Origin of the sequence: Candidatus Chloroploca asiatica (assembly GCF_002532075.1) — a bacterium.
Taxonomy (GTDB): domain Bacteria; phylum Chloroflexota; class Chloroflexia; order Chloroflexales; family Chloroflexaceae; genus Chloroploca; species Chloroploca asiatica.
The window spans coordinates 1-57,671 of sequence record NZ_LYXE01000024.1; the positions used below are offsets into that span (position 1 = coordinate 1).

47 protein-coding genes (1 of these 47 running past the window's edge) are annotated in these 57,671 nt (G+C 57.7%); 18 read left to right on the plus strand and 29 right to left on the minus strand.

The annotated features are described in order from the left end of the window. The first annotated feature begins 310 nt into the window (after positions 1-310). From A9Q02_RS01795 to A9Q02_RS01815, 5 genes are all read left to right on the plus strand, one after another. The gene (locus tag A9Q02_RS01795; protein WP_097650663.1) at positions 311-1,540 is read left to right on the plus strand and encodes an extracellular solute-binding protein; all 1,230 of its coding nucleotides are present in this window, start codon (positions 311-313) and stop codon (positions 1,538-1,540) included. A 174-nt stretch (positions 1,541-1,714) separates the two neighbouring features. Continuing rightward, positions 1,715-2,782: a carbohydrate ABC transporter permease gene (locus A9Q02_RS01800; protein WP_097650664.1), complete on the plus strand. Its 1,068-nt coding sequence runs from the start codon at positions 1,715-1,717 to the stop codon at positions 2,780-2,782. Next, positions 2,775-3,893, plus strand: coding sequence for a sugar ABC transporter permease (locus A9Q02_RS01805; protein WP_097650665.1), 1,119 nt, complete (start codon positions 2,775-2,777; stop codon positions 3,891-3,893). The genes A9Q02_RS01800 and A9Q02_RS01805 overlap by 8 nt, the downstream gene beginning before the upstream one ends. A gap of 127 nt (positions 3,894-4,020) precedes the next feature. Then, complete coding sequence (locus A9Q02_RS01810) at positions 4,021-5,925, plus strand: alpha-amylase family glycosyl hydrolase (protein ID WP_245860190.1); 1,905 nt, start codon at positions 4,021-4,023, stop codon at positions 5,923-5,925. A gap of 176 nt (positions 5,926-6,101) precedes the next feature. Further along, positions 6,102-7,448 carry a GH1 family beta-glucosidase gene (locus A9Q02_RS01815; RefSeq protein ID WP_097650666.1) on the plus strand — a complete coding sequence of 449 codons (1,347 nt, stop codon included), beginning with the start codon at positions 6,102-6,104 and terminating at the stop codon, positions 7,446-7,448. Positions 7,449-7,518: 70 nt separating this feature from the next. On the opposite strand, the gene A9Q02_RS01820 is transcribed toward A9Q02_RS01815, so the two are convergent. From A9Q02_RS01820 to A9Q02_RS01950, 27 genes are all read right to left on the minus strand, one after another. Next, complete coding sequence (locus A9Q02_RS01820; protein ID WP_097650667.1) at positions 7,519-9,429, minus strand: glutamate mutase L; 1,911 nt, start codon at positions 9,427-9,429, stop codon at positions 7,519-7,521. Between the two features lie 91 nt (positions 9,430-9,520). Beyond that, on the minus strand, positions 9,521-10,183 hold the full coding sequence (locus A9Q02_RS01825; protein WP_097650668.1) for a hypothetical protein: 663 nt from the start codon (positions 10,181-10,183) through the stop codon (positions 9,521-9,523). Next, positions 10,180-13,893 (minus strand): hypothetical protein, encoded by a 3,714-nt coding sequence (locus A9Q02_RS01830; protein WP_097650669.1) that lies wholly within the window; start codon positions 13,891-13,893, stop codon positions 10,180-10,182. Before A9Q02_RS01830 ends, A9Q02_RS01825 begins: the two co-directional genes overlap by 4 nt. A 115-nt stretch (positions 13,894-14,008) precedes the next feature. Then, positions 14,009-14,674: a hypothetical protein gene (locus A9Q02_RS01835; protein WP_097650670.1), complete on the minus strand. Its 666-nt coding sequence runs from the start codon at positions 14,672-14,674 to the stop codon at positions 14,009-14,011. Between the two features lie 10 nt (positions 14,675-14,684). Further along, complete coding sequence (locus A9Q02_RS01840) at positions 14,685-15,485, minus strand: DUF6754 domain-containing protein (RefSeq protein ID WP_097650671.1); 801 nt, start codon at positions 15,483-15,485, stop codon at positions 14,685-14,687. An 89-nt stretch (positions 15,486-15,574) separates the two neighbouring features. Then, entirely contained in the window at positions 15,575-15,811 is a 237-nt protein-coding gene (locus tag A9Q02_RS01845) for a hypothetical protein (protein ID WP_097650672.1), read from the minus strand. Further along, positions 15,798-16,256, minus strand: a complete 459-nt coding sequence (locus tag A9Q02_RS01850) for an SRPBCC family protein (protein ID WP_097650673.1) — start codon at positions 16,254-16,256, stop codon at positions 15,798-15,800. The genes A9Q02_RS01845 and A9Q02_RS01850 overlap by 14 nt, the downstream gene beginning before the upstream one ends. A 13-nt stretch (positions 16,257-16,269) precedes the next feature. Further along, positions 16,270-16,506 (minus strand): hypothetical protein, encoded by a 237-nt coding sequence (locus tag A9Q02_RS01855; protein WP_097650674.1) that lies wholly within the window; start codon positions 16,504-16,506, stop codon positions 16,270-16,272. 48 nt (positions 16,507-16,554) lie between these two features. After that, positions 16,555-18,159 (minus strand): oligosaccharide flippase family protein, encoded by a 1,605-nt coding sequence (locus tag A9Q02_RS01860; protein WP_097650675.1) that lies wholly within the window; start codon positions 18,157-18,159, stop codon positions 16,555-16,557. Between the two features lie 6 nt (positions 18,160-18,165). Further along, positions 18,166-18,987 (minus strand): ComEC/Rec2 family competence protein, encoded by an 822-nt coding sequence (locus A9Q02_RS01865; protein ID WP_141508660.1) that lies wholly within the window; start codon positions 18,985-18,987, stop codon positions 18,166-18,168. Between the two features lie 77 nt (positions 18,988-19,064). Continuing rightward, a complete protein-coding gene (locus A9Q02_RS01870) occupies positions 19,065-19,451 on the minus strand; it encodes a RidA family protein (protein ID WP_245860192.1) in 387 nt (128 codons plus the stop codon). Between the two features lie 64 nt (positions 19,452-19,515). After that, positions 19,516-21,450 carry a hypothetical protein gene (locus A9Q02_RS01875; protein WP_097650677.1) on the minus strand — a complete coding sequence of 645 codons (1,935 nt, stop codon included), beginning with the start codon at positions 21,448-21,450 and terminating at the stop codon, positions 19,516-19,518. A gap of 23 nt (positions 21,451-21,473) precedes the next feature. After that, positions 21,474-21,701, minus strand: coding sequence for an exodeoxyribonuclease VII small subunit (gene xseB / locus A9Q02_RS01880; protein WP_097650678.1), 228 nt, complete (start codon positions 21,699-21,701; stop codon positions 21,474-21,476). Further along, positions 21,698-22,915, minus strand: coding sequence for an exodeoxyribonuclease VII large subunit (xseA, locus tag A9Q02_RS01885; RefSeq protein ID WP_097650679.1), 1,218 nt, complete (start codon positions 22,913-22,915; stop codon positions 21,698-21,700). Before xseA ends, xseB begins: the two co-directional genes overlap by 4 nt. 17 nt (positions 22,916-22,932) lie before the next feature. Beyond that, on the minus strand, positions 22,933-23,457 hold the full coding sequence (gene accB, locus A9Q02_RS01890) for an acetyl-CoA carboxylase biotin carboxyl carrier protein (RefSeq protein WP_097650680.1): 525 nt from the start codon (positions 23,455-23,457) through the stop codon (positions 22,933-22,935). 66 nt (positions 23,458-23,523) lie between these two features. Continuing rightward, positions 23,524-24,558, minus strand: coding sequence for a GHMP family kinase ATP-binding protein (locus A9Q02_RS01895; RefSeq protein ID WP_097650681.1), 1,035 nt, complete (start codon positions 24,556-24,558; stop codon positions 23,524-23,526). Positions 24,559-24,568: 10 nt separating this feature from the next. After that, positions 24,569-26,398 (minus strand): glycoside hydrolase family 15 protein, encoded by a 1,830-nt coding sequence (locus tag A9Q02_RS01900; protein ID WP_097650682.1) that lies wholly within the window; start codon positions 26,396-26,398, stop codon positions 24,569-24,571. A gap of 33 nt (positions 26,399-26,431) precedes the next feature. Next, a complete protein-coding gene (locus tag A9Q02_RS01905; RefSeq protein WP_172450528.1) occupies positions 26,432-27,175 on the minus strand; it encodes a CPBP family intramembrane glutamic endopeptidase in 744 nt (247 codons plus the stop codon). 241 nt (positions 27,176-27,416) lie between these two features. Further along, positions 27,417-28,025 (minus strand): 3-isopropylmalate dehydratase small subunit, encoded by a 609-nt coding sequence (leuD, locus tag A9Q02_RS01910; RefSeq protein WP_097650684.1) that lies wholly within the window; start codon positions 28,023-28,025, stop codon positions 27,417-27,419. A 234-nt stretch (positions 28,026-28,259) separates the two neighbouring features. Further along, on the minus strand, positions 28,260-29,681 hold the full coding sequence (gene leuC, locus A9Q02_RS01915; protein WP_097650685.1) for a 3-isopropylmalate dehydratase large subunit: 1,422 nt from the start codon (positions 29,679-29,681) through the stop codon (positions 28,260-28,262). A gap of 52 nt (positions 29,682-29,733) precedes the next feature. Further along, positions 29,734-31,326: a citramalate synthase gene (cimA, locus tag A9Q02_RS01920; protein WP_097650686.1), complete on the minus strand. Its 1,593-nt coding sequence runs from the start codon at positions 31,324-31,326 to the stop codon at positions 29,734-29,736. Between the two features lie 37 nt (positions 31,327-31,363). After that, complete coding sequence (gene pheA, locus A9Q02_RS01925) at positions 31,364-32,197, minus strand: prephenate dehydratase (protein ID WP_097650687.1); 834 nt, start codon at positions 32,195-32,197, stop codon at positions 31,364-31,366. Between the two features lie 64 nt (positions 32,198-32,261). Next, entirely contained in the window at positions 32,262-33,944 is a 1,683-nt protein-coding gene (locus tag A9Q02_RS01930; protein WP_097650688.1) for a 2-isopropylmalate synthase, read from the minus strand. A 221-nt stretch (positions 33,945-34,165) separates the two neighbouring features. Next, positions 34,166-35,188 (minus strand): ketol-acid reductoisomerase, encoded by a 1,023-nt coding sequence (ilvC, locus tag A9Q02_RS01935; RefSeq protein WP_097650689.1) that lies wholly within the window; start codon positions 35,186-35,188, stop codon positions 34,166-34,168. 237 nt (positions 35,189-35,425) lie between these two features. Continuing rightward, a complete protein-coding gene (gene ilvN, locus A9Q02_RS01940; protein ID WP_097650690.1) occupies positions 35,426-35,965 on the minus strand; it encodes an acetolactate synthase small subunit in 540 nt (179 codons plus the stop codon). Positions 35,966-36,102: 137 nt separating this feature from the next. Then, positions 36,103-37,848: a biosynthetic-type acetolactate synthase large subunit gene (gene ilvB / locus A9Q02_RS01945; RefSeq protein ID WP_097650691.1), complete on the minus strand. Its 1,746-nt coding sequence runs from the start codon at positions 37,846-37,848 to the stop codon at positions 36,103-36,105. 348 nt (positions 37,849-38,196) lie between these two features. Further along, entirely contained in the window at positions 38,197-39,198 is a 1,002-nt protein-coding gene (locus A9Q02_RS01950; RefSeq protein ID WP_097650692.1) for a galactose-1-phosphate uridylyltransferase, read from the minus strand. Positions 39,199-39,402: 204 nt separating this feature from the next. On the opposite strand from A9Q02_RS01950, the gene A9Q02_RS01955 reads away from it, so the two are divergent. Further along, positions 39,403-40,956: an ABC transporter ATP-binding protein gene (locus A9Q02_RS01955; protein ID WP_097650693.1), complete on the plus strand. Its 1,554-nt coding sequence runs from the start codon at positions 39,403-39,405 to the stop codon at positions 40,954-40,956. A gap of 20 nt (positions 40,957-40,976) precedes the next feature. Next, positions 40,977-42,119 (plus strand): ABC transporter permease, encoded by a 1,143-nt coding sequence (locus A9Q02_RS01960; RefSeq protein WP_097650694.1) that lies wholly within the window; start codon positions 40,977-40,979, stop codon positions 42,117-42,119. A gap of 60 nt (positions 42,120-42,179) precedes the next feature. Here the strand turns inward: A9Q02_RS01960 and A9Q02_RS01965 are convergent, their stop codons facing one another. Continuing rightward, positions 42,180-42,371, minus strand: a complete 192-nt coding sequence (locus tag A9Q02_RS01965) for a hypothetical protein (RefSeq protein WP_097650695.1) — start codon at positions 42,369-42,371, stop codon at positions 42,180-42,182. A 154-nt stretch (positions 42,372-42,525) separates the two neighbouring features. On the opposite strand from A9Q02_RS01965, the gene A9Q02_RS01970 reads away from it, so the two are divergent. Then, a complete protein-coding gene (locus A9Q02_RS01970) occupies positions 42,526-44,841 on the plus strand; it encodes a xanthine dehydrogenase family protein molybdopterin-binding subunit (protein WP_097650696.1) in 2,316 nt (771 codons plus the stop codon). A gap of 102 nt (positions 44,842-44,943) precedes the next feature. Here A9Q02_RS01970 and A9Q02_RS01975 read toward each other — a convergent pair whose 3' ends face one another. After that, positions 44,944-45,612 carry a CBS and ACT domain-containing protein gene (locus tag A9Q02_RS01975; protein WP_245860194.1) on the minus strand — a complete coding sequence of 223 codons (669 nt, stop codon included), beginning with the start codon at positions 45,610-45,612 and terminating at the stop codon, positions 44,944-44,946. A gap of 213 nt (positions 45,613-45,825) precedes the next feature. Here A9Q02_RS01975 and A9Q02_RS01980 point away from each other — a divergent pair, with 213 nt between their 5' ends. The 10 genes from A9Q02_RS01980 to A9Q02_RS02025 all read left to right on the plus strand — a co-directional run. Next, positions 45,826-47,010 carry an acetyl-CoA C-acetyltransferase gene (locus A9Q02_RS01980; protein ID WP_097650698.1) on the plus strand — a complete coding sequence of 395 codons (1,185 nt, stop codon included), beginning with the start codon at positions 45,826-45,828 and terminating at the stop codon, positions 47,008-47,010. 42 nt (positions 47,011-47,052) lie between these two features. Beyond that, positions 47,053-47,985: a cation diffusion facilitator family transporter gene (locus A9Q02_RS01985; RefSeq protein WP_097650699.1), complete on the plus strand. Its 933-nt coding sequence runs from the start codon at positions 47,053-47,055 to the stop codon at positions 47,983-47,985. Between the two features lie 9 nt (positions 47,986-47,994). Continuing rightward, on the plus strand, positions 47,995-48,807 hold the full coding sequence (locus tag A9Q02_RS01990; RefSeq protein WP_097650700.1) for a biotin--[acetyl-CoA-carboxylase] ligase: 813 nt from the start codon (positions 47,995-47,997) through the stop codon (positions 48,805-48,807). Between the two features lie 93 nt (positions 48,808-48,900). Further along, positions 48,901-49,992, plus strand: a complete 1,092-nt coding sequence (locus tag A9Q02_RS01995) for an LCP family protein (RefSeq protein ID WP_097650701.1) — start codon at positions 48,901-48,903, stop codon at positions 49,990-49,992. A gap of 17 nt (positions 49,993-50,009) precedes the next feature. After that, positions 50,010-51,554, plus strand: a complete 1,545-nt coding sequence (murJ, locus tag A9Q02_RS02000) for a murein biosynthesis integral membrane protein MurJ (protein WP_097650740.1) — start codon at positions 50,010-50,012, stop codon at positions 51,552-51,554. Between the two features lie 79 nt (positions 51,555-51,633). After that, positions 51,634-52,548, plus strand: coding sequence for a hypothetical protein (locus A9Q02_RS02005; protein WP_141508661.1), 915 nt, complete (start codon positions 51,634-51,636; stop codon positions 52,546-52,548). A gap of 21 nt (positions 52,549-52,569) precedes the next feature. Next, complete coding sequence (gyrB, locus tag A9Q02_RS02010) at positions 52,570-54,504, plus strand: DNA topoisomerase (ATP-hydrolyzing) subunit B (protein WP_097650703.1); 1,935 nt, start codon at positions 52,570-52,572, stop codon at positions 54,502-54,504. A gap of 14 nt (positions 54,505-54,518) precedes the next feature. Further along, on the plus strand, positions 54,519-55,481 hold the full coding sequence (locus A9Q02_RS02015) for a nucleotidyl transferase AbiEii/AbiGii toxin family protein (RefSeq protein ID WP_141508662.1): 963 nt from the start codon (positions 54,519-54,521) through the stop codon (positions 55,479-55,481). Positions 55,482-55,748: 267 nt separating this feature from the next. Beyond that, positions 55,749-56,753: a GGDEF domain-containing protein gene (locus tag A9Q02_RS02020; RefSeq protein ID WP_172450531.1), complete on the plus strand. Its 1,005-nt coding sequence runs from the start codon at positions 55,749-55,751 to the stop codon at positions 56,751-56,753. Between the two features lie 144 nt (positions 56,754-56,897). Then, positions 56,898-57,671, plus strand: partial view of a DUF6345 domain-containing protein gene (locus tag A9Q02_RS02025; RefSeq protein ID WP_097650706.1) — the start only. It continues 1,428 nt past the right edge of the window; 774 of the gene's 2,202 nt are visible here — the first part of the coding sequence; its start codon is at positions 56,898-56,900; its stop codon lies beyond the right edge, outside the window.

Genomic DNA, 57,671 nt, shown 5'->3' on the forward strand with positions numbered 1-57,671 from the left:
GCAAACGGCCAGCGAAGCTGGCCGTTTGCGCCAGCACATGCATGATTCTTGAGGTCCGCAGGTCGGCGCGCCCCCGCCCCCAAGCATCGTTGCCGGGTATGTTGGGTTTGGGGCGTAGCCCCAAACCCATTGATTCCGCATCATGGATGCGATATAATACCATCCATGATATGCAACAAAATCAGTCTTGACGACCAGCTTGCAACGTAGTATACTCACAATGCGAAAAGTTGCATATTAAATAGTTGCAAATGCAACTAAACTTTCGTTGGCCGACGCTGGCCAGTTACCTTGCTAAGGAGCAAAAAACATGAAGCGGTTCGTCTCGTTTGTTGCGCTAACAACTCTGTTGGCGCTTCTTCTGGTTGCCTGTGGCGGCCAGACTGCTACCCCTCCACCAGCCCCGACCGAACCATCGGCCCCGACAACGCCTGAAGATCCCTCTGGCGTTACCGGCACAGTCACCCTCTGGCATGCCTATGGTACGGGCAGTGCCGAAGAGGAAGCCGTCAATACCTTGGTTGCTAATGCACGGGCAGCGTATCCCGATGCAACAATTAACATGTTGCAGATCCCCTTCGATCAGATTTTCAACAAATTCCAGAATGAAGTGACATCTGGTGCTGGCCCCGATATGTTCATTGCCCCCAATGACTCACTCGGCGACCAGATCCGGGCCGGCTTGCTTGCCGATCTGACCGAGTATGTGCCGATGCTCGAGGCCGAGAATGTTTCGCCGACTGCGATTGAGGGTATGAGCCTCAATGGCCAGCTCTACGCGATTCCTGAGTCCTTCAAGGCCGTGGCGCTCTACTACAATACTTCTAAGGTTGCGACGCCTCCGACGACAACCGACGAGTTGCTCGCACTGGTGCGCAATGGCAATACGCTGGTGCTCAACCAGAGTGCGTACCACAACTTTGGCTGGATGCAGGCCTTTGGCGCTGAGTTGATGGATGCCGATGGCCGTTGTGTCGCCGATACCACCGGTGGCGATACCTGGCTGGCCTTCCTGCAGGAACTCAAGGCTGAGCCGAATGTGACCTTCTCGACCGACGGCGGCCAGGCCGACTCGCTCTTCAAAGAGGGCCGTGCCGATATGACCATCAATGGCCCGTGGGCTCTCGGTGACTATCGTACCGCTCTTGGTGATGACCTGGCGGTTGCGGCGATGCCTGGTTCCACGAATCCGGCTGGCCCGATGACTGGCGTTGATGGCTTTTATGTCAATATCAACAGCGCCAATATTTCCGGTGCTGTTGCCCTCGCGATGTTCCTGACCAGCGCCGAGTCGATGGATGTCTATGTCAATCAGGCCGGTCACGTGCCCGCCCGTACCGACATCGCCATCGAGAGCCCGCTTGTTCAGGGCTTCGCCGATGCTGCCCAGACCGGTGTGCCCCGCCCGCAGGTTCCTGAACTCTCCAACTTCTGGACGCCCTTTGGTGATGCGATCACCAAGGTGCTTGATGGCGGCGCTGCTCCTGATGCCTCGATTACCGAAGCATGTGCTACGATGAATGCGGCCAATAACAAGTAGGCTTGTTGCTCACGCTTGCGGTCAGGCTCTGCCTGGTCGCAAGCGTGATCTTATGTCCTGGGCAAAGATGTTGGTTTGAAATTGATCGATGCTGGTGAGAGGGCTGCTGCCCTCTCTTGTTTTCCCTCAACGACTGTCACCTTCCTGTTGTGTTATCGAAATGGAGGAAGCTGCATGGCTGCGACGAACCCGGAGGTAGCCAGAGCTGGTACCGGGGCACCACGTTCTCCGTTGAGTGAGACCTGGCGTCAGTTGCGGGGGCCGCTGATTTATCTGCTCCCCGCTGCTCTCGTAATGCTCACGGTGACGTTCTATCCCCTCGTCTTTCAAGTCTGGATGTCTTTTACCGATTATGGTGTGATCCGCGAAGAAGGGAAGCAGACCCTGAATCGTTTTGGTCCCGGTGGGTTGCCTCCGGCCAATTATCGCCCCCCTCAGGGTGTCGGGTTGCAGAATTATACCGATATTCTGACCAACGAACCCTCATTCGTGGCCAAGCTTGGCGGTAACTTTGATTTCTGGCGTATCCTTGGGTTTAACCTCTGGTGGACATTCTCGAATGTTGGCTTTCATGTGTCGCTCGGCATTTTGATTGCCGTGTTATTGAATGTCGAGGGCTTATGGGGGCGTAAAATCTACCGTGCTATTTTTATTCTCCCCATGGTCTTGCCCAATATCGTCATTGCGACGGTCTGGCGCAATATGTTTGATGATCAGTATGGTGCCATCAACCAGTTGATCAGCATGATTGCCGGCAGTCCAATCCAAATTCGATGGTTTAATCAGATCGATCCTCCTATTCCCGGTATTCCGCTGCCGCTCAGTTACTATGCGATGCTGATCGCCAATATCTGGCTCGGCTGGCCCTTCATGTCGATTGTCGCTACGGGTGCCCTCCAGTCGATCCCCAAAGAGATGTATGAGGCCGCTTCGATTGATGGCGCAACTGGTCGCCAGCAGTTCTGGAGCATTACGCTGCCGCTGTTGCGACCCGCGATGGTGCCTGCGGCGATGGTTGGCATTGTGATGACCTTCAATCTCTTCCATATCATCTATTTTATGAGTGGCGGTGGCCCGCTCGGGCGTACCGAGATTATGGTGACGCAGGCGTTCCGCCTCGTCAATGTCAATCAGCTCTACGGTGTTGCGGCGGCCTTCTCGGTGTTGATTGCCGCAGTCTTGATCCCGATCTTCTTAATTACGAACCGCATTACGCGGGCCACGGAGACCTACGATGGCTAGTGTTGCAACAACCCCTGCCCGCACCGGCAGTGCTGTGCGGCAAGGTAGTTCGAAGAGTGGGCGTCAATTGAAGTGGTGGCAGCAGGTGCTCTACCAGGCGCTCTGCCTCTTCATTGGGGCGACGGTGCTCTTTCCGGTGCTCTGGATTGTGAGTATGTCGCTCGATCCGCGCAATATCGCCCGTCCGACCGAGTTGAATTTGATCCCGCCTGGGGCTTCGCTTGATGCGTACCGTCAGGTACTTGATCGCCCAACTGGTAATCCCGTTAGCTTCGCTGAACTGGCGATGAATAGTTTTCGCCTCGCTGGTGGCGTGGCGCTCTTTGCGCTACTCATTGGTGTCAGCGCTGCCTATGCCTTCTCGCGCTTCAAGTTCCCTGGTCGCCAGTATGCCATGATTGCCGTGCTTGGCATTACGGTCTTGCCTACTGTCGCTACCATTGCGCCCCTCTTTGCGTTGCTCAATGGGATCAGGATTACCACAACCCTGCTTTCGCTTAGCCTGGGCATTGCCGGCCTGCTGGCCGCCGGGTTTGGTTTGTTGATCATTGTACCTGCCTGGCGTTCCGGCACAGCGGTTGGTAGTACCTATGTGCTTGGTGGTGTCGCGCTGCTCATGGGGCTTATTTTGCTCGTGACCGCAGTGAGCCCCCCGGCCAATGATGTCTTTATCCTGCGCAATTCGCTGCTTGGTGTGGGTATTGCGATGATCTCGGGGGCCTTGCCCTTTGCGATCTGGAATCTCAAAGGCTACCTCGATACTATCCCCAAGGAGTTAGAAGAAGCCGCGATTATTGATGGGGCGAGTTCAAATCAGATCTTCTTGCAGATCGTGTTGCCCTTGTCAACCCCCGCACTTGCTGTGACGGGCTTCCTCAGTTTCACTGCAGGCTGGACCGAGTTTTTCCTGTCGTGGCAGTTTTTGACCAATCCCCAGGATTTCACGCTCGCGATGGCGCTCTATAATATGACTGGTCAGTACGCTGGCTCAGTGCCCTGGTCGCGTTTCGCCGCTTTCTCGATCCTGGTCTCGTTGCCCGTGGCGATTGTCTATTTGCTGTTGCAGCGCTATATTGTTGGTGGTCTGACCCTTGGTGGGGTAAAGGGGTGATTTTTGTACACGCACTGCGGGCGGTACGCCCGCGGTGCGTGTGTAACGGTGGGGGTATCTGGGCGGGGGCGGTTGGGTGCCTGTGGTGGGGTCTTGGTTTGTCGTTTTGAAAAGCAATGGGGCTTGAGTGGACGATGTCTCGGCTGACGTAATCTTTGGGATGATGACCTCCGATGCGCGCTGGTTGAATTATGTGCGTGCCGAACGCTCAGGTGTGAGCCATCGCCATCGTCTTGATCCGCCTGACCCTGAACCTGAATGCCCGGTCGCGATCCGCGTCTCGGTTGGCCCGGCGGTGTTTGCCGACCGGGTTAGTTGTTACTATACGACCGGTGATGTGGAACCCCAGGGCTGCCGAGGGGTGCCTACTCCTGGTTCGTCGGTGGTGGAGGCCGTGCCACTTGGCAGTGTCTGGGATAGTCTCTTTTGGGGGTATGTCGAAGAATGGTCGGCCCTCCTGCCCCCCCAGGCTGCCGGAACGCTCGTCCGCTATCGGATTGAGGCCTGGTCACAGCGCCATGGCACCAGTTACTGGGCCAGTGAGATTGTTGGGACGGCCCCGCCCAGTGGCGATGATGCCGACGATGGTCAGCCCGGTTACCCCTATGTGCGCTCGCTTGGCTATGATTTTGCCCTGACCTTTCTGCGCCGTCCGCGTACCTTTGCGTATGCCGTCGATCATCATCACACGCCGCTCTGGTTGCGTGATGCCCTGATTTATCATATCTTTGTTGATCGCTTTCACCCTGGGGCTGGGCGTTCTTTTGCCCATGCCGATTCGCTGATGGGTTTCTATGGGGGTACCCTTGCCGGCATTATCGAGCAACTCGACTATGTTGCGGGGCTCGGGGTGAATGTGCTCTGGCTGTCACCCATTTTTCCTTCGCCTTCGCACCACGGCTATGATGCCACGCGCTATGATGACATCGAGCCTCGCCTCGGTGATCTGACGACGTTTCGGTCGCTCGTTGAGGCCGCCCATCAACGCGGCATGCGGGTCTTACTCGATTATACGGTCAATCATATCTCTAGGCAGCATCCGGTGTTTCAAGACGTTCTCCGTGATCCAGCCAGTCCGTACCGCGCCTGGTTTCGTTTTACACACTACCCTGATCGGTATGCCTCATTCTTTGGGGTCAATGAATTGCCTCAAGTTGATTGCGACCATCCTGCTGCCCGCCAGAGCATGCTCGAAGCAGCATGTTTCTGGCTTGAACAGGGGGTCGATGGCTTTCGCCTTGATTATGCACCCGGCCCTTCGCACGCTTTCTGGGCGGCGTTTCGGCTTGCAACCAGGGCGGTACGTGCTGATGTGGTGGGCATTGGTGAGGCAATCGAACCTGCTGATATGCTGCAGACCTATCAGGGCCGTTTTGATGGATGTCTCGATTTTCTGTTGCTGCAGGCCTTGCGGCGCTTTTTTATCTTTGGTGAGTTGTCGGTGAGTCAGTTTGCCGCTTTTTTGCACCGCCATTTCCGTGCCTTCCCTGCTGATTTTGTCTTGCCCAGTTTTCTCGATAACCACGATATGAACCGGTTTCTCTGGTCGGTACGTGGTGATGTGCGCCGCCTGAAACTGGCCGCGCTGTGTCAGTATACTCTGCCCCCTCCTCCGGTGCTCTACTATGGCACCGAGGTTGGCCTGAGTCAGCATCGCGATGTGCGTTACTATGATGGCACCGGCCATCCCGAAGAGTCACGTTTGCCGATGCTCTGGGGTGACACGCAGAACCAGGATCTGTTACACTTCTATCAACGCCTTGGGGCGTTGCGACGGGCAACTGTCGCAGTTTGGCGTGGCCGGCGGCATAGTGTGGTGGTCGATGATCGCTCTGGGCACTACGTCTATTGCTGCCAGGCGCTTGATGATGAGCAGTGGCTGGTGGGGTTGAATAATAGTGCTGAGCGCGCTGTGCTTGCCTTGCCACCAGGGTCGTGGGAGCTGCGCCTGGTCACCGAGACGGCCGATTGGCAGGGTGAGCTCCTGGTGTTACCTCCCTACGGAGGGGTCATCTTGCAGCGTCGGTGCTAAGCTCGCTTAACGCCGCGGTTGCAAGAGCGATGGGTGGGGGCAAGAAGCTCGCGTATGCTGGCGCAGACGGCCAGCGAAGTTGGCTGTTTGCGCTAGCATACGCATGGGTTTTTAGGGCGATAGCCCTAACGTTAATGCGCCCTGGGGCGTTCGCCCGAGGGCAATGAGGCAAAACCATGACACTTCATTTTCCACAAGGGTTTATCTGGGGTACCGCTACGTCTGCCTACCAGATCGAGGGGGCGGTCAAGGCCGATGGCCGTGGTGAGAGTATCTGGGATCGGTTCAGCCATACGCCGGGCAAAACCCGTGATGGACATACCGGCGATGTGGCTTGTGAGCACTATCATCGTTATGAAACTGACGTGGCCTTGATGGCCGAACTTGGCCTGAACGCCTATCGTTTTAGTCTGGCTTGGCCGCGCATTCTGCCCGAGGGCCGTGGTAGGATCAATCAGCCTGGCCTCGATTTCTATCGCCGTCTGGTCGATACGTTGTTGCGCCACGGGATTACGCCCTACGCGACGCTTTATCATTGGGATCTGCCGGTTACGCTTGATGATGCTGGAGGCTGGCCCGCCCGCGCAACCGCCGAGGCGTTTGCCGAGTATGCCGGGGTGGTCGCTGCCGCGCTTGGTGATCAGATCAAACACTGGATTACGATTAACGAGCCCTGGTGCGTGAGCATGCTCAGCCACCAGATTGGCGAACACGCCCCCGGGCGCAAGGATTGGCCGGCTGCACTCGTTGCTAGTCACCATACCTTGCTCGCCCACGGCCTCGCTGTTCAGGCGATCCGGGCCGCCTCCTCAGATGCGCAGGTTGGCATTGCGCCCAATTTCACTGCCTCGGTGCCAGCCTCAGCTAGCCCCGCTGACCGGGCTGCGGCACGGGCTTTTGATGGCTACTTCAATCGCTGGTTTATTGATCCCCTCTACGGTTTTGGCTATCCCTCAGATATGGTGGCCCTCTATACTGCTGCCGGTCTTTTGCCTGATGGCATGCCTTTTGTCCAGCCCGGCGATCTTGATCTGATCGCAACCCCTACCGATTTTCTTGCGGTCAATTATTACACCCGTGAAGTGGTTGCCGCCGGCCCCAACCCGCTCCAGCCTGATATCGTGCGTCTTGATGTGCCACGTACCGAGATGGGCTGGGAGATCTATCCCGAGGGTTTGTATCAGTTGCTGATGCGCTTGCATACCCACTATGCTGTGCCACACCTGCTGATTAGTGAAAATGGGGTGAGTTATCTCGATCCCGTTACGCCTGATGGTGCTATCCACGATGAGCGCCGGATCGAGTATCTACGCCTCCACCTTGAAGCGTGCCATCGCGCTATTCAAGCTGGTGCCCCCGTTGAGGGCTATTTCCAGTGGTCCCTCCTCGATAATTTTGAGTGGGGTCATGGCTATCATCAGCGTTTTGGGGTTGTCCATGTTGACTACGAGACGCAGGAGCGGATCCGCAAGGATAGCTTTGGTTGGTATCGCGATGTGATTGCGTGCAATGGACTTGAATAGATGATGCATTGAGCCCCCAACCTGTGTAGCAGGTTGGGGGCTCAATGCATTGTATAGATGCCAGGCGCGCTTATGCTTCTTCAGCGCTGACGGGTGGCGCTTCTATGGTCGTCGTCGTTTCCGCTGCCGTCGTGATTGCTTCTGGCTTGCTTGGGAGGCCGCTGGTTGCGGTTGGCGGGCCGGGCTCAACATTCAGTGCTATCAGCCACGCGCTGATTTGTTCGCGTCGTGCCACCGGATCTTCCGCGAGCCGCAATGGACGCCCGCGCGCGTCAATGACGACTCCTAGCGCACTGCCTGCAATTTCGCCCCCGTCGGAGGCAATGGTTTCACCAGGTTCAAGGCGCCCGATCCGTACACCCGCCGCAGGGCGGATCGTCAATTCGCCGTAGCGCCCCTGCGGCAAGGGGAGGCGGGCAAGCGTGCCGTGTTTGACCTCGATGCGTTCCGTTGCGCCCCCAACAATCTTCAGTTCCACCTCGGCAGCTACGGTGTCGCTTGGCCCTTCACCAAGGAGGGTGACTACGCGTGCCAGGGGGACATTGGACAGCAGATCATGATCAACCAACGTCAACGCTGCCTCAGGGTTCAATTCGGCGATCGCCCCTGCGGTCACCAGCAAGCCCAGTGTATCGAGATGAACATCGATAATCGGCTGATCCGAGGTGCCCATTGGTTCCAGCGCATCCAGAATGGTCAACAGAGCGAGCCCTGGCTGGGGGGTATGGGCAAGAATCCCACCCCCGGCAATGATCCAGTCTACGGCATCAAGACTGGTCTGCTCGCGTAGCCTGGCAAGTGCCGCACGCAGGGCCTCGCAGGCAACCGCATGGGCCAGGTAGACATCGTCGCGACTCGCGGGCAAGATATATGGCCGCAAGGTTCGGTTGAGCAGTTGTTCACTGACGTCGCTTGTCGCCATGGCAAAGGGGAGCCAGCGGGCAAGCGTTGCGACGCCCTGCGTTGCCATCAACTCAGGCAGGCCATAGACGGTTCCGATGGTTCCGAGCACCGTCGGAATAAAGCGCCCCGGTGAGGCATAAAAAGCCGCGGTTGCGGCAGCCCCGGTGTCGAGCGTCAGCACGCTGCGCCCGGTGCGTTCGGCGAGAAAGCGTGTTATCACGCCCTGCACCGCACAGACCGTACGCACAGGCACAGCGCTAAGACTCTGCAGACTCGTCAGCCCTGCGAGCGAAGGCAAGATCTTGTCTTCGTAGAGCCTGGCGAGTTCCTGCTGGGTCGGGGCAAGATCAGCCCGATCAAGGGTGGGGCAAAGATTTGCGACATGCACGACCTCGGCTCGTTCGTGCAAAATCGCGCTCACGGTCTCGCGGGCCGCGCTGTTGCCAGCATAAATGACCGGCCGTGTGGTCACTTTGGGTTGATATTGCCCATTCACATCAACGCCACTCTTCATTGCGATCAGGCGCACAATATGAGCCAGGCGCGTCACCGCTTCGACCGCCCCACCCTCTAGACCACCGGCAAGCACAATGACCTCAGGATCGATTTGAAGCAATTGATCGATCTGATCATCGATCCACGAACGTTGGGTTGGGGCCAGGCCAGCTTGCCCACTGCTCGCGTCCAGGGTAAGTATCTGAAGCACGTTGGTATAGGTTGCGTGGCTCGCATGCAACGCGTGGTGCGCCGAAACATCGCTAGCAATCGCGGTAATCACCATTCGCATTGCACCAGCTGCACTTGTCACCACAAGCAGATGGGACACGCCGTCGTAGGTACTCGTCTGTGGCATCAGCAACTGACTGTCTTGTACTAGTTGACGCCCGGTCATCTGGCCGATCTGCCTAGTTGCTTCGAGCAAGCCATAGAAGACATTGCCAAACGGTGGCTCGGCTGTTGTGTTGGTCTCGGCATGGCCGATCATGCGATAATCGCCTTCGACCTCATCAATCAGCGTCACACGCGTGATCAGGCTGCCGATCTCAGCAATAAGCATTGCGTCCGTTATCTCTGCCATACTCTCTCGCTTGTCGCCCCCGCGCAGATGTCTTCGCGCTCGGGATCACACAGGAAACCGCAACTCGTTTACTCCGCTTCCTCTGACCGTTCTAGCCAAGGGGAGCACGGAGCCAGGTGACAATAAATTCTAGCCGTTCATTCAGGGCCGTGAGGTAGGTGAGCAACCCGCCTGCCAGAAAGAAACCAAACGCCACGATCAAGAACCAGCGCCCCAGTTGTGCGCTTCCTCTGACCAATTGGCCCGATCGTGTCGTGGGGGCAAGGGTAAAGTAAAAGTAGCTCAGGGTCACCACAACCCCGAGGACAAGCAAGATAGCCCCGAGCACTTGCCCTGGATCGCTCCCGGTTGGTCGAATGCTGTCGAGAACCTGTGGTACCAGCGTCCCGACGATGGCCCCACCGACCGCGAGCGCGGTTCCCACGCCGAAGAGGATCGCGAGCGGAATATTCGCCAGCCACGAGAGTTTCTGCCGTCCAAAGAGGCGAGGCAGTAAGAGTAAGGCAAGGAACCAGGGTACGAGGCGAAGCATCAGGCCTGATGGATTATTCAGCTCACTGAGGATCACGAGCGCGTTGGGGCGCAGGATCTGATGGTAGACCACCACAAACGCATAGCCCAGCGAAAGCCCTACAAACAGATACTGCACCATCCGAAAGGCCGGGTTATCGCCAAGCAGGCGACTAAAGACGAGCAACGTCAGGCTAACCGCAATCAAACCGCTGATCAACGTCACCACGGCGTCACCACTCATGAGTCGTCTCCCTTCGGTCGCCCGGGGCGTGTTCCCAACGAGATGAGGACCCCACCGGCCAGCAAGACTAGGAACACAACGACCGCAAAAGAGAGTTGCCCAGTTGTTGCTGCGATCGTCGCGCTATCGCTATCAGCATCGGTCGACAGCAAGGCCAGCGCACCCTGTTGCCCTGCCAGATGATAGACCTTGGGTAGGCGGAGATAGGGTTGCGCCAACGGTTGTGCCTCGTTGGGCAGCAAGAAGGTTATCGGAACCGCGGGGGCAGCGCGGTGTACCTGCTCCATCCAGGCTTGTACATCTTGTGCTTCATCGGCCAGCACCAGGATCATCGCAAGATCATCCAGGGTGCTAATACGCGGAGTTCCATCAGGGTTATTCGCCACCAGACTCTGCGAAGCATCGTTGCCGTCAAAATCTGACTGCAGTTGCCCTCGGAAATCTTGTGCCAGTTGCCGTAAGGCCAGATCACCTCCAGGGCGATAGCCAAGCAATACATAATCACGGCCCCCAAGTGGGATGCCATTTTCGTTATTGTAACCAGCCTCGCGCAGTGGCTCGATCAGATCAAACGAGAGCAGCGTTCCCTGTAGGTCAGTGCTGACCAGAATCAGTTTCGTGCGGTTTGCCATCAACCGCTGCATCACGGCCCCTTCGAGTGGTCGTAGTTCGGCGCTTCGTTGGGCTGCCCATTCATAGGCTACCAGCACCACATCCTCGTCACCGAGGCCGTCAAGCAGCATCCCAAGTTCGGCCACCTCTGGACTGATTGGCACCTCACTCTGCAGCGGTGTTGTTATACCGGGGAAGATGAGGGCCACAAGTAAGGCAACCACCAGGATGCTATACAAGATCCGCTCAACGCCAATGCGTTGCCAGCGCGTCAGAGGCAATGGCTCCGCAGGTGCCACAGGCTCAGGGTAGGGCGACGCAACAATGCTCGCAAGGAGCGCCATATCGGTGAGTTGCTGCTCGCTACGCTTGCGCACCGTGGTTGGCCTGTGCGTCCCTTGCTCTATGATCGGTTCAACAATGTTGACCGAGTCACTATCACTATCAACAATCCCGAGTCGCTTTAGCCAGTCGAGTTGGGTTGCCGGTTCCGAGTCACTTGGTCGTACCAGCCGCTCTGACTCTGATGGGCGGAGCCAGCGAGGCAATTCGGCCCCCTCCAGGAAGGTGTCGTCATCGTTGCTTTCGCTCTCTGCTGTGCCGAGGTTTGCGAGTGGTTCTGCGATCTGCGGGCTTTCGGGGTCATTGCCAAGCCCACGTAACCATGGGGCCAGCTTCGCATCTTTATCTGAACTGAGACCAGCCTCGTCCTCTTCATCCTGAAGCCACGGTGGCACTTCACTCGATGACAGCGCACCTCCGCCAGCCGACGTCGTTGCGCCTGTCTCGTCGCGCAACCACGCTGGTGCATCATCAACGGGTGGTTTCCCAGGTGCTTCGTCTTTTGTCTGCAGCCACGCGGGGGCCGCACTATCAGCGGGTGCCTCGTCCACGTCTTCCAGCCAGGCGGGCATGCCGTCCGGTGGGGGCGCAGCGGGTTGGGCCTCGTGTTGCGCGGCGGGGGCAAAAGGCTCAGCGGGTTCGGCGTCCACGTCTTCCAACCAGGCGGGCATGCCACCGGGTGGGGGCGCAGCGGGTTGGGCCTCGTGTTGCGCGGCGGGGGCGAAAGGCTCAGCGGGTTCGGCGTCCACGTCTTCCAACCAGGCGGGCATGCCACCGGGTGGGGGCGCAGCGGGTTGGGCCTCGTGTTGCGCGGCGGGGGCGAAAGGCTCAGCGGGTTCGGCGTCCACGTCTTCCAACCAGGCGGGCATGCCGCCCGGCGGGGGCGGCGCGGGTTCGGCCTCTGCTTGCCAATCTGCCGGAGCTTTCTCATCAGAGTCATCATCGGCTGAAGCGGCTTCACGGAGCCAGGAAGGCATCTCAGCATCAGGCTCAGCCACTTCGCCACTCGCTTGCAGCGCTTCTTCCCTGAGGCTTGCTTCAACTGGAGCGATCGCCTCACGGAGCCAAGTCGGAATATCCGCATCCGTGGGCGACTTCACCTCGGCGGCTGGTGCATCTTCCCTGAGCCACGCTGGAATCTCCTCGGAAGCATCGTCTGATTCACTGAGCCAGTCAGGTGTTGCTGCTGCGGGAGTGGCTGGCTCATCTTGCAGCCATGCGAGCACATCATCAGCCTGCGCTGCGTCTGCGCGGGTGGCTTCAGCCAGATCTTCACGCAGCCACTCAGGAACCTGATCGTCAGCCGATGGTGTTTCAGCCTTACTCAGCCATGCAGGGGTCTCGACCGGGGGAATATCTTCATCACGCAGCCAGGCTTCAACATCTTCGGGAGGCTGGCTGGCCTCAGGTGGGCCTGAATCAGCCGATGCATCGGCGAGCCATGCCGCAGCTTCACCCAGTTGTTCACCCTCTGCGACCGAACCAGCTTCCCAATCGGTGTCTGATGGTTCATCTGCTGGTTTATGCGCCTCGCGGAGCCAGGTTGGCACATCAGAGACAGTCGCCTGGGCATCAGTATCTGGCTGATTCTCGCCGTCGGCCTCATCGGACTCAGCTCGGGCCTCGGCTTCACGGAGCCAGGTAGGCACATCAGCAGGATCGAGGGAAGATGCCGGGGGCGAACGCTCCAAATCTTGCAGCCACGCGGGCATAACCTCGGCATCAGCGTCAGGCTCGTCGTCGGGTGCCTGCTGATCGTCCCTGAGCCAGTCGGGGACAGCAAGATCGGTTGCACGATCATCCGCTGCCGGTGCTTTCGCCTCATCACCACGGAGCCAGGTCGGCACATCCACTTCTGTCGAAGACTCAACGGCTCCCTCGCCCGCCTCATCACCACGCAACCACGTTGGCACATCAAGGTCAGTTGCGCTCTCTTGTGCTGGCTCGGAAGTAAGCCAGTCGGGGAGGTCGCTGACTTCGGCCTGAGGTGGTGCAGGAGGCTCAGAGGGAACATCGTCCCGGAGCCAGTCAGGGACATCATCAGTCTCAGCCTGTTCAAAGAGTTCAGCCGAAGAATCGGGCAGGTATCCTGCATCAGCCTCTTGCAGCCACCCGGGCACCTCATCAACCGGTGTTGTTGGCGTAGAGGGACTCTCCTCGGCAATATCGCGAAGCCAGGCTGGAATTTCAGCACTTGCCGCAAGATTAGCTGCCTCATCACCTGCCTTGCGTTCTGGACGAGGCCCCGGCTCAGGTGACTCAGGTTCAGGTGGGAGTAACCAGTCAGGCAGTGGCTTGCGCGGCGCACCGCGGGCTACAGGTTGCTCGGATGGAGGTGGGGGGGAAAACACATCAAGCGATGGTTCTTCAGCTCCGAAGCGAGTCGGTTCAAGTGACGGGTCACTAACTTCGGCCTCGATAGCCCGGGCGACTTCCTCTTCGGTCAGATCACGCAACCAATCAGGAATGCCCTCATTGGCGAGCGCATCTTCATCGGTTGGCGGTTCAGCGGTCGTCTCATCAGGTTCAGCGAGATCCTGGCCCATGCTTACGAGCCAGTCAGTTGCGCCTGAGGGCAGCTTCACGCCAGCTTTCTGGGCTTGCTCATCAAAAGGAGGCTCATCAGCGCTCAGGGTTGGTTGCCCGGCCTGAGGATCAGCGAAGTCAGACAGCCAAGCATCAGCTTCTGGCAGTGAGGTACGGGTTGTCTCATCCTCGGCCACCTCTGCCTTGAGCTCACGCAACCATGTTGGCATCTGGTCTGCTGTCGACTCTGTGGCAGGGGGAAGCGGGGGTGGAGGTAGCTCCACCTCAGCGGCGGGGTTCGCGGGAAGCGACACATTACGAAGCCATGGGGGCAAATGTTCCATGTCAGCGATCGAGATACGGTGTATCGAAGCCGAGCAGCACGCGCACCCCGGCTACCAATGCACCAAGAGCGGCACCGATGACCAGGCCTCGGGCACCAGCCACGGCCACAACATCATTCAGCCATTGAAGGGTACCGCCAATCGTTGGCACTACTGCGAGCAAGGGCAGCTGGGCCAGCAGCACGAGGGCGGCCACCACAATCATCACGATAGCCTCGCCGCGTCGCTGTTGCACAGAACGCAGGGCGGCACTCAGGCTAAAAAAGGTAAGCAAAGCCAGGAGACTACTCGCAACTGGCTCATAGACCACACGAAAGACCGTCCGAATAGGCACTTCAGCCAGATTTGCGGGAAGCACCAGGCCCCCGCGTCCTGGTAGGGGAAAGAAGATGCCGGCGACCAGCATCACAACCATCCCTACGAGCAGCACCAGGCTATAGCGCCAATCGTTCTGTTGCTGGCGTACTCGCCCCACGTGGTGCCCGGCCACACTCACGATCCCGAACAGCAGGGCAACTGCGGTCAGCACGGCTGCCCATCCAACGAGCAGCGTTGCCAGGGCTGCAAGTGCACCCTCACCCCCGGCAAAATCTATGAGGACAATCGCCCCACAGACTCCGGCAAGCATGACAGCAAACAGGCGTTTCACATCGCGCAGCAATGACATAGTATCTGCTTCAGGGTGATGGTAGCGGAGGCAAATTCAGCACAGGTTGGAGCAAGCTATAGAGCAACCCACCGATCAATACCAGGATGGTCACGGTACGCAGACCATCCTGGGTCAGCAGACGTGCCTGGGCGGGACCTTCGGTATCCAGATAGGCTTCAGCCGCAAAAATCTCTTCTCCAATCAATGTAGAAGGCGTTGTCAGCAGCATGAGTGGCAGAGCCGACGCACTGGTTGTGCCAACCACCTGGGGCACATGGCGTTGTGCCCCCTCTTCACCGGCTAGCAAAAACTCTTGTTGAAAACCACCGACGAGCACACTGAGTTCAAGCGGCTCACGGGCATAGACAGTTGCGACACCGGTCGCATAGGCAAACTTGTCATTATGCGCGAGCAGTTGCACAGACGACGCGTCATAGGCGCGGGCTTGTCCGGCCATCTGATAAGCCTGGCGCACGCTGCCACGCAGGGCGCTATGGGCAATCACATCACCCGACGTCACCAGGATGGGAGCACCTTTGAGGGCGGCCTCACTACTAATACGCTGAACCACCAGCAAACCGGCGAGCAACTCGGTGGTACGTGCGCGACTACCATCGGCTGCCCCGAGCACACTTGCCCCTGGGGAAAGATGCACGGCCCGTCCCGTCTCGGCCCCACGCCCGAGGGCAGTTTGCACCGGATCAAGGGCTGGCAACGGGCGCAGCGGCGGGAGTCGGCCATTCACTGCCCGTGCGTGATGGAGCCAGGTCATTGCCACGACCACCAGCAGGGCGACGAGCAACAAGATTGCTTCAGGGGCAAGGACCATGGGTCTACTCCAGCCAGACGTTCCCTGGCAATCCTTTACAATGCAAAAGGGTTTCGTCGCTATGAGTGTAACCCAGCGCAAAGCCTTTGTCAATCATCGCGCGCAAGCAGTTGGCGCAGTTCGCCCCATCCATCAGGTTCACCGAGCGCGGTTGCAACCGGCTCGATCCTTGTCCCGCGCACAAAAGGCATTCCAAACCGTACCAGGTTACTACTCAGCACATCAATCGGGCCAAACATCTCAAGGATCAGCAGGGTGGGTGTGCGCAAGCCGGCCCGCTCGAGCCGTGCGGCCAGGCTCACCAGTGATTCCTCAGGGCTTGACATGGGGCGTTCCTTCAACCCGATGTTTGAGCGCCTCCAAAAACTCATCGGCGAGCCGCTCGAAGCGTCGGCGCTGCGTCGTATCGAGGAGACTTGCAATCAACCCGTGCAAATCAATCGAGTCGACGCGTTCAATCCGAGACTGACCATTTTCAAGTGGCACAATGCGACAGCGGTTGAACCCAGTCAACGGCGGAAAGCTGATCTGAAACCGTGTTACCCGGATCAGCGGGGTAAATTCAACCACCTGCATATCTGCATGCACCACCCGTCCACTCAACCGAAAGCGATAGCCTGGCCCTGGCGTGGACCCTTCTGGTAGGTCGACGCGTACATTCTCAAACGAGGGCATCCAGGCAGGCCAGTGACCAAAATCATCAAGCACCGCAAAGATCTGTTCGGGTGAGGCTGTGGTAATTGCCGAGGCTGCGATCTCATAACTGATCATAAGCAGACTAATCTTATCTCTTGACCGTTGAACTACGCCATGTGGCCCACCGCCGACGCAGTTGTTCAGCGGGCCAGCGTGCTGGCAGGTAGCCCCCGTGATGGGTCACGACGACGGCCATCACGCCCTGCGGCACTTGTCCATATGTCTGTCGAATCCGCCCATCAAGTGCAGGCTGATAGTGCAGCACTGCAACGATCTCGTGGAAGGGCAACACGAGTCCATTATACCCAAGCCAGAGGGTTTCCACCTTGTTGTATGCCTATTATAGAGCAATCGTAGCTTGTCCTTCATAGTATCATACTTTACCGAGGATGCGTAGCACGAGGGCACGTTCATCGGCTCCAATACCCCCTGCCGCCCAGAGGGCTATGCCATAGATGACGGGGGCGCTCAGGGCGGCCACGAGGCTGCCCGGCCAGTCACCAATCAGTCGTTGCAGGCCTGCCATGCCGAGCCCCATGATAAGGCAGGCCAGCCCCGGTCGCCAGCTGAACCGTAGGACTTCGGGCGGGCATCCTTCGCTGGTGAGCAGGGGTTTGAAGATAAGATAGAGAACCACTTCAGAAAGAATGGTGATACCGGCGGCGGCATAGAGGGCCCAGGCCGGCTGGCCGAACCAGATGGTGGCAACAGGGATCGCGACCATGTTGGCCCCCAGATTGAAGATGGCCCCAATGATAAAGGCACGGGTAATCGCTGCCTGGCGGTCGAGGGCAATCAGCGCGTATTGCAACAGTCCATTTGCAAAGGAGAGCGGGAGAAACCAGGCGAGAATCGCGAGGGCGATCACTGCATATTGGTAGTCACCAAATTGTGAGCGGGTAAAGAAGCGTACGAGATCATAGGCGAGCAGGGTGATCCCCATTGCCAAGGGAAAGGCCAGGATCAACAGCAGTTGCAGCGTGCGCCGCATCGCCGAGGCAAACCCGGTGCGATCATCACCTGAACGCCGCGATAGCAGCGGAAAGACGGCGAAGGTGATCGCGGGCGGCAGGATCATGGCAATGCCCATGATGGTGTAGGTCAGGTTGTATTGCCCGACTAGCGCTTCGGCTTGCCCGCCACTGAAGGCACGCACGATGAAAACGTCAAAACGAAAGAAAACGGCCCCTAGCAGGTTGTTAAGCATCAAGGGCAGCGCTGGCCCGAGCGTTGCCCACATAGCTTGGCGATTCCAGGTGAGTTCGGGGCGGAAGAAGTCACGCCGCTGGAGGACGAAAAAGCAACCTGCCGTGATGCTCGATACGATTACTGCACTCCACGCGAGCCCTAGAATGCCCAGACCAAGCACAATGACGGCAATGCGTCCCAGAAAGCTGAGCGCCGCTGTGATTAATTCCATCAAGGCCGGAACTTCCATGCGTTCGTTCGCATGGTAGAGGGCGGTCACGGCCCCGGAATAGGCCCCCGGGACAAGGGTCAGCATTAAAACGAAAATGACGGCTGTGCCTTCGCTCGAGAGCGGTTGCCCCAGCAAGGCAAAGCTGCCTACGACCATGATCCCGATGGGCAAGGCGATGAACCCGATCAACAAGAGCCGCAGGGCGAGCGTGACGCCAAAGAGGCGTCTGGCTGCCCCAGGATCGCGGGCAACTTCGCGGGTCAAGAGCACACCCAGGCCAAATTCGGTCAGAATGGCAAGGTATTGACTCACCAGCAGCGCGGCAAAGGTGTAGTCGCCAAAACGGGCCACATTCAAACTGCCCGCCAGGAGAAAGAGCACGATCATATCAAGTGCGCGTACCCCAAGGCGCAAGCCGAAGGTAACGGCACTATTCTTGAAGACCCGGCGAACCGCATTCTCGGGATCGTCACGATACCAGCGACGCCAGAGCATGACGGCTAGTCCAGCCAGCGCCAGAATGCTAAGCAGGGCAATAGTGAGCCAGAGCAAACTCATAGTAGATCAATCAGGGTGGAGCACAATGCGTGCCGTGCGGCCATCACTCATCCACTCGATGCGTCCGTCGGCCCGTGGGTGCTGTACCTGGGGGCTGAAGCGTCGGCGCTCGGCATAGCTCAACAAGACCGGGTGTTCGGTGCTATAGGCACTGCTAAAGGCGATTGCCCGTGGTCGTAGCTGCTGTACCGCACTAGTCTGCAATTCGCGTGCCCACGGATAGATCAAAAGATCAACGGGATCTTTGGCGGCACGTAATGCGGCTTGATCGCCATCACGTCCGCCAGTATGAAAGAGCACGCGGGTCGCCCCATAGGTCACGAGCAGAACAACACCACCTTCTTGGCCTTCTTGCACGTCGATCACCACAAAGACAACGTCGTCAAGCGCAAAGCGCTGGCCTGGCCGCAACCTTGCCACCGGCGTTGCATGGGCACCAAGCAGCCTTTGCCACTCACCAGCATATCCCGTACGCCCAAGCCCTGGTGGGGCGAGGGCATAGCCAATGGCATAGTGGCTCAAGGCGGCAACCTGACCAGGCACACGCTTGGGATCGGTTCCGGTCAGAATGACAGCCTGCAGATCGCGTTGCCAGAAGGGCATCAAGCGCCCCAGCAAGAGCAAGAGTTGATCGCCTTCGCTCCCGCCATCAATGAGGACAAAACGCCCTGCTGGGGTGCGAAGCAAGGCGGCGTCGCCGGTCACGTTCAGCAAGGAAAGGTGCAGATATCCGTCAGGGCGCTGCTGCCAGGCAATGGCGGCAAGCACACCGAGCAAACCGATGATCATCAAGGTAGCGTGAAGAATGGATCGTTGTGAAAGGTGCATAACAAAGCTCACTGTGGGTTGTTGCAAGCGTTACTCGTTGTACCGCACAGTGAGCTAGAAAGATACGTGACCGAGGCCTAAATCGCGGCAATAAGTTCGATTTCGACCCGTGCATCACGTGGGAGGCGGGCAACCTGAATCGTCGAACGAGCCGGTGGATTGAGCGGAAAGAACTCGGCATACGCTTCATTCATTGCCTGGAAGTCGTTCATGTCAGCCAGAAAAACGGTGACTTTGACCGTACGCTCAAGGCTTGTGCCGGCGGCATGCAGTATGGCTGACAGATTGTCAAAGATCTGCCGCGTCATTGCTCCAATAGTCCCCTCAACCATCTCTCCGGTGATAGGATTAATCGGCAATTGTCCTGAGATAAAAACCATGTTCCCTGCGATGATTCCCTGTGAATAGGGGCCGATCGCTTTTGGCGCATCAACTGTACTGACCACAATCCGTTGCAAATGCATTCCCTACCTCCTTGTACAAACGAACCTTCCCATTATATAGCATGCGCATCAACTGCTATGACTATTACCGCATGATCACTAGATAGCCGACCATCATCAGTAATTGCCATAACACGGGCATCAACCCACCGAGGATAACCTCGGCTCCTCGCCAGGCATAAAGTTGCTCAAAGAGCACTGACGTCAAAAAATAGGACCAGACGATCGCGGCAAGCCATGCGAGCACAGCGACAAGCGGCAAGCCACTGCTCAGGGCGATAACGCCTACCAGCAAAGGTAAGATGCGGGGGAGTTGGGTAACAGGGTAGAGCACAAAGGCACGACTTCCCTCTTGGCCCCCTCCCGTTCGTTGATCGATCAGCATAGACACAAAACAGATCAGCGGCCATTCTAGCACCCCGGCCAGCCAGAACCCTGCCATTGCGCCGAGCAAAAACCAGTGAGGAGGGGCATCCTGCAAGAGACTATAGCTGAGGATCAGCACGACCGGCAGCAGGGCAACCATCAGCATTGGCTGAAGGCCACTCAGCAACGAGCGTCGATCAAGTTGCAGGGTAGCCGGATCATCACGTACCTCAAGCACCAGTTTTTCCAGAATGTTCTCACGTTGCAGCGCGAGCCAGAAGAGGAGCGAATGGGCCTCTTGTTGCAAGATAGGAGGGCGATCTAGCTCTTGAAGGCGTGTGATGCGACGCAAAGCGTGTTCCAGCAGGGGCTGAAAATAGATCATCGTGGATCGGATCACGATCCCCGGTGATCGCGTTCCGTCGTAGAGCAGACTCGTCAGCCGACTAGCCTGGGGTAGTCCTCGTGCTTGCAACAGGACAATCTGGCTCTCTTCAGACAACTCGGTCGCCTTCACCGCGCTCACGTCTGTCCAGGGAATGACACGCCAGCGTCGGCCCAGTGCAAGGCGGACGGCGAGACCTTCACTGCGTGACTCGACGGTTGGCACAAGACTACGCAGCCAGATCAGCAAGGGTAACCCCACGGCCAGGCGAAGATGAGCCGCCATCAGCAGCCATCCTGGTGTCGGCAGATCGGGAAATTCGACCAGGCCGGTGAACGGAATCGCCTGGTTGGGATAGGCTGCAAAGAGTGCCGCATAGCGGGCGTTGTCCTGAAGCCACTGGAAGGGGATCACTTGACGCACCTCGGGGATGGTGAGGGCAACAAAGCGAACCCAGGCATCGAGATAGGTGAAGAGCAAAGCCGCACTGAACAGAAGAATGACACCCCCGACGATGATGCGCACCCGTTCCGCATATCCTGCAACGACTGGCCCGTTGGTGGTAGGAGGTGGTCTGGTATTCAGACCATGCTCATCGTGCCAGAAGGAACGAGGATGCAGCAACAACCGAAAAAAGGTCGAATGATCGTACTCGCGGGTCTGGATTACCTTTGCCCCCTCGATGGCGCGCGCTGTACGTTCACTTTGGCTCAGGATGGTCTTGAGCAGGGGGTCAAAACGATCAATGCCCGAAGCGATATAGAAACCACGTTGAGAGCCATAGCCATAGAGCGCACTATAGATGCGGTGCCATGGTGTTAAGCGCCGGTGAAACACTTCAACGAGGACGATAAACTTGGTTCCTTGGGCATAGGGTGTAACGCGGAGCACCCGCAGATCTTCCCATTTCAGGGGCAACCATGTTCCGGCAAACTCCACCAGTATGCCAACACTGCTGGTGCGGATAGCCGGAAACGCATTGCGCACGAGCAAGGTGACAAAAAGAGCGATGGCACTAGCGAACAGTGGCGGCAGCAGCGTAGGAACAAAGGCGGTCATGCTGGTCGCTTGACCAGACCATGACCCAATGAACCCCAGCAGTGGCCATGATCGCAGCATCTCGGGCGTGATCCCGTTCAAGATCCAGACACCTTGCAGGATTGTAAGCCCAAGCCAGCCGAGACTCATCACAATGAAACCGGCTGAGAACCAGCTAAGGGCTGATGTCGTCAGCCGACTATAACGATGATAACTTTCGACCACCTGCATGTGCTTCTGCTCCGGATCTGGCCTTATGCCTCTAGGTCAAGATCGGGATAAACTTCGTTGCTACGGAGTTCCTGTACACGCATTTCGGCGTGATCAAGAAGTTTCTGGCACGCATCAGCGAGGCGTGTCCCCTGTTCATAGAGCATCAAGGCTTCGGCGAGCGGCAGATCGCCCTGTTCAAGACGATTCACGACCGCTTGTAGTTGCCCATAGAGCGCTTCGTACGTCTCGACATCAGATGGGTTGCTCATTCGGACTCCTCTTCTTCTGCTAAGGGGACAGTGACTGCTGCGAGCGTGCCATCACGGAGGTCAATCTGCAGTGGAGTCCCAGACTGAACACCTGTGACCGAACCGAGCACGTGCCCTGTCGTTGCGTGGCGTACCACGGCATAGCCCCGTTGCAGGGTCGCCTGTGGACTCAGCGTGGCAAGGCGGGCCACCAGGCCTTGTAGGGCAAGTTGGCACATAGCGGTTGTCCGGTCAACGGCTCGGTCAAGGCGTCGTCCCAGGTCATCAACCTGTTGGCGATCACGGGCCAGGCGACGGAGGGGCGTATGGCGTTCAATCGTCGAACGTGCGTTTGCCAGGTCAGCCTGCGTGCGGTTGAGCAGGGCGTCAACACCCTGATCGAGGCGCATCCGGCTTTGCCATACCAGGGCCAAAAGATCGTCGTGTTCGGGAACCGCCAGTTCCGCGGCCACCGAGGGGGTGGGTGCCCGCAGGTCGGCCACATAATCAACCATCGTCGTATCGGTCTCGTGCCCAACCCCGGTGATCAGCGGCACCGGACTAGCAAAGACTGCGCGTGCAACCGCCTCATCATTAAAAGCCCAGAGATCCTCAAGCGAGCCACCGCCGCGCGCGAGGATGACGAGATCGACCCCGGCTGCATAGACAGTGGTGAGGGCGGCCACAATGCTTGCGGGGGCCCGTTCACCCTGGACAAGGCATGGTGCCACCAGCACCTCGCTGAGGGGGCAACGGCGAGCGAGGATGGTGAGCATATCCTGCAGCGCGGCCCCGCCGGGTGCGGTTACCAGCCCGATTCGTCGTGGCAACCTTGGCAAGGGTCGTTTACGTTCAACGGCAAAGAGCCCTTCAGCCTCGAGGCGGGCGCGCAAGGCTTCGAAGCGTGCATAGAGCAAGCCGACCCCGGCGGGCAGCAGGGTGTCGGTATAGAGTTGCAGTTCACCACGAGGCGCATAGAGCGAAAGATAGCCATGCGCCAACACAAGATCGCCCGTGCGGGGCAACTGACTCAAGCGCACGGCATTGCTTCGCCACATCACAGCGCGTACCAGGCCACCCTCGTCTTTGAGGCTAAAATAACAATGGCCTGAGGCTGCATGGCGCTTGAATTCGGCGATCTCACCCTGCACCCAGAGATCACCCAGGAGCGGATGTGACTCTAACAACTCGCGGAGATAGGTCGTCACCGCCGAGACTGAAAGCGCCTGATGCATGGTTCCCTGCAACGACGTTACAGTGGCTCGATGATCATCAGCGCCTGCCCATACTCGACAGGTTGCCCATTCTTGACCAGAATGCGGGCAACGCGTCCGGCAATATCGCTTTCGATCTCATTCATCATCTTCATCGCTTCAATGATCCCGATGGGATCGCCGGCCCGCAACTCATCGCCTTCCTGGACGAAGGGCGCGTCTTTGGGTGAAGGGGACGCATAGAACGTGCCGACCATCGGAGCCGTGATCGTGTGCCCGGCGGGCATTTCGGTGGGCGGCGGCTCTTCTGGCGTAAATGCCGATGGCATTGGCATCGTTGGGATCGGTCCAGGCATATATGACGGCTGAATCATTGGTGCCATTGTCATTGGTTGTGCTGTCGTAATGACCGTGCCACGTTTGATATGCAGCTTGATTTCGCCACGTTCGATAAGAATCTCGGTGACGTCACTCTTGTCAATCATGCCCAATAATTCGCGTACGGCACTCAACCCGTAGAGATCGGTTTCCGCTGTGGCGGTCTCGATTGGTACGTCACTCATAACTTGCCTAGAGCCTCCATGTGATAGGATCTAGCCCATTGTAGCATAGATTCAGACCGGCACTTGCTACACATGCTCTTGCACTGTCCAGGCCTGTACCCCGTGGGTTACAAAAGAGAAGGGGCGCATCTGAACCCCCGCTTCTCTCAGCACGCGTTCGAGTTCGAGCCGACGGTCAAAGGGGCACGCAAAGACCATAAAGCCGCCCCCGCCAGCCCCGGTGATTTTGCCCCCCCAGGCACCATGGCGTCGCGCCAGCGCATAGACCTCGTCAACGATGGGCGGGGCGATGTGGGGTGAAAAGGCTTTTTTGACTTCCCAGGCATCGTGCAGCAAGCGGCCAAAATCGGCAATGCGCAACTCGCGGAGCAGCCTGGTGGCTTCGTCGACAAACGCTTTGGTCTCGTCGTGGTAACGCAGCGTATCGCCACTGACGAGGCGTTGCACCTGGTCTTCCATCAAATGATGACGGAGGAGTTGACGATCACCGATATAGCCAATAATGAGGCAACTCTCGAGTTCGAGCAGGGCGGTCGGGTCAGTGACCACTGGTTCAACAATCACGCGACCTTTGCCAAAGTGGTACACACACATGCCACCAAAAACAGCCGCATACTGATCCTGGCGCCCCCCAGGGATGCCCAGGTCAACCCGTTCGATGCGATAGGCGAGTTCAGCGAGTTCATGGGCATCAAAGCTCTCGTTGGCAACATTGTAGAGCAGTTTGAGCATGCTCACAACGAGGGCCGACGAGGATCCCAGCCCACTGCCCGGCGGTGCATCGCTGAACATCGTAATCTTGTAGCCCGGTTGGGTTGCTTCGAGGGAGGGTTGCAAATGCGGCATTGCGTCGAGCACGGCCTGCGGCAGCGCCAGTTTCCCATCCCAGACGCGCCCACTTACCATACGACTCACTTCTTGCAGATCAAGTGAGCGGATGGTAAGGCCCGGTTGTATGCTGGGGTTAAGCATACAGCGCACATATAAGTTGATCGTACAATTCAACACCTTGCCACCATGCTCTTCAGCATACGGGCTTACGTCAGTTCCTCCGCCAAAAAAGCCTATCCGCATCGGGGCGCGGGCTTTGTAGATCTTCATACACTCCTCATTACCGTTCACCTCCGAGGGCGTGATCAAGGTTGACGGCGGCGCTGATCAGGGCCAGATGCGTAAACGCCTGAGGGAAATTGCCCAACGCTTCGCCACGGGCGCCCGTCTGTTCGGCGTAGAGGCCCACATGATTGGCATATGTTAACATCCGTTCAAAGATCAGGCGCGCCTGTTCCTGCAAGGCTGGTTCGGTGACCGAAGCGCGGGTCAACGCTTCGACCAGCCAGAAGGTGCAAATGTTAAAGGCCCCCTCTTCGCCAGGCAGTCCGTCAACTCCATGCGCTGGATCGTAACGGTAAACGAGACTATTGGCAAGTAACCCCCCCTCGGCAGGTGAACGCATGATGGCTTTGAGCGTTGACCGCATGCGTGGATCATTGGCGGCGACAAAAAAGACCAGGGGCATCATGAGGTTCGAGGCATCCAGCGTGTCAGATCCATAAAATTGCATAAACGCTTGATGCTCGTCACTCCAGCCCTGTTCCATGATCTCCTCGAAGATCTGATCACGTACCCTAAGCCAGGTGTCGCGTTCAGCCGGGAACGAGCGTTTCTCGGCAATGCGCAGCCCCCGGTCAATGGCGACCCAGCACATCAGTTTGGAGTAGACAAAATGCTGAGGCTCGCCCCGCACCTCCCAGATACCTTCGTCTTTCCGGTGCCAGTTTGCACACACCCAGTTGATCATGCGCCGCAGTTCACACCAGAGGTCATATGAAATTGGTGCCCCATGTTTGTTGAAGAGGTAGACTGCATCAAGCAATTCGCCGTAAATATCAAGTTGCAACTGGTTGTAAGCGCCGTTTCCAATGCGCACAGGGCGTGATTGACGATAGCCTTCCAGATGGTCAAGCTCTTCTTCAACCAGTGTATGCCGGCCATCAATGCCATACATGATCTGCAGCGAGCCATCGGGTTCAAGTTCATGGCAGCGTGCTTCGACCCACTGCATGAATGCCTGAGCCTCCTCGGTAAATCCGATGCGCATCAAGGCATAAAGGGTAAAGGCGGCATCACGGATCCAGGTGTAGCGATAATCCCAGTTACGCACCCCACCGATCTCTTCGGGAAGACTGCAGGTTGCCGCGGCTACGATGGCTCCGGTTGGCGCAAAGGTAAGTAATTTAAGGGCTAAGGCCGAACGATATACAATTTCGCGCCAGCGCCCGGTATAGGTACACTGAGCCAACCAGCGGTGCCAGTAGTCTACCGTGGCCTCGAACTGGTGCTGGATATACGCGGCGGGCGGGCAAACAGGCGGTGTCTGTTGCAACTCTTCCAACACAAAATGGATCGTCTCTTGCTCGTTGAGGGTAAACTCGGCAATGGCTGCGTCGTTTTCCTCCCTCATCTGAATGGGTGCAGTAAGCACGAGACTCAATGCTGGTGTACGAAAAATGACCCCACAACCATCAAAGATCATGGTATGGGCATCGCGAGCATAGTTAAATGCGGGCGCACAGCGCATACGAAAGCGCATGGTGCCGCGTACCACACCCACCCGCCTGATGACCTGATGGACGTGCTCGCTTGACGCGGCGCGACCGACAGGCATAAAATCAACGACTTCCCCCACGCCCTCCGCACAATAAAAGCGGGTTACCAGTACATTGGTGTCGGGCCAGTAAAACTGCTTGTGCCGTATCTCACTGGCAATTGGCTCGATCTGAAAGCGTCCGCCGCGAGCATCATCCAGGATGGCGGCGAAGACTGCCGGTGAGTCGAAATGGGGGAAGCAGAGCCAGTCGAGTGAACCATTCATCGCGATCAAGGCAACACTATGCATGTCTCCAATGACGCCGTAGTTTTCAATGGGTTGGTAAGGCATAGCTTTGCTTTCTATGGTTGCTGTGGCTTGTCTTTATGTCCCCGCCAGTGCTGCATTGATCGCCAGGATCGCCAGGCCGTTTTGCATCATATGCAAGAGGACACTAGGCCAGATCGAGCCACTGCGTTCACGTAGATAGGCGAGCAATAGACCTAAGACAAATAGGGCTGGGAAGATGACTGGAATGACGTGGACAACGGTGAACGCAGCGGCGTTCAGCGCAATAGCCGTGATGAGAGACGTACGATAGCGCATCAATGGGTAGATCATTCCGCGAAAGAAGAGTTCTTCGGCGAAAGGAACCAGCCCTGCGACAAGCAACAAGAGCATGACCAACTCTGCACTCGTCAGCGCTCGTCCGCCACTGATTGCTTCGATCTGAGGGTTTTCAAAATCCCCGATCAAAAAAACGATAAGACTATTGATCAAAATAAGCAAAAAGAGTGCCGCAAGATAGAAGGGAATGACCAGCAGATAATCACGTCGGCTCGCCGAACGGACACCGAGAGCTTCCCAGCCAGCGTGGCGTGCCGCAAAGAGGTAGACCCCTCCGATCAGGCTGAGATAAAAGCCCACCATGACGAGATAGAGGACGGGCGAAACAATGCCAGTGCCGACCTCGAGGCCCAGTCCGCTGGTAAGGATCTGAACCATCAAACTCAAGACAATCAAAGCCCCGATGCTCATCATGGCAGCCAGGCCCACACTCCGCCAACCCCAGGCAGGCGGTGTAGGCGTGGGTTGCGGTGACTCCGGGGACGTGATCGATTCTTCCATGTACATGGATGCTACTCCGTATAAGGTTTGATTCCCTTATAACATATTGCGTCCATGTTGGCAATGGAGGTTTGCTGCGCAGCCAGGGCGATTGCATCATACGAAACCGGAGACAAAAAGACGCGCTATCAGGGCACCCGCAAGGGGTGCCCCTCCAGGCCGGGGGCCGGACCCGGTGTAGGGGCACCCCTTGCGGGTGCCCTGGCGGGGTGCATACACGGAAGATGCAATCGCCATCAGGTCACAGGTGGGTATTCAGGGTGATCGGGCTCGCAGCTTCGTAAATGCGTACGGCCTCGTCCTGTTGCATCAGGAAGCCGAGTTGATCGACTCCGTTGAGGAGGCAGTGACGGGCAAAGTTGTCGATGGGGAAGGCGACCGCTCGCCCTCCCGGCAAGATGACCTGCTGGGCCGCGAGGTCAATGGTCACCGAGGTTTCGGGGTCTTCTTCGATATGGCTCAAGAGTTCGTGGTAGGTCTCTTCATCAACGGTTACCGGTAACAGGCCAATTTTCAAGGCATTGCCACGAAAGATGTCGGCAAAATAGGGTGAGATAATCGCCTTGAAGCCGTAGCCCTCCAGCGCCCACGGTGCATGTTCGCGCGAACTGCCACAGCCAAAATTGCGCCCGGCGACAAGCACGGTTGCACCGGCTGCCTCGGGGCGATTCAGGGCAAAATCGGGGTTGGGCGTGCCATCTGGCAGGTACCGCCAGACTGTAAAGAGCCCTTCGGCCAGCCCGCTCTTGTCGGTTACTTTCAGATATTTGGCTGGAATGACCTGATCGGTATCGACATTATCAATCGGCAAGGCAACCGCCTTGCCAGCAAAGGTTGTGATCGGTTCCATGTGATGTAGTCTCGCTTTCTTTGCGCATGGGGCCTGTGGCTCCATGCGCATGAACGTTAGGGCTGACGCCCTACAAACCCGTGTGTATACGCGAGATGCTTGGGGGTTGCAGGCCCCATGGGCATGAACGTTAGGGCTGCCGCCCTTCCATCGGTTGGGATGCTGGTCATCTGCTGCCAGCGCAGTTGGCAACAGATGACCAGCATCCCAATGTTTGGGGGGCGGCAGGCCTTGTCACTGGTCAAGCAAGGTCCGCGGGTCGGTGACAACCCCGGTCAGGGCTGAAGCGACGGCGGTGAGCGGACTGGCGAGCATGGTACGTGCGCCTGGTCCTTGCCGCCCAACAAAGTTGCGGTTGCTCGTCGAGACGGCGTATTTGCCTGGGGGCACCTGGTCGGCATTCATACCGAGACACGCCGAGCAGCCGGCTTCGCGCCATTCGGCCCCTGCCGCTTTGAAGATCGTGTCGAGGCCCTCTTCTTCAGCTTGGCGTTTGACCTGCTGGCTGCCTGGAACGACCATCACGCGGATCCCGTCGGCAACTTTGCGCCCGCGCAGATGGTGGGCGACCTGGCGCAAATCGTTGATGCGCGAGTTGGTACACGAGCCAATGAAGACCACATCAATCGGGTGGCCGAGCAGGGGCTTGCCAGGCTCAAGCTTCATATAATTCAAGGCCGCGTCGAGTTCCTGGCGGCTACCGGGATCGGGCATCTGTTCAGGGGTCGGCACCGGTGCATCAATTGGGATGCCCATCCCGGGGTTGGTGCCATAGGTGATCATCGGGGCAAGACTCGAGGCATCGAGGAACATCTCTTTGTCAAAGACGGCCTCGGGGTCACTGGGCAAGGTGCGCCAGCGGGCCACGGCTGCGTCGAAGTCAGCGCCTTTGGGCGCATACGGGCGCCCGGCGACATACTCAAAGGTTGTCTCGTCGGGGGCAACCATGCCGGCGCGTGCGCCGCCTTCGATGCTCATGTTGCAGATCGTCATTCGCTCTTCCATCGAAAGCGCGCGCATCGCTTCGCCCATATACTCAAAAACGTGCCCGGTGCCGCCGCCTACCCCATATTTGGCAATCAGCGCGAGAATAATATCCTTGGCCGTCACCCCGGGGTGCAACCGCCCCTCGATACGGACGGCACAGGTTTTGGGCCGCGACTGGAGCAGACACTGGCTGGCGAGCACATGGCCTACCTCTGACGTACCGATGCCAAACGCGAGCGCCCCAAAAGCGCCGTGGGTGCTAGTGTGGCTATCGCCACAGACAATCGTCATGCCAGGTTGGGTCAGACCCTGCTCGGGACCAATCACGTGGACAATGCCCTGGTTGGCGCTGCCTAGCTCGAAGAGCGGAATGTCAAAGTCGGCACAGTTTTTACGCAACTGGTCAAGCTGGGCAATCGCCTGGGGGTCAATCACCGGGATGATGCCCAGGGCATTGCGGGGCGTTGTTGGCGTACTGTGATCCATGGTTGCCAAAGTGCGATCAGGCCGACGCACGCGCAACCCGCGTTGGCGTAATTCGGTAAAGGCCTGGGGCGAGGTGACCTCGTGGATCAGGTGGAGATCAATATAGAGCACCGCTGGTGTGTCCGGTGTCTCAGGGCGAACAATATGGGCATCCCATACATTGTCAAAGAGGGTCTTTGGCATTGATTTGCTTTCTAGGTTGTACCACTGCGTCAAAAACGGGTAGAGATGGAACTTATGAAGACTTTCTGTTCTGGCGCTCGCGTGAGCGCAGCAGGGGCAATTCGAGACTGTCCCACAGAGCCTGATAACTTGCTTCAATGATATTATGCGAGGCCCCAATGGTGGACCAGCGTTCGTCGCCTCTGGCACTCTCGATCAGCACACGGGGCGTTGCGGCGGTGCCGCGATGCTCGTCAATAATGCGTACTTTGTAGTCAACCAGGCGCACCTCGGCAAGTTCGGGATAGTGGGGCAACAGCGCTTTGCGGATGGCGCCGTCGAGTGCATTGACTGGCCCATCGCCCTCGGCAGCGGTATGCATCACCTGATCGCCAATGCGCACCTTAACCGTCGCCTGCGAGGTGATCTGGTGGTTGCCCCGTTTTTCCACAATGACCGTAAAGTCGAGCAGGTCAAAGGGAGGCGCATAATCAACCGCGCTACGCCGGATCAGCATCTCGAAACTCCCTTCAGCGGCTTCAAACTGAAACCCGCGGTGTTCAAGTTCTTTGATGCGCTGCACCACATTGCCTTCGACGCCTTGCAGGGTCAGGCCCAGTTCCTCGGCGCGTACGCGGATATTGCCCCGACCCGCGAGTTCGCTCACCACCACTCGTTTGGTATTGCCGACCAGGGTGGGGTCAATGTGCTGATAGCTTGACTCAACCTTCTCGATGGCGGCGACGTGAATACCGCCCTTGTGGGCAAAGGCACTGCGACCCACGTAGGCTGCGTGCGGATCAGGATTGAGGTTGGCGATTGCGGCCACGCTGTGCGCAACGTCGCTAAGTTTTTGCAGTTGCGCCCGGCTGACGCACGCATAGCCAAGCTTTAGTTGCAAATTCGCAATCACAGGGATCAGATCCATATTGCCGCAACGCTCACCATAGCCGTTGATCGTCCCTTGCACTTGACGAACCCCCTCTTGCACAGCGGCGAGCGCATTCGCGACGGCCAGGGCACCATCATTGTGTGTATGGATCCCGAGGTCAGGTTCGGGCAAACCCTGGGCGCGGAAAGAGGTGCGAACCTCACGCGTGATCGCGGCAACCTCGTGCGGCAGCGCCCCGCCATTGGTATCGCAGAGCACCAGGCAATTGGCTCCGGCGCGGGCAGCAGCGGCAAGCGTTGCCAACGTATAGTCGGGATCAAGCTTGTAGCCATCAAAAAAGTGTTCGGCATCGTAGACAACTTCTTTGTCGCGCTGCTTGAAATAGGCGACCGTATCAGCAATCATCGCCAGATTCTCTTCACGGGTCGTCTCGAGCACCTGTTCCACGTGGAGGATCGAACTCTTGCCGACCAGCGTCACGACCGGTGTCTCGGCTGCAACGAGCGCCTGCACATTCGCATCATCTTCGCAGCGATTGCCCGCGTGCCGGGTCGCACCAAAAGCGGCCACACGTGCATGGGTTAGACCGAGGCTTTTCACCCGCCGAAAAAACTCGGCATCTTTTGGATTCGAGCCAGGCCAGCCCCCTTCAATATAATGAATGCCAAGATCATCAAGAATGCGGGCGATTTTGAGTTTGTCTTCGCATGAAAGGGACATGCCTTCGCGCTGCGTACCATCACGAAGCGTCGTATCATAAAGCATGATCTGCATGGCTTTGCCTCCAATCTTGGTTGGGCCAGGGGAGCGCTTACGCCTTCCAGCGTGGGTAACTACCGAACACCTTGAACATACCGGTTTTGGCACTAATGCGTTCAAGGGTTTGTTTCACGTGCGGATCTTCGCGATGCCCATTGACATCAACCAGAAAGATATACTGCCCAAGGACAGCCTTGGACGGACGTGACTCGAGCTTGGTCATATTGATGTTTGCTTCGGCGAGCTCGAGCAGCGCACCGACCAATGTTCCGGCACGATCTTCCGTAAAGCCAAAGCAGAAACTCGTCTTATCGTCACCAGTTGGAGGCGCATCGGCGGTTGCCAGGACAATAAAGCGCGTGACATTGCCGAGGTTATCGGCAATATCGCGGGCAAGGATGTGCGTACCAGTCAACTCAGCGGCCCTCAGGGTACTAATGGCTGCGGCCTTGCGGTCATCGGCAACGGCCTCGGCGGGGGCCGCACTATTCGAGAGCGATGCCACCGTCGCAACCCCAGGCAAACAGCGCTCGACAAAACGCCGACACTGCCCAAGACTCTGGGGATGGGCATAGAGCACCTCGATCGCGTTGAGACTCATCCCCGGACGCGCCACCAGATATTGGCGGATCGGAATGACGATCTCGCCAACGATCTGCAAACTTGTCTCATGGATCAACAGATCGAGGGTATACGTGACACTGCCTTCGAGCAGATTCTCGATAGGCAGCACCCCCACCAGGGCGGCCCCGGTCTCAATCGCGGTAACGACGGCGGGGATACTAGTCAGCGACAACAAGCCTAATTCAGGCCGGGTGGCTGCATACGCAAGCGCGGCTTCTTCTGAGAAGGTACCTGGTGGGCCAAGGTAAGCAATCAAATTCATAGGTTATTTCGCTTCTTCAGACCAATACGACTAGCGAAGCTAGCCGTATTGGTCTGAAACAGCATCATCCCCCAAAGAGATCGACCGGCAGCCCGCCATCAGAGTCGGTGCTATAGCCAGCGGCGTACGCGACAGCTTCGGCCTTGATGCGTTCTTGGCGTGCCGCGAGCATCTTATTGAGGGCGGCCATATACGCATAGGCCGCGGCCATGATGGTATCGGTATGCACCCCATAGCCACTAAAGATCTGCTGCGCAGCGCGGCGCCCGGTGAGACTGGCGGCGGTACTGGTACTGGCGGCCATATTCAGCCCGGCATGGCCCTGTTCGCGGATGCGCACCGTCACTTCGGCGACGGCATCGAGCCCTTCAGTGATCGCGTTGATCGAGAATTCCATCAATTCATTGGGGCGTTGAATAATGCGGTTGATCGCTTTGTAGATCGCATCAACGGGACCAGTGCCCTGGTCGCTATCAACGCGCACCTGACCATTGGGACCAATCAGGCGCACCGTGGCGGTCGGGATCATCCCGCTGCCCGAGCCATACTGCACATGGTCGAGCGTATAAATATCGGGCGTATGCTGCATCTCGCCGGCAATCAGCGCCTCGATATCACGGTCATCAACGCGCTTCTTACGGTCACAGAGATCCTTAAAGCGGGTGAAGACCTGTTGAAACTCTTCGGTGCTCAGCTTGTAGCCCATTGCCTCAACATGCTTCCGGAACGCATGGCGTCCCGAGTGCTTGCCAAGCACCAGTTCATTGCCATCGAGCCCAACCGTTTCGGCGCTCATAATCTCGTAGGTGAGCCGATTCTTGAGCACGCCATCCTGGTGGATACCCGACTCGTGGGCAAACGCATTTGCGCCAACGATCGCCTTATTGGGTGGCACAGGCACCCCGATAAAGCTTGAGACGAGACGCGAGGCGCGGGCGATCTCGTGGGTATTGATCTGGGTATGCACCTCATAAAATTGACCACGCGTATGGATCGCCATCACGATCTCTTCGAGTGACGCATTGCCGGCCCGCTCGCCGATTCCATTGATCGTACACTCGACTTGGCGTGCACCGTTGCGCATCCCGGCCAGGGAATTGGCGACAGCAACACCAAGGTCATCGTGGCAATGGGTCGAGAGGATGCAGTGCTCGATACCGGGCACGTTCTCGCGGAGATCACGGATCATCGCGCCATACTCATCGGGCGTCAGATAGCCAACGGTGTCGGGAATATTCAGCGTTGTCGCCCCGGCTTCAACGGCGATTCTGACAGCCTCACGCAAAAAGGCCGGATCGCTTCGCCCGGCGTCCATTGGTGAGAACTCAACATCCTCACAGAGCGAGCGGGCATAGGTGACCATGTCGCGGATCACCTCAAGACACTCGGCGCGGGTCTTGCGGAATTGATGCTCGAGGTGAATGTCTGAGGTAGACATAAACGTGTGGATACGTTTCTTCACAGCGGGCTGGATGGCCGTCCAGGCTTTCTCGATATCGTTGCGATCAGCACGGGCGAGCGCCGCAATCACGGGGCCATCGTCCGTACCAACTTCACGGGCGATCTCGTGAACTGCCGCCCAGTCGCCTGGCGAAGCGGCGGGAAAGCCCGCTTCGATAATATCTACCTTCATCCGGGCAAGCTGGCGGGCAACTTCGAGCTTCTCCTCCAACGTCATCGTACAACCGGGGGCCTGCTCGCCATCACGCAGCGTCGTATCGAAGATTCGTACGTGGCTGTCTCCCATATCACCTCTCTTTAGCTTGATCTATACTTATTGGTTTATTCGTCGTCTGTAACCGAAGTTTTCCGACCTTTCGCCCCCCTCCCAACCTCCCCCCGCTGGGGGGAGGCGTCCGGCTCCCTCCCCCAGCGGAGGAGGGCTGGGGAGGGGGCAACAGAAATTAATCTGCTGGGACTAGACCGCGCAGGTCTGCCAGACCTGTGCGGTCTAGTCCCAGCAGACCCTTACGCACCGCCGGTACCGGGTTTGACTTCACGTGGATTGACAAACGGCATCATGCGGCGTAATTCCAGCCCAATGCGCTCGATAGGATGTTCAATATCGGCCTGGCGGCGTGCATTGAAGCGCGGGCGGCCCTGAACATTCTCATCAATCCAATCTTCGGCAAAGGCCCCTGACTGGATATCGGCCAGGATTTGGCGCATCGACTGGCGTGTCTCGTCCGTAATCAGCCTCGGCCCGGCAGTATAGTCGCCCCACTCGGCGGTATCTGAGACCGAGTAGCGCATATAGTTGAGGCCACCCTGATAGAAGAGATCGACGATCAGCTTGAGTTCGTGCATACACTCGAAATAGGCTACCTCGGGCTGATAGCCTGCCTCGACCAGGGTTTCGAAGGCCATCTTGACGAGTGACGACACACCACCACAGAGCACGACCTGTTCACCAAAGAGATCAGTCTCGGTCTCTTCGCCGAAGGTTGTCGTCAGCACACCGGCGCGGGTACAGCCGAGGCCTTTGGCATACGCGAGCGCATCGGCCATGGCTCCGCCGGTTGCATCTTGCTGCACCGCGACGAGTGCCGGAACGCCGCCGCCCTGCGTATAGACCTCGCGGACGCGGTGGCCGGGGGCTTTGGGGGCGACCATGCTCACATCAATGCCCGCCGGGGGGATAATCTGCCCAAACCGGACATTGAAACCGTGGGCAAACATCAGCGTCTTGCCTGGCTCCATATGTGGGGCAATATGATCACGATAGATGTCGGCCTGCCCGATATCAGGTGTGAGTATCATAATCATCTGGGCTTCGCGGGCGGCATCAGCCACACTCATCGGCTTGAGGCCGACCTCTTCCACCTTGCTCCAACTCTTTGACCCAGGATAGAGGCCAACCCGTACATCAAGCCCGCTATCGGTCAAATTACGGGCATGCGCGTGACCCTGGCTCCCGAAACCAATAATGGCAATCGGCTTGTTTTTCAGACGTTCGAGATCGGCCTGCTTGTCGTAAAAGAGCTCCGCCATGATACTGATCTTCTCCACATAAGAGGCAGACGAGGTCTGCCAGGCTTTGCGTACAGGGCACGTTCCCTGTCCGTCTCACATATTGCAGGGCTGATGCCCTGAAGACCCGTGTTGGTACGCGCACTCCGTCCATCTTTTTCTGATGGATCGCCGTCTTTTGGTAAGGGCGCAGCGCGCTGTACCGCAACGAGACAGCGGCGGTTGAAGGGATAACTTCAACCGCCGCTGACTGACGACTCAATTGAGGGTTGGCACCACCCCGCTGCCATTGGTATTCTCGACATACTCGCTGGCGTTATGCCCGCGTGCGCCGCGTACCATCGCGATGCGCCCGGTACGCATCATCTCTTTGATGCCATAGCCACGCACCACTTCGATAAAATTCTCGACCTTGCTCGGCGTACCGGTCATCTCAACAATCATCGTATTGGCCCCAACATCGACGATTTTGGCCTCGAAGACGCCAGAGATCGAAACGATCTCGTGGCGAACCGACGACGGGGCGTGCAATTTGAGCACCACCATCTCACGTTCAACGATGGGATCGTCAGTCACGTCACTAACCTTGATCACCTCGATCAAGCGATAGAGTTGTTTCACCACCTGCTCGACGTGATCCGACTCGATAACCAGCGTGAGGCGGCTGATCTCGGGCTGTTCGCTATGACCGACGGCGAGACTCTCGATATTATAGCCGCGACGGCGGATCAACCCGGCCACACGCGTGAGCACACCGGGACGATCCTGGACAAGCGCGACAATGGTATGTTTTTTCATCGTGCCCTCTACCTTTATTTGTGGGCCTGTGGCCCGACGCTGTTGTGCTGGCGAACCAGGACGGGTGGGAGTAATGTCCCCACTTGCCCAGGGATGCGCACAAGGTCTCAGGCCTTGTGCGCATCCCTGGGCGATTATTATGATGCCTGTGGGTCGACGGTGATCATCTCGCCGATGGAGGCATTTTGCGGCACCATCGGGAAGACATTGACTTCGCGTTCGACGCGGAAATCGATCAAGACCGGGCCATCCGTCGCATAGGCTTCATCAATGGCCGCTTGCACCTGATCGCTATGCTCAACGGTGATGCCCTTCCAGTGATAGGCCTCGGCGAGTTTTGCGAAATCGGGGCCACTGAGGGGCGTCCCACTATAGCGCTTATTCTCGAAGAGCTCTTGCCACTGACGAACCATCCCAAGGTAGCCATTGTTAATGATGGCTACCTTAATATTCTTGATCCCTTCCTGATGGATCGTCGCCATCTCTTGATTGGTCATCTGGAAGCCACCATCGCCACAGATCACCCAGATCGTCTCGTCGGGATGGGCAAGTGCGACGCCCAGCGAAGCGGGCACCGAGAAGCCCATGGTTGCGGCCCCGCCCGAGGTGATATGGGTCCGTGGCCCGGCGTTCCAATCCAGCAACTGGGCGGCCCACATCTGATGCTGACCGACATCGGTCACCACGCGATAATTGCCGCGCAGGGCGAGCGTCTGATTGATTTTCTCGTAGACATCATGCGGGGGCAGGGCCATATGGAGGGTATCGGCCCGATTGACATACTGCTGCTTGCCCTGATGTTTGTCTTGCATCTCGCGGATATGTTCCATCCAATCCGAGGCCGCGCTATGCAGGTCAGCCAGTTCTTCGCGGGCGGGCATCTCTTCAAGCAGGGCGAGCAACGTTGCGCGGGCATCACCGACGATGGGCACGGTCACCTTGACATTCTTGCCAATTTCGGAGGGGTCGATATCAACGTGGATCACTTTGGCATTGGGCGCAAAGGTACTGGCCTTGCCGGTCACGCGGTCATCAAAACGTCCACCGATATTAAAGAGCACATCGCAGGTCTGGATCGCCCGATTGACATGCACCCACCCGTGCATCCCGGGCATGCCAATGCTGAGGGGATGTTCTTCAGGGAACGAGCCAATGCCGTGGAGCGTCGTAATCACCGGAATGCGCAACTTCTCGGCGAAGTGGCGCAGTTCATCGCCAGCGCCCGACATAATCACGCCATTACCGGCAATAATCAAAGGTTTTTTGGCCTGACTGAGGAGTTTGAGGGCTTCACGGATCTGCTTGCGATTGGGCTGATAGGTAGGCTTGTAGCCGGGCAAATTGAGCTTGATATCCCAGTTGGGCACGACACTCTTTTGCATCGCATCTTTTGTAATATCAATCAAGACCGGGCCGGGGCGACCGGTGGTGGCAATATGGATCGCCTCTTTGAAGACATACGCGAGCTCATTCGCATCCTTGACCAGATAATTGTGCTTGGTAATAGGCATCGTAATGCCAGTAATATCGGTCTCCTGGAAGGCATCCTTGCCCAGCACGTGGCTACCAACCTGCCCACAGATCGCCAGCAGGGGTGTGCTATCCATCATCGCATCGGCGATAGGCGTCACCAGATTCGTCACCCCGGGGCCACTGGTCCCGATACAGACACCGATGCGCCCGGTCGAACGTGCATACCCCTCAGCGGCGTGGCCTGCGCCCTGCTCGTGCCGACAGAGCACGTGGCGCAACCGATCACGATACTCCCACATCGCAAAATAGAATGGCATGATGGCCCCACCAGGGATGCCAAACATCACCTCGACCCCCTCGCGGATGAGTGCCTCACACATGATCTGGGCACCGGTCATTTGTTCGGACATGAGCCGTTCCTCCTGACGTTGCGTCTATGTACGACCTGCTGCAAGGCAGTGCGACGATAGACTGGTGACATTAAAAAACCCCCTGGTCGCATCCAGGAGGTTCAGTCTCGCTCACTCTACCAGGCCCGCAGGCTCAACCCCCTAAACACGTTTGCTCCACCCAATAAGGAGGAGTACAAGACCGCTAATAAGGAGTACGAGCACTGATCTGGGAGCCATAAGGGTATTTTCAATCCTTAGATATTGTTCTATCGAACGGGGTTAAGGATACCACAGGTATGGAGTTAATGTCAAACGTCATGCTTCGGCAAACTGCCAGCATTGCTGGCAGTTTGCCGAAGCATGGGGTTATGCTTGTGGTTCTTCGCGGAGGAAGGCGGCGCACTGTTCAGGGAGGGCGGGATTGATCCAGACGCCGCTGCCTAGTTCGAAGCCGGCACTGCGACTGAGGCGAGGGATGATGGCAATATACCAGTGAAAGTAGCCATTTTCTGGCTCTTTGGTTGGCGTTGTGCGAATGATCATGTTGTAGTCGGGATCATTCAGATGGCTATAGAGGCGAAAGAGCACATCGCGGAGGAGTGGTGCCAAATGCATCATCTCTTCGTCGGAGGCGTTGAGAAAGCTCGCACGATGATGGCGGGGCAGGATCCAGATATGGAAGGGTGAAGACGAAGCATAGAGCACAAAGGCGACATAATGATCATTGATCGCAACAATCCGTTCGCCACTGATCAATTCATCATTGAGCATCGTACAAAAGACGCACTGGCCGGTATCATCAAAGAAGCGACGGGCCTCTTCGATGCGGTGTCGGATATTGCCAGGTACAATGGGGAGGCCAATGATCTGGCTATGGGCATGAGGTAACGACGCCCCGGCTCGTTCACCGTGGTTTTTGAAAAAGACAATTTGCTCGATGCGCGTATCGCTGGCAATTTGCTGCCCCCGGCGGCGATACATCAGCAACACATCGCGCACTTCTTCGTCGGTCATCAAGGCGAGCGTTGCATTATGCAGACGGTGCTCAACCAGAACCTCGTGATAGCCAATGCCCGTAATGCGGCGTTCCACGCCATTGAACACCCTGGCGAGCGAGCCGTCGTGGGCGAGGGCGGGGTACTTATTGCGTACAACACGCGTTGTCCACGGGCCATCCTCGGGGTCGCGACAGACCTCAAGATCCAGTTCTTCATTACCGACACAGAAAGGACATGCCGGGTCGTGTTCATGGCGCTCGTGGGTGCGGATGCGATTGCTTGCTTCGGCGTAGGCATTGGGACGGCGTGCCCGCTCGCTGGCAATAATGACCCATTCGCGGGTTGCAATGTTTTGCCGTAGCTCGGCCATGGGCGTTACGATCCTATGCGCGGCCTCCGGTGGCCGTACGGTCTCTTCCCTTCCCGCACAGCATTGCACGGAGGGATGGGCATATCCACCGCCCCTATTGTAGCCGTAAGCACCTGCTCTGCGCAAGGGGCGTACCGATAGAGATACAGTGATTTATGTTACAATACGAAAACTACATGGCTTTTGCCCCCCAAGAGGTGCGCTGTGACCCAGAATGGCCAGGATCGCCCGGTGGTACTGGAGGCGCGCGGGATTACCAAGCGTTTTCCTGGTGTGGTTGCGAATGATAATGTCTCGCTCAAGCTCTTGCAGGGTGAGGTGCTTGCGCTGCTTGGCGAAAATGGCGCGGGCAAATCTACCCTCATGAATATCCTCTATGGACTCTATGGCCAAGATGAGGGTGAGATTTTTGTCAATGGTGCCCCGTTACGCGTGAGTAGTCCTCACGAGTCGATTCAGCGTGGCATTGGTATGGTGCATCAGCACTTTCAGCTCGTGCCGGTGATGACGGTGACCGAGAATGTTATTCTTGGGAATGAGGTCATGCGCCGTGGTCTCCTTGATCGACGCCAGGCCGGGCAGCGCATTCGTGAAATTTCGCAACAGTATGGCTTGCCCGTTGACCCCGAGGCGCTCATTGCTGATCTTGATGTTGGTGCCCAGCAGCGCGTCGAGATTATCAAGGCGCTCTATCGCAATGCCGATATTTTGATTCTCGATGAACCGACGGCGGTGCTGACCCCGCAAGAGGCTGATGATCTGGTGCGCGTGATGCGTACGCTGACGGCGCAAGGCAAGTCGCTGATCTTTATTACCCATAAATTGCGTGAAGTGCTTGAGGTTGCCGATCGCATTATGGTGTTGCGCGGTGGACGCGTTGTTGGTGAGACGACGCCCGCCGAGGCGACTGAGGCGAGTCTTGCTTCGTTGATGGTTGGGCGCACGGTGTTGTTGCGGGTTGACAAAGAAGTGGCACGTCCCGGTGCCCCGGTACTTGAGGTACGGAACTTGCAGGTACGCGATGATCGTCAGTTGATGGCGGTCAATGATGTGAGCTTTGAAGTTCATGCTGGCGAGATCCTTGGCATTGCCGGGGTGCAGGGCAATGGGCAGACCGAGCTAGTGCAGGCCGTGAATGGGTTGCGTTCGGCTGTTGCCGGGTCGATTCGCATTGCCGGTCAGGATGTCACACTGGCAAGTTCGCGGACGGTCAGTGAACTTGGGGTGGCCCATATTCCCGAGGATCGGCAGCGTGATGGTATTATTGCCAGTTATCCTTTGACGGATAATGGGGTGCTCGAATATTATTATCGTGAGCCTTTTGCCCGTGGCATTGTCCGCAATGAGCAGGAGGTGACCAAGCACGCGCAAGACCTGGTGACGCGCTTTGATGTACGTACCCCAGGGGTGCATGTTGCGGCGAGTTCGTTGAGTGGCGGTAATCAGCAGAAATTCATTGTGGCGCGCGAATTCTCGCATCCCCTGAAGCTCTTGATTGCGGCTCAGCCGACCCGTGGCATTGATGTTGGCTCAATTGAGTTTATTCACAATCAGATTGTGCATAAACGTGATGAGGGCGTGGCCGTGCTGGTAGTATCGGCTGAGCTTGATGAGATCCTGGCGCTCTCGGATCGCATCGCGGTGATGTATCACGGGCGGATTGTCGCGATTGTCAACAATGGTGACCTCTCCCGTGCGCAACTGGGCCTTTTGATGGCCGGGGTGAGCCTCAAAGAGGCTATGGTCTTGCAACAGTAGATAGATGAGCGGAGTTTCGCATGGCCGTCGAGGGACGTACTCCTGAACCTGCGCAACCGGCGGGTTTCCGCGCTTTCTGGGCACGCTATTCGCCGTTGTTCGTGCCAATTCTGGCTGTGATTACGGCCCTGATCGTCGGGGCCGTGATTATCGGTATAACCGGGGGCGATTGGCTCGCTGCGTATATCGGGCTCTGGCAAGGTGCGTTTGGTTCGCCACGGGCGTTGGCGAATACGGTGATCCGCAGTACTCCTTATATTATCTGTGGTCTCGCCGTGGCGCTCGCTTTCAAGTCGGGTCTCTTTAATATCGGGGCTGAAGGTCAACTCTATGCCGGGGCGATGTGCGCCGTGGTGATTGGCACCACGCTCAAGTTGCCGCCGATTTTGCACATTCCGATGGGCATTGTGGCGGGTGCTGTGGGTGGGGCTGCATGGGCGGCCATTGCCGGTATTCTCAAGGCGCGGACGGGGGCGCACGAGGTGATCAATACGATCATGCTCAACTATATCGCGCTGCGGCTTACCGACTGGCTGATCCGGAGCCGTCAGCCGCTGTTACTTGGCGATCCGCTTGATACGAGTAGTTCGCGTACCCCGTTTATTGCCGAGTCGATGCGTCTGCCCAATATCCGCCTCGGTGAGACGACGGCGTTGCACGCTGGCATTCTGATGGCGATCATCCTGGTCTTTTTGGTGGCCTGGTTTTTGAATCGCACCACGATTGGCTTTGAGTTGCGCACCTCGGGCACCAATCCGAATGCGGCGAAGTATGCCGGCATCAGTGTTCCCAAAACGATTGTCCTTGCCATGGTGCTGTCGGGCAGCCTGGCTGGTCTGGCGGGGGCCGGCGAGGTGATGGGTGTGCGCTATGCGGTGAGCACCGATTTTATTTCGGGCGTCGGCTTTGATGCGATTGCCGTGGCACTATTGGCGCGCTCGAATCCGATTGGCATCCTCTTTTCTGGGTTGCTCTGGGGGGCTTTGCTCACCGGGGCACGGTTGATGCAGGTGCGCGCCGGGATTTCCATTGATGTGATTCGCATTATTCAGGCGCTCATTATTATGTTTATCGCCGCTGACCAGATTGTGCGCTGGATGTACCGCATTCCTCAACGCAAACCTGGTGAAGAGGTGTTGATCAGCAAGGGTTGGGGCGGGTAGATGATCTTCATGTACTCCTCTGCGTAGCAGCGGCTTGGCCGCTGCTACGCAGAGGTCTCTTCACGTTGTTTGCTCGAGCGCGTCAAGCAAGGTGATCATGTCGTCATAGGCGAATTCATAGGCCATTGCTTCGATTTGCTGGTCAACCGAAGCTTCGAAGGGCTTGATCTGGGTGGCGAGTGCATTGATCGCGCTCAGATCGCCGAGCATGATGGCGTCGCGGAGTTGATGCAAGAGTGCTGGTGGGATCATTTGCGTGGGGAACCAGGACGGCCGGACGGATCAGATTATGGCGTCCGGTATACGCAAGCACAAAGACAACGGCTCCGAAGGCAACAAAGGCCACAAATGAGAAGCGGATATGATTGATTAGCGCTTTAGAAGTTATTATTGAAAGGCTTGTTCTATGGCATATGCCCGCATGATGGGTGCTGAGGTCAAACGGAACGAAGATCCACGCTTGATACAGGGAGCTGGTACCTATGTTGGCGATCTCACGCTTCCTGGGATGCTCTATGTAGCGGTGGTACGGAGCCCCTATGCGCACGCGTCGGTGCTCGGCTTTGACCTTGCCGAGGCGCTGGCAATGCCGGGTGTGGTGACGATTGTAACGGGGAACGATCTGCTCGAGCAATGTGAGCCGTTGCCTCTGGCGACCTCGGGCGAAGGTGAGCATGGTGATGTGAGTTATACCGGGAGGACGCGCTATACACTGGCCGTCGAGCGTGTGCGTTATGTTGGCGAGGCGGTCGCGGCCGTTGTCGCTGCGTCGTATGCCGAGGCGGTTGATGCCGCCTATGCGGTCGTGGTTGACTATGACCCCTTGCCGGTCGTGGCTGATCCATTGCGGGCGCTGGAGCCAGATGCGCCAGTGATTTTTACTGGGTTGGCTGATAATCTTGATCATCGCCGTCGCCGTCAGCGCGGTGACGTTGTTACTGCTTTTGCCAATGCCCATCGCCTTGTTCGTCAGCGCATGGTCAATCAACGCCTGTGCGGCTTTCCGCTTGAGGGTCGGGCCGTCGTTGCGGTGCCGGATCACATGACGGGTGGGTTGACGGTCTATACCAGTACCCAGACACCACATCAAATTCGGACGGAACTGGCCAAAGTCTTGCGCATGAGTGTTAGCCAACTGCGCGTGATTGCGCCAGATGTTGGGGGCGGCTTTGGGGTCAAGATCGGGCTCTACCCGGAAGAGGTGTTGTGTGCCGCGTTGGCGCAGCGGCTCAAGACCCCGGTGCGCTGGGTGGAAGAGCGGATGGAGCACATGCAGGCGACGACCCACGGGCGCGGCCAGGTGGCCGAGCTCGAGGCGGCGGTTGAAGCTGATGGGACGGTGACGGCGCTGCGCATGCAGATTATCGCTGACCTGGGGGCCTACCCGCTGGCCCCGGGTTTGCCCGATCTTACCACGGCGATGGGCGTGGGGGTGTACAAGATCCCGGCAGTGGATCTCGAAGCGATCTCGGTCTACACCAACACCACCCCGGTTGCGGCCTACCGTGGGGCAGGGCGGCCCGAGGCGGCCTATTATATCGAGCGTTTGATGGACTGCATTGCCGTTGAACTTGGGCTTGATCCGGTAGCGGTGCGTCGGCGAAACTTCATCCCGCCCGACGCTTTTCCTTACAAGACCCCGACGGGTTTGACCTACGATACCGGCGAATATGATCGGGCGCTCAGCAAAGCGTTAGAACTGGCGCGTTACGAGGAATTGCGGCGTGAACAGGTAGCCCGTCGCCAGGCGGATGATCCGGTTGCGCTTGGCATTGGTTTGGCCTGCTATGTCGAAATGTGTGGCTTTGGCCCCTACGAGAGTGCGCAGATTAAAGTGGAGCCGACCGGCTCGGTGACGGTGACAACCGGCATTTCGCCGCACGGCCAGGGTACCGGGACGACCTTTGCGCAGATTGTGGCTGACCAGATCGGGGCTGATTTTGCGCAGATCGTCGTGCGTCACGGCGATACGGCGACAACCCCAATGGGCATTGGCACGATGGGTTCGCGCTCGCTGGCCGTTGGGGGCGGGGCCTTGATGCGTGCGGCGGAGGTCATTCGGACGAAAGCGATGCGCTTGGCCGCCTACATCCTCGAAGTGTCTCCCGAAGAGATTGAACTGGTCGAGGGGCGTTACCAAGAGCGAGGTGTCCCGAGCAATAGCTTGACCCTGGCCGACCTTGCCCGACGCGCGTACAGCAATAAGCTCCCGCCCGACCTTGATCCGGGCCTGGAGGCGACCGACTATTTTCGGCCACCCGAATTAATTTACCCCTTTGGGGCCCATGTGGCGGTGGTTGAAGTTGACCTGGCGACGGGCCACGTTCACCTGCGCAACTACTACTCGGTCGACGACTGTGGCCCGCGCATCAGCCCGATCATTGTGGCCGGCCAGGTGCATGGCGGCTTGGCGCAGGGCATTGCCCAGGCGCTGCTGGAAGAGGTTGTCTATGACGCCAATGGACAATTGCTGACCGGTTCCCTGATGGACTATGCTCTTCCACGGGCCGACATCTTTCCTGCCTTTACGCTGGACAAAACCGAAACGCCGACGCCGCTCAACCCGCTGGGCGTCAAAGGCATTGGCGAAGCCGCCACCATCGGCTCGACCCCGGCGATCACCAACGCCGTCATGGACGCCCTTGCGCACCTGGGCATTCGCCATCTTGATATGCCGCTGCGTTCCGAAAAGATCTGGCGTGCGTTGCGTGCGAGGGTGTAGGGTGCTCTTTCAGGATGCCAGCGAGGCTGGCATCCTGAAAGAGGTTGTTGCAAAGGCCGCCTCCGGCGGTGGGGTATGGAGCGGTGAAGCCGCTCTAATGCCTCAGGGGTGGGTGATGCGAATATCAACGACCTGCTCGACGAGCGGCGTAATGAGCGCACGCACCTGATCAGGGGTAAGGCCGTGAACCTTGAAAGTAACGGTACTATTGGCTGAGGTATCACCGGCGAAGGTACCGAGGGCAAGAATATTGCCGCCAGCGCTGGCAAGCGCCTGGGTAAGCTTGGCCAGTTGACCGGGCTCATCAACCATATGGACAGCACAGCGTACGCCTGCGTCGCGGGCCCCCATCAGTTCAAGCAAAATCTTGAACAGATCGGTCTCGGTGATCATTCCGACGACATCATTATTGCGCACCACCGGTAGGCCGCCGATACGCTGATCGGCCATGATGCGCGACGCTTCTTCGATCGGCGTATCTTCGCTAACGGTCAGGACTTGGCGGTTCATATAGGACTCGACCGTCAATTTGCTCAACAGATAGTTGAGTTCCCACACGCTCAAGGTTGTTGCCTGTGAGGGCGATGCATTGAGCAGATCCTTCATCGAAACGATGCCAACCAAGCGTCCATGGTGAATCACCGGTGCGCGGCGGATGTGTTCGGTGCGCATCAAGTGCAGCGCATCGTGGATCGTGGTTTCAGGTGTTACACTAATGACCGGATGACTCATGCGTTCCCCGACGAACATGGCTACCTCCTCGTACGCCATGCTGGCACCATTGGTCTCTTGTGCCGTTGCCAGCAATGGATTGATAACAACACTGTACTATAGCATAGATGCTTGATTTTGTTTGGTTCATTTTCGCGGCGAAGCCGCGAAAATGAACCAAACAGTAGGGTTGGGGCGCACTGGCAGCGGGGGTTGGGCGTATCCAGTATAATGATCTCTTAACGTAGCTGTGGTGAAGGTTGAGGAGCGCATATGGACGATGTCGTCATTGTGGGTGCTGCGAGGACACCGATTGGGAAATTCAATGGTGCGTATGCAGGTATATCTGCGGTCGATCTTGGTGCTGCGGCGATTCGTGCTGCGGTGAGTCGGGCGGGCATTGACCCTGCGCTGGTAGACGAGTGCATTATGGGCAATGTGGTGAGTACGGCGCTTGGTCAGGCCCCGGCTCGTCAGGCGGCGATCAAGGGTGGGTTGCCGCATACCGTTGGGGGCTTGACGATCAACAAAGTGTGTGGCAGTAGTCTGAAAGCGGTGATGCTTGCCGCCGCGATGATCCGTGCGGGTGACGCCGAGGTGATTGTGGCCGGTGGGATGGAGCATATGAGCGGGGCACCGTATGCGTTGCCCAGTGCGCGTCATGGCTATCGTCTGGGCAACGGTGAGTTGCTTGATGTGATGGTGCATGATGGTCTCTGGTGTGCGTTTGAGCATCAGCATATGGGGGTTGCGGCTGAATGGATTGCGCGGACGCAACGGGTGACGCGTACACAGCAGGATACGTTTGCGTTGCAGTCACACGAGCGAGCGGTTGCGGCGATCGATGCCGGTCGTTTTGCTGCCGAAATTGCCCCCGTGACGGTGCCAGGCCCCAAGGGGACGATGCTGACCATCGAGCATGACGAGAATCCACGGCGTGATACCAATCTCGCGTCATTGGGCAAGTTGCGCCCGGCTTTTGCCGAACAGGGGAGTGTGACCGCCGGCAATGCGCCTGGCATTACCGATGGAGCGGCGGCCGTCGTGGTGATGGGGGCGACACGGGCGGCTCAGCTTGGCCTGACGCCATTGGCGCGTCTCGAGCAGATGGCGCAGGCGGCAGTGCCTCCACTCGAGGTCTTTACCGCACCGCCTTTTGCGCTTGAGAAGGTGATGGCGCGGGCCGGACGGATCGTTGATGACTATGATCTCTTTGAAATCAACGAGGCGTTTGCCGCTCAGGTGATTGCGAATATTCGCGTGGCCGGTCTTGACCCCGACCGGGTGAATGTGAACGGTGGCGCGATTGCGCTTGGGCATCCGATCGGGGCCAGCGGGGCCCGTGTGCTCGTGACGTTGATCTATGCGTTGCGCGAGCGCGGTGGGCAACGGGGGATCGCTGCCCTCTGTTTGGGTGGCGGCGAGGCCGTGGCCCTCGGGATCGAGCGCGTGGCTTGAGGGTGAGCGTCTGGGCTGCGAGCAAGAAGTGATGGTGACCTAATGAGAAGAGCACACGCACGGGCGTCACTGGTTCGGTATGCATGGCTGTCGATCAGCGCCTCGGTGATTGTGATTGGCTTGAAAACTGGGGCCTATCTGATCACGGGCTCGGTCGGCTTGCTCTCGGATGCGCTTGAGTCGGTGACGAACCTTGTTGCTGCTGTGGTGGCGCTCGTTGTTCTGACGATTGCTGCCCGTCCGCCTGACGAAGAGCATGCGTATGGTCACGACAAGGCCGAATATTTTTCGAGTGGCGTTGAAGGCGGGTTGATTCTGCTGGCGGCGGTAACGATTATGTATACCGCCGTCCGTCGCTTGCTCGACCCACAGCCAATTGAAGGCGTCGGGCTTGGTCTGGCGATTGCGATCGTTGCGTCGCTGATCAATCTGGGGGTCGCTCGTATTCTGATGCAAGCCGGTAAGCAGTATAACTCGATTACCCTGGAGGCCGATGGGCACCATTTGATGACAGATGTCTGGACGTCAGTGGGTGTCGTTGTGGGGGTTGGTGCCGTGGCACTGACCGGTTGGCATCGTCTCGATCCAATGATTGCGATCATCGTAGCCGCCAATATCATCTGGTCCGGGTTCAAATTACTGCAACGCTCGGCGCTGGGCTTGCTTGATACGGCGGTGCCTTTGTCAGAACGCTCGCAGGTGATGGCGATCCTCGATGCCTATGCGGCGCGCGATGGCGTTCAGTTCCATGCATTGCGGACACGGCAGGCCGCTTCGCGCCGTTTTGTTTCGGTGCATGTGCTGGTGCCTGGCTGGTGGACTGTCATGCATGGGCATCGGTTGATTGAAGAGATCGAGCGTGATGTGTGTGAAGCCTTGCCCGGTACGACCTTTTTTACCCACCTCGAACCACTTGATGATCCCCTCTCGTTTGCCGATCAGCAGCTTGATCGGGAAAACTTTATCCAGAAATAAGCATTTCATATGACACCAGGTCTTGATGCCACGATCCTCGCCGATGCACTACGTTCGTTATCGTTGCCGCGTACGGTCTATACCTATGGCAGTATTGGCTCGACCATGGATCTAGCGCGACCGCTGCTGAAAACATTGCCGCCTGAGCAGTTCCCCATTCTACTGGTCGCAGATGAGCAACGCACCGGGCGTGGGCGGAAGGGACGCCCCTGGATGGCTCCGCCGGGCTCCGCCTTGCTTTTATCGCTGGTGCTACAGCCGACCTGGTTGAAACCCTCCGAAGCCGTCTATCTGGTCTGGATGGCGGCGGTCGCGCTCTGTGAAGCAATCGAGACGGTTACACCGTTGCAACCGGTGTTGAAGTGGCCGAACGATCTGTTGCTGGCCACGCCGTCACCCGCAGGCCCCACCCTGTCTAAAGCAGCAGGCTTGTTGTTGGAAATCAACAGTACAGCCGAGTACCTGGCGTGGGCGATCATTGGCTGTGGGGTCAACCTGACATCGGCCCCGCCAGCCGACCAGACCAGGTATCCCGCGACGAGTCTGGCGGCTGCCGGAGCAGAGATTGATCGGATGGCGCTGTTGATCGCCCTGATGCAGCGGATTGATGGGTGGTATCAGCGGCTTGCTGCGGGCGAGCGTGACGTCCTCTTTAGGGCCTGGCGGTCGCGTCTGGTGACCCTGGGTCAGCAGGTTCGTATCGAGACCGCTGATGGACTGGTGAGCGGCCTGGCCGAGCAAGTTGAGCCTGATGGAACGCTGCTGGTGCGTCAGGCGAGCGGGGAACTTTATCCAGTAACGACGGGTGATGTGGGTTTATAGCCAATACCTTACGTTGCAATGTTGTCACTGGATGGCCTATAATAGACAGGGTAGCAAAACAACGAATTGCCTTTATCCAGGAGATGCGTAGATATGCCGTTTTCGCGAAGGCGCCTTGTTTTTAGCGCCGCAGCCCTGAGTGGCCTGCTTGTGGTAGCTCTGTTGCTACGTCTCGGCTTTCAATGGCGTCAGGCAATTGCTGATATTGACTCCATGATCGTGACCTCTGGCCCTGTTGATGTGCAGGGAGGATCATCATTTCAATACAACGAATGGTCAACAGCGGATTTCCTTTCGAAACAATCAGCCCGGATGACGCATCGCGGTGGATCGTCACAGCCGGTCACCGTGCAACCAGCGCCTACGCTGGCCCAATCAACCCTCAATATTCTATTGCTTGGGACTGATGCTCGTCCTGGTGATGTTGATCCAACCCGTACTGATGCGATTATTCTGGTGCGGATTGACCGGGACAATGGGCGGGTCAGTATGCTCTCGTTGCCCCGTGATCTCTGGGTGACGTATCCGACCGGTACCTCGGGACGCATCAATGCGGCCTATGCGGTGGGTGAGTTGCAACTCGGTGCAGGCGGTGGGGCGGCGGTCGCGAAAGCAACGGTTGGCCGTCTGCTCAATCTTGAAGTTGACAACTATGTCATGCTCAATTTTGACAGCTTTCGGAACTTGATTGATTATATCGACGGCATTGAAGTTGATGTGCCTGAGGCGATCTTTGATCCCAAGTTTCCGACTGAGGACTATGGCATGGTCGAAGTGCGTTTCGACGCCGGGCAACAGTGGTTTGACGGCGAACGTGCGCTGACTTATGCGCGCACCCGCAATGTTGATAGTGATTTTGGCCGTAATCAACGCCAACAACTGGTGCTCATTGCCATTTTTGAACGTCTGAGCCAGCGCGGGATGCTCGATCGGATCATCGGAGTGGATAACTATACCCAGATGATGCGCGGTTATGTGCAGACCGATCTGAGTCGGCGGCAGATTCTGGCGCTGGCCAATTTTGCCGGCGAGATCAGCATTGAAGATTTGCATCGCTATGCGATTGATTCGCGCATGATCGTTGAACTGAAAGATCCGGCAACATTTGCGGCTGAACCAGTCGCTTTGCGGCGGGTCGTGCGTGAGTTTACTGGTGAGGTTGTCTCAACGGCTGGTGGCAATTAGTGGCTGATGCGCCCTCTGTGCGTGGTACCGAGCCGGGCGGAGCGCTACGTGGGGTGGCGATCGCAGCGGTGCTGATTGCCCTTGGCAATATCGCGAGCCGTCTGGTTGGCTTTCTGCGTGATAGTACGATTGCCTTCTATTTCGCCCGCGGGGTTGAGGTTGATGCCTTCCAGGTGGCCTGGACGGTGCCGAGCACGATCTACGATCTTTTGATTGCGGGGGCGGTGAGTGCCGCGCTGGTGCCCGTCTTTTCGTCGTATGCTGAAGGCGACCACGACGAGTTCTGGCGGGTGGTCTCGGGGGTCTTCACGGTTGCCCTGGCTGCCTTGACGGCGCTGACGGCCCTGGCTGTTTGGCAGGCCCCGCTGGTGGTGGCCCTGCTGACGCGCCCCGACCAGGCCGAGTTGCGTGCGTTGGCGACGCCGCTGGTGCGCCTGTTGATGCCGGCTGTCCTGCTGATGGGCTTGTCGGGCCTGGCAACGGCGGTGCTCCATGCTCAGCAGCGGTTTCTTCTGCCTGCCTTTGTGATGGTGACGTTCAATGTAGGCATGGTCGCAGGCATTGTGTTGCTCCACGATCGCTTTGGTATCAACAGCCTGGCGTTTGGGGCGTTGCTTGGTGCTGTTGGGCAGGTGCTGTTGCAGATCCCAGGCTTGCGCGGTGCACGGTTACGCCTGGGCAGCGGATTGGATCATCCGGCGCTGCGCCGGATCTTGCGTCTCTATGCGCCGGTGGCCCTGGGGATCGGGTTTTCGGTGCTGGGCACCGTGATTGACCGCTGGCTCGCCTCGGGCTATGAAGCGGCGCTGGGCACGATGCGTTATGCAACGACGTTGATCCAGTTTCCGCTGGGCCTTGTTGCTTCGGCGGTGGCGCTGGCCGTCTTGCCGACGCTGGCGCGGCAGAGTGAGGCCCAGGATGAGGCGAGTTTTCAGACGACGCTGGCGATGGGGCTCAAGGTGGTGCTGTTGTTGATCTTGCCAGCGACGGCGGGCCTGTTGGTGCTTGCCGAGCCGCTGGTGGCCCTGACCTATGAACGGGGGCGCTTTTCGGCGGCTGACACGGCGGCGACGGCGATGGCGTTGCGTTTCTATCTGCCGGGTTTGCCGGCTGCGGCGCTTGATCAAGTCTTGATTTTTGCCTTCTATGCCCGCAAAAATACGTTGACCCCCAACCTGATCCAGGGTGCAGCTATTGGGGTCTATTTGCTGGTCGCCTTGCCCCTGATCTGGTTTACGCACCTGGGTTTTCTCGGGTTGGTCCTGGCCAACTCGGCGCAATGGATCGGGCATGCCGTGATTACGTGGGTCTTGCTGACGCGAACCGTACCGCTGCGTGGCCTGCGCCTTGGTGAGGCAGCACTGAAAGGCCTTGGGGCTAGTGGCCTGATGGCCGCAGTGGTCGTGGCCCTCGCGTTGCTCACCGCGAATCTCCCGCTTGTTGTCCAGATTCTGGTGGCAGGAACGGGCGGGGTGCTGTGCTATCTCGTGCTTTGCCTGACCTTCCGCATCGAAGCGGCCGGTTTTTTCTTCCAGGCCCTCAGAACCCGCGTACAACGGTAGTAAAGCGCACAAACATGCGCTTTCTGCTTTTCAGATCGGCCTGAGTATGGTATAATAGAATATCAATGAGGAGGCCGGATTGAGCATTGCAACGCCTAAAAACCTGTCTCTGACTGACATCATCAGTGCAGGCTACCGTGCGCTTCATCGCAGGCTTTGGGTAATGCTGATCCCGGCCCTGATGGGCGGGTACCTCTGGCTTGGGGCACCGATTGCGCTGACGCCGCTGGCGACAGGCGTGCAAACTGATCTGGCGATGGTCGGAGAACTGATCGGGCAAGAGGGGGAAGGGGTGCGTCTCGCGCAGGCGGTACTGATGACCGATCTGCGTTTAGCGCTTGCCTGGCTCAATTTTGTCCCGATGCTTGCGCCAACGGAAGGGCCGGTTGTGCCACTTATGGGCCTAGAGCACCAGGTGAACTGGCCGCGCATGCTGCTGACGATTGGGGTGGTCAATCTGCTGGCGTTGGTATTTAGTAGCTATTTTTTGACCCTGTTGAGTGAATCTGTCAGTGGGGTGTATCTGCCGCTCGTTGGTTCGCTGCAGCGCGCCTTTGCTGTGGCGCTTGCGCTGGTGGGGTACTGGTTGGTATTGGCCGGGATTGGGTTGTTGCTAGCCCTGCCCTTTCTGGCCCTCTCGATCATTGTGATTGTGGCCTTGCCGGGGACAGCCCTGGCGATTCTGTTAGCCTGGTATATAGTGCTCTTCTGGGCGTATATCTATACCTGCTTTGCTCCTGAGGCGATCCTGCTGAGTCGGGTCGGCCCGTTGCAGGCGATTGTCGCCAGCATCAATGTTGTCCGTCACAATCTGGCTGACACCCTGATTTTGCTCTTGCTCAACCTGTTGATTGTCAATGGTCTGGGGCTTGTCTGGCGGCAACTTGCCACGATGCCGGTCGGTTTGCCGGTGGCGCTGCTTGGCAGCGCGTATATTGGGAGTGGCCTGACGGCTGCTCGGATGGAGTTTTATCGTGCGCATCTTGCGCGCTAACATAGAGGAATAGAGCGTTGTATGAATGACGAGCAGACTTCTTCCACTGAACCTCAGGGGTATGATGCGAGCCAGATCACGGTGCTCGAGGGGCTTGATGCGGTGCGGAAACGCCCGGGGATGTATATTGGGCCAACCGACATTAATGGCTTGCACCATATGATCAAAGAAGTGGTGGACAATTCGGTTGACGAAGCACTTGCTGGTCACGCAGATCGCATTACGATCACGATCCATAAAGATTTATCGATTCAAGTGACTGATAATGGTCGCGGCATTCCCGTTGATATTCACCCCAAGCATAAGGTTTCGGCGTTGCAACTCGCCGCAACTGAGTTGCATGCCGGGGGCAAGTTTGGCGATGGGGGCTATAAAGTTTCGTCGGGCCTGCACGGGGTGGGTCTTTCGGTGGTGAATGCACTTTCTGAATGGATGCGCGCCGAAGTGCGTCGCCACGGCAAGCTCTGGGTGCAAGAGTATCGCACTGGGAAACCCCAGGGTGAGGTGAAAGCCGTGGGCCTGGCCGAGGGTACGGGCACATCGATCCATTTTATGCCTGATGTGACCATCTTCAAAGAAGGTATTGAGTATAACTTTAAGGCGCTGTCGCAGCGTTTTCGTGAAATGGCCTATCTGACCAAGGGTCTGCATTTTGCCTTTACTGATGAACGTAGCGATCAAGAGGTGCATTTCTATTTTGAGGGTGGCATTGTCAGTTATGTGCGCCACTTGAACAAAGATCGAACCGTGTTGCATAAGCAGCCCTTCTATGCCGAAAATACGGTCAATGATGTGGCCGTCGAAGTGGCAATGCAGTATACCGACGCGTATGATAGTGACTCGGTGTATGCCTTTGCGAATAATATCAATAATACCGACGGCGGTGCCCATCTCTCGGGTTTTCGTACGGCCCTGACCCGTGTGATCAATACGTATGCCCGTGCCAAGAGCATTCTGAAAGAGAATGAGTCGAATCTGACGGGTGAAGATGTGCGTGAGGGGCTGACCGCAGTGATTAGTGTCAAGTTGAAAGATCCCCTCTTTAGCTCGCAGACCAAAGAAAAACTGGTTAGCCCCGAAGCGGCAGGTGCGGTTGCGACGGTCCTTGGCGATCAACTGGCGGCCTGGCTTGATGAGAATCCTGGCGAGGCCCGGCGGGTTATTGAGAAGGTGTTGAGCGCAGCGCGGACGCGGCTGGCGGTTCAGAAAGTGAAAGAGACCTCACGCAAGAGTGCGATGGAGGGGTTCGCACTGCCAGGCAAATTGGCCGATTGTTCTGATACCAATCCAGCGCGCAGCGAGCTCTATATTGTTGAGGGTGACAGCGCAGGTGGCACGGCCAAGCAGGGGCGTGACCGGCGCTTCCAGGCGATCCTGCCGCTTCGTGGCAAGATCCTCAATGTTGAGCGTAGCCGCCTCGACAAGATGCTCTCGAATACCGAGGTACGGGCCTTGATTACGGCGATTGGCACCCCCATCGGTGAACAGTTCAACGCGGATAAATTGCGGTATCATCGCATTCTGCTGATGACCGATGCCGATGTGGACGGCAGCCATATCCGCACGCTGTTGCTCACCTTTTTCTTTCGGCATATGCGCCAGTTGATTAGCAGTGGGCACCTCTATATTGCGCAGCCGCCGCTCTATCGCATCAAACATGGCAAAGAGCAGGTCTATACCTATTCAGATAGCGAGCGCGATGCGTATTTAGCCAAGCTTCCCGAAGAGACGCGGCAGCGCGTTGGCATTCAGCGCTACAAAGGTCTCGGCGAAATGAATGCCGAGCAACTCTGGGAGACAACGATGAACCCCGAGAACCGGGTGATTCTCCAGGTAACCATCGAAGATGCCCAGCGCGCCGATGAGACGTTCACGATGCTCATGGGTGACCTGGTGCCCCCGCGGCGTAAATTTATCCAGACGCATGCCTCTGAGGTCGTAGATCTGGATGTGTAGGCGGGGGAAGGTCGTTGGATATACCATTTCCTGGTAAACCCTTGCTCTTGGAGGCACCGCGTGGCGCTATGCTGCGCCAGCCGCTTGCAGGTGACACCCCCGCCCATCTTGAAGCGGGGGTTATCGCCACGCTCCGCACGCTGACGCCTGTGCGCAAACTGGAACTGGCTCGAGCGATGAATCAGATGGCTGATCGCCTGGCGCTGGCCGGTATTCAGCAGCGGATGCCTGAGGTAACGATGCACGAGTGGGCCTATGCGCTGGCTCTCCAACGGCTCACGTTGGAACGACGGCCTTATGGTGCAGCCGTTCTTGAAGGAATTCCGCTTATGCCGACTCCTGTTGATCCGCTTGCGTTGGCGTTGCGTCTTGGCGCATTGCTTGATGCCCATGCCATCCCCTATGTCATCGTTGGCTCAATGGCTGCTGTTGTCCACGGCGAGTACCGTACGACGCGCGATATCGACGTAGTGGTGAACCTGTCTGCTCAGAACGTGCGAGCGTTCGTCGAAGGGCTGCGTGAGGATTTTACCTTTCTCTTGAGCGACATTACCGACGCGCTCCTCCGTCTTCCTGAAGCACGGGCTGATGGGCAGCAGCGGGCAAGTTTTTGTGCCTATGATAAGATGACGGGCTTCCAGCTTGACGTGTACCTCTTTTCGGGGCGTCCGTTCGAGGTGGCCCAGTTTCAGCGGGCACAGGTGGTAAATATCGCCGGTGAGCCGGGTGGAGCGCTGCGTGTAGCGAGTGCTGAAGATACAGTGCTGGCCAAGCTAGAATGGTACAGCCTTGCCCCATCTGATCGCCAGTGGCGCGATGTGCAGGCTATCCTGCGGGTACAGGATGATGCGCTCGATCAAGCTTATCTTCTTCAGTGGGCCGACGCACTTGGGTTCGCTGAGTTGCTAACCTGGGCGTTGCGAGGTCAGCAACCGCCCCTGGCTGGTGATGAGCCTCGCCAGCAGCGGTTATTTTAAAGAAGCACTTTTTCGTGCGCGTGAAAAAAACCAGCTAGGCTGGTTTTTTTCACGCGCAAACATGACTCTCCGTACTTCTCGCCAGGTCTTTTGCCAAGATCGCACGGTTGCATCCCGTATTCCTACGGATAGACGCGGCTTGCCGGTGTGCGTACACTGAAGATGTCTGAAGTACGCTCCCCCTTCATTTCCCTCCTCCCTGCCCAGAGTTCACTTCATACAATGCAACGGCACACTTCTTGGCTGTACATGGATTGGAGAAGGCTCATGGGAAAAAGCAATTTGCTGCGACCTGAGGATTATGCCAGCACCGGTTCAGTTCAGCCTATTTGTGAGCAGGCAATCTATGCGCAGATGACAGCCAGTCTCGCGCAGTGTGCATCGCTGCAGGAAGCCTACGCAATCATCGCGGAGAGTGTGCAACGCCTTTTTCCTGGTGATGATGGCACCCTCTATATGCGTCAGACCATACCGGGGGCACTTGAGCCGGTGGCCCGGTGGAGCGCGTTTCCTGATGATGGTACCTTGGTCTTGCCGACGACCCCATTCTCACTCTGTATGCCTTTGATTGTGCAGCAACAGGTTCACGGCATGCTGCATGTTCGGATCAACGTCCCCGTGTCGGCTCCCCTCTTGCTGGATCCCTTGCTTGAAACACGGCGGCGGCTCTGTGCGACCTTGGTCGAATATGCTGTGGAGGGTCTCGCACAGGTGCAGTGCCGGCTGTGTGCGCACGACGAGAGTATGCATGATCCCGTGACCGGCCTGGCCATGCCCCAGGCGTTGACCAGATTGCTGGGTATCAAACTCTTTGAGCCATCGGCGTATCCGATTAGCCTGGTGCTGATCGGTGTGGATGGCTATCCCGTTGTTGACGAGGCTGATGCAGCCACGACGAGTGCGCTGGTAACCCAGGCGGTGAGTCGCTCGTTGACCGCTCGTGTCCATCCTGATGACCTCGTCTGCCATTATGGTGACGGGCTCTTTCTGCTGGTGATAAGTGGGGAAGACCGCACAGGTGTCACCGAACGGGTCGAGGCTATCCGGCGTGCTATCGCTTCGCGGATCCTCTGCCCGAGTGCCACGACAACGGTCAAGCTCACGGTTTCGGTTGGGATTGCCACCATTATTGCACCTGGGATACGGCTTGACGAAGCGCTCAGCGCGGCTGAACTGGCCCTTTACTGTGCGCGCCATGCCGGAGGCAATCAGGTAGTTGTTGGCGAAGAACTTGGTCACGAAGTTGATGCATATATGCGCATGATGCGGTAGTATACGCACAGATCGTGAACATCCTAATCAGGGGCGAAACAGGGTTGGTCTTGCATTGAGACCTGCGTTGTTTCGCCCTTGCTGGTCATGCTCTGCTGGAAGGTAGTGGGGCTTTCACGATCGCTTTGCCAAAGGGGTAGTTTTATGCATGCACGTTCAGTTCGCCATCTCTTCCTCGGCCTGGTGCTCATGCTTAGCCTGATCCTGGTGATCGGAGGGAATGGAGCACTAATTGTACGTTCGGCTCCACCTGGGTTTGTGACGTCGAATGGCTTTACGCTGCAGGTTCCGCAACGCTTGCCTATCTTTAGCCTGACAGGAATTCCCGTAGACCAAGATCGAACGAGTGAACTGGCCCAGCGCTTTGGCAACATCTATGCTCGTCAACCGGTTGCTGCTGAGATCTATCTGAGCAACCCCCGCTATACGGTTCCGAATACGCAAACGCTCTCGTTGTTGACGCAGTATGGGGCCACGGGCGGTTTTTATGCCTTTAATCTTGAAGAGGTAGGCCGCGAAACCCCGCTGGGCAAACTTGATCCTGGACAACTCCAGGGGCGAGCCTGCCAGTTCCTGTTGAATGGCGGCTTTATGGCAGGTGATGGGCAATTGCTGATTGATCGGCAGATCCCGCAGAATGTCCAGACGATTACCAATCCCCAGTTTTGTGACATTGATGAGAATACGCCGTTTGGCACGATCAAGACGATCCAGGCGGCCACGTTGCCCGTGAATGCGCTGCAACAGGATGTCCCGGTGATCGAGACGATCGGGGCGGTGATCGAAGTTCCGATGGGCATTCCTTATGCAATTGATCGTCAGTCGCCCCAGTTCTTGCCAATTGGTGGCCCCGGTGGTCATCTCTCCTTACTCTTTACCACAACTGATTTTGATGTGCAGGGCAATTGGCTTGATCCA

What these genes read in the sequence shown, in the direction of transcription:
- A9Q02_RS01975 (WP_245860194.1), bottom strand. Translation starts at nt 45,612, where the DNA reads ATGGCGTACGAGGAGGTAGCCATGTTCGTCGGGGAACGCATGAGTCAT.
- A9Q02_RS01860 (WP_097650675.1), bottom strand. Translation starts at nt 18,159, where the DNA reads ATGAGTTTGCTCTGGCTCACTATTGCCCTGCTTAGCATTCTGGCGCTG.
- cimA (WP_097650686.1), bottom strand. Translation starts at nt 31,326, where the DNA reads ATGCAGATCATGCTTTATGATACGACGCTTCGTGATGGTACGCAGCGC.
- A9Q02_RS01970 (WP_097650696.1), top strand. Translation starts at nt 42,526, where the DNA reads ATGGCATATGCCCGCATGATGGGTGCTGAGGTCAAACGGAACGAAGAT.
- A9Q02_RS01795 (WP_097650663.1), top strand. Translation starts at nt 311, where the DNA reads ATGAAGCGGTTCGTCTCGTTTGTTGCGCTAACAACTCTGTTGGCGCTT.
- A9Q02_RS01850 (WP_097650673.1), bottom strand. Translation starts at nt 16,256, where the DNA reads ATGATCAGTTATGAGATCGCAGCCTCGGCAATTACCACAGCCTCACCC.
- ilvN (WP_097650690.1), bottom strand. Translation starts at nt 35,965, where the DNA reads ATGAAAAAACATACCATTGTCGCGCTTGTCCAGGATCGTCCCGGTGTG.
- A9Q02_RS01900 (WP_097650682.1), bottom strand. Translation starts at nt 26,398, where the DNA reads ATGCCTTACCAACCCATTGAAAACTACGGCGTCATTGGAGACATGCAT.
- A9Q02_RS01870 (WP_245860192.1), bottom strand. Translation starts at nt 19,451, where the DNA reads ATGCATTTGCAACGGATTGTGGTCAGTACAGTTGATGCGCCAAAAGCG.
- leuD (WP_097650684.1), bottom strand. Translation starts at nt 28,025, where the DNA reads ATGGAACCGATCACAACCTTTGCTGGCAAGGCGGTTGCCTTGCCGATT.
- A9Q02_RS01845 (WP_097650672.1), bottom strand. Translation starts at nt 15,811, where the DNA reads ATGTCAAGCCCTGAGGAATCACTGGTGAGCCTGGCCGCACGGCTCGAG.
- A9Q02_RS01840 (WP_097650671.1), bottom strand. Translation starts at nt 15,485, where the DNA reads ATGGTCCTTGCCCCTGAAGCAATCTTGTTGCTCGTCGCCCTGCTGGTG.
- A9Q02_RS01905 (WP_172450528.1), bottom strand. Translation starts at nt 27,175, where the DNA reads ATGGAAGAATCGATCACGTCCCCGGAGTCACCGCAACCCACGCCTACA.
- A9Q02_RS01825 (WP_097650668.1), bottom strand. Translation starts at nt 10,183, where the DNA reads ATGAGTGGTGACGCCGTGGTGACGTTGATCAGCGGTTTGATTGCGGTT.
- ilvC (WP_097650689.1), bottom strand. Translation starts at nt 35,188, where the DNA reads ATGGCGGAGCTCTTTTACGACAAGCAGGCCGATCTCGAACGTCTGAAA.
- pheA (WP_097650687.1), bottom strand. Translation starts at nt 32,197, where the DNA reads ATGAATTTGATTGCTTACCTTGGCCCACCAGGTACCTTCTCAGAAGAA.
- A9Q02_RS01930 (WP_097650688.1), bottom strand. Translation starts at nt 33,944, where the DNA reads ATGGGAGACAGCCACGTACGAATCTTCGATACGACGCTGCGTGATGGC.
- A9Q02_RS01965 (WP_097650695.1), bottom strand. Translation starts at nt 42,371, where the DNA reads ATGATCCCACCAGCACTCTTGCATCAACTCCGCGACGCCATCATGCTC.
- A9Q02_RS01980 (WP_097650698.1), top strand. Translation starts at nt 45,826, where the DNA reads ATGGACGATGTCGTCATTGTGGGTGCTGCGAGGACACCGATTGGGAAA.
- A9Q02_RS01800 (WP_097650664.1), top strand. Translation starts at nt 1,715, where the DNA reads ATGGCTGCGACGAACCCGGAGGTAGCCAGAGCTGGTACCGGGGCACCA.
- accB (WP_097650680.1), bottom strand. Translation starts at nt 23,457, where the DNA reads ATGAGTGACGTACCAATCGAGACCGCCACAGCGGAAACCGATCTCTAC.
- ilvB (WP_097650691.1), bottom strand. Translation starts at nt 37,848, where the DNA reads ATGTCCGAACAAATGACCGGTGCCCAGATCATGTGTGAGGCACTCATC.
- A9Q02_RS01990 (WP_097650700.1), top strand. Translation starts at nt 47,995, where the DNA reads ATGACACCAGGTCTTGATGCCACGATCCTCGCCGATGCACTACGTTCG.
- A9Q02_RS01830 (WP_097650669.1), bottom strand. Translation starts at nt 13,893, where the DNA reads ATGCCAACATGGTTGCGTGAGCTCAAGGCAGAGGTGGCCGAGGATGAG.
- A9Q02_RS01865 (WP_141508660.1), bottom strand. Translation starts at nt 18,987, where the DNA reads ATGCACCTTTCACAACGATCCATTCTTCACGCTACCTTGATGATCATC.
- A9Q02_RS01815 (WP_097650666.1), top strand. Translation starts at nt 6,102, where the DNA reads ATGACACTTCATTTTCCACAAGGGTTTATCTGGGGTACCGCTACGTCT.
- A9Q02_RS01960 (WP_097650694.1), top strand. Translation starts at nt 40,977, where the DNA reads ATGGCCGTCGAGGGACGTACTCCTGAACCTGCGCAACCGGCGGGTTTC.
- A9Q02_RS01835 (WP_097650670.1), bottom strand. Translation starts at nt 14,674, where the DNA reads ATGTCATTGCTGCGCGATGTGAAACGCCTGTTTGCTGTCATGCTTGCC.
- A9Q02_RS01950 (WP_097650692.1), bottom strand. Translation starts at nt 39,198, where the DNA reads ATGGCCGAGCTACGGCAAAACATTGCAACCCGCGAATGGGTCATTATT.
- A9Q02_RS01820 (WP_097650667.1), bottom strand. Translation starts at nt 9,429, where the DNA reads ATGGCAGAGATAACGGACGCAATGCTTATTGCTGAGATCGGCAGCCTG.
- A9Q02_RS02020 (WP_172450531.1), top strand. Translation starts at nt 55,749, where the DNA reads ATGGGAAAAAGCAATTTGCTGCGACCTGAGGATTATGCCAGCACCGGT.
- leuC (WP_097650685.1), bottom strand. Translation starts at nt 29,681, where the DNA reads ATGCCAAAGACCCTCTTTGACAATGTATGGGATGCCCATATTGTTCGC.
- A9Q02_RS01995 (WP_097650701.1), top strand. Translation starts at nt 48,901, where the DNA reads ATGCCGTTTTCGCGAAGGCGCCTTGTTTTTAGCGCCGCAGCCCTGAGT.
- xseB (WP_097650678.1), bottom strand. Translation starts at nt 21,701, where the DNA reads ATGAGCAACCCATCTGATGTCGAGACGTACGAAGCGCTCTATGGGCAA.
- A9Q02_RS01875 (WP_097650677.1), bottom strand. Translation starts at nt 21,450, where the DNA reads ATGCAGGTGGTCGAAAGTTATCATCGTTATAGTCGGCTGACGACATCA.
- A9Q02_RS01985 (WP_097650699.1), top strand. Translation starts at nt 47,053, where the DNA reads ATGAGAAGAGCACACGCACGGGCGTCACTGGTTCGGTATGCATGGCTG.
- A9Q02_RS01895 (WP_097650681.1), bottom strand. Translation starts at nt 24,558, where the DNA reads ATGAAGATCTACAAAGCCCGCGCCCCGATGCGGATAGGCTTTTTTGGC.
- xseA (WP_097650679.1), bottom strand. Translation starts at nt 22,915, where the DNA reads ATGCATCAGGCGCTTTCAGTCTCGGCGGTGACGACCTATCTCCGCGAG.
- A9Q02_RS01805 (WP_097650665.1), top strand. Translation starts at nt 2,775, where the DNA reads ATGGCTAGTGTTGCAACAACCCCTGCCCGCACCGGCAGTGCTGTGCGG.
- gyrB (WP_097650703.1), top strand. Translation starts at nt 52,570, where the DNA reads ATGAATGACGAGCAGACTTCTTCCACTGAACCTCAGGGGTATGATGCG.